This is a genomic window from Methylophaga sp., assembly GCF_030651745.1.
Genome location: NZ_JAUSCC010000026.1, coordinates 1 through 50,984, shown reverse-complemented (window position 1 = coordinate 50,984; position 50,984 = coordinate 1). Strand labels below are relative to the sequence as shown.

56 protein-coding genes and 1 pseudogene are annotated in these 50,984 nt (G+C 44.6%); 29 read left to right on the top strand and 28 right to left on the bottom strand.

Going from position 1 to position 50,984, the window contains the following annotated elements:
* The 5 genes and pseudogenes from Q7V21_RS02940 to Q7V21_RS02920 form a co-directional block, all read right to left on the bottom strand.
* A pseudogene (locus tag Q7V21_RS02940) lies at positions 1-131 on the bottom strand (aspartate kinase); the annotation flags it as partial.
* Positions 132-134: 3 nt separating this feature from the next.
* Positions 135-2,738, bottom strand: a complete 2,604-nt coding sequence (gene alaS, locus Q7V21_RS02935; RefSeq protein ID WP_304915851.1) for an alanine--tRNA ligase — start codon at positions 2,736-2,738, stop codon at positions 135-137.
* The gene (recX, locus tag Q7V21_RS02930) at positions 2,738-3,178 is read right to left on the bottom strand and encodes a recombination regulator RecX (RefSeq protein WP_304915850.1); all 441 of its coding nucleotides are present in this window, start codon (positions 3,176-3,178) and stop codon (positions 2,738-2,740) included. The genes alaS and recX overlap by 1 nt, the downstream gene beginning before the upstream one ends.
* Positions 3,175-4,215 carry a recombinase RecA gene (gene recA / locus Q7V21_RS02925; RefSeq protein ID WP_304915849.1) on the bottom strand — a complete coding sequence of 347 codons (1,041 nt, stop codon included), beginning with the start codon at positions 4,213-4,215 and terminating at the stop codon, positions 3,175-3,177. The genes recX and recA overlap by 4 nt, the downstream gene beginning before the upstream one ends.
* A gap of 120 nt (positions 4,216-4,335) precedes the next feature.
* Positions 4,336-4,848 carry a CinA family protein gene (locus tag Q7V21_RS02920; protein ID WP_304915848.1) on the bottom strand — a complete coding sequence of 171 codons (513 nt, stop codon included), beginning with the start codon at positions 4,846-4,848 and terminating at the stop codon, positions 4,336-4,338.
* Between the two features lie 16 nt (positions 4,849-4,864).
* Between Q7V21_RS02920 and mutS the strand changes: the two genes are divergently transcribed.
* Positions 4,865-7,414 carry a DNA mismatch repair protein MutS gene (gene mutS, locus Q7V21_RS02915; RefSeq protein WP_304915847.1) on the top strand — a complete coding sequence of 850 codons (2,550 nt, stop codon included), beginning with the start codon at positions 4,865-4,867 and terminating at the stop codon, positions 7,412-7,414.
* Positions 7,415-7,428: 14 nt separating this feature from the next.
* On the opposite strand, the gene Q7V21_RS02910 is transcribed toward mutS, so the two are convergent.
* The 3 genes from Q7V21_RS02910 to Q7V21_RS02900 are packed head-to-tail and all read right to left on the bottom strand — an operon-like array spanning position 7,429 to position 8,554.
* Positions 7,429-7,704, bottom strand: a complete 276-nt coding sequence (locus Q7V21_RS02910) for a YcgL domain-containing protein (RefSeq protein ID WP_304915846.1) — start codon at positions 7,702-7,704, stop codon at positions 7,429-7,431.
* Between the two features lie 12 nt (positions 7,705-7,716).
* Positions 7,717-8,106, bottom strand: a complete 390-nt coding sequence (locus Q7V21_RS02905) for a VOC family protein (RefSeq protein ID WP_304915845.1) — start codon at positions 8,104-8,106, stop codon at positions 7,717-7,719.
* A 28-nt stretch (positions 8,107-8,134) separates the two neighbouring features.
* Positions 8,135-8,554, bottom strand: coding sequence for an OsmC family protein (locus Q7V21_RS02900; protein WP_304915844.1), 420 nt, complete (start codon positions 8,552-8,554; stop codon positions 8,135-8,137).
* Positions 8,555-8,659: 105 nt separating this feature from the next.
* Here Q7V21_RS02900 and crp point away from each other — a divergent pair, with 105 nt between their 5' ends.
* Positions 8,660-9,346, top strand: a complete 687-nt coding sequence (gene crp, locus Q7V21_RS02895; RefSeq protein ID WP_304915843.1) for a cAMP-activated global transcriptional regulator CRP — start codon at positions 8,660-8,662, stop codon at positions 9,344-9,346.
* On the opposite strand, the gene trpC is transcribed toward crp, so the two are convergent.
* The 5 genes from trpC to rpe form a co-directional block, all read right to left on the bottom strand.
* A complete protein-coding gene (gene trpC, locus Q7V21_RS02890; protein ID WP_304915842.1) occupies positions 9,326-10,123 on the bottom strand; it encodes an indole-3-glycerol phosphate synthase TrpC in 798 nt (265 codons plus the stop codon). The two genes, crp and trpC, sit on opposite strands and share 21 nt — an antisense overlap.
* A gap of 10 nt (positions 10,124-10,133) precedes the next feature.
* On the bottom strand, positions 10,134-11,162 hold the full coding sequence (gene trpD / locus Q7V21_RS02885; RefSeq protein WP_304915841.1) for an anthranilate phosphoribosyltransferase: 1,029 nt from the start codon (positions 11,160-11,162) through the stop codon (positions 10,134-10,136).
* Positions 11,155-11,742, bottom strand: a complete 588-nt coding sequence (locus Q7V21_RS02880) for an aminodeoxychorismate/anthranilate synthase component II (protein WP_304915840.1) — start codon at positions 11,740-11,742, stop codon at positions 11,155-11,157. The genes trpD and Q7V21_RS02880 overlap by 8 nt, the downstream gene beginning before the upstream one ends.
* A 15-nt stretch (positions 11,743-11,757) precedes the next feature.
* On the bottom strand, positions 11,758-13,251 hold the full coding sequence (gene trpE, locus Q7V21_RS02875; RefSeq protein WP_304915839.1) for an anthranilate synthase component I: 1,494 nt from the start codon (positions 13,249-13,251) through the stop codon (positions 11,758-11,760).
* Positions 13,252-13,505: 254 nt separating this feature from the next.
* Positions 13,506-14,198 (bottom strand): ribulose-phosphate 3-epimerase, encoded by a 693-nt coding sequence (gene rpe, locus Q7V21_RS02870; RefSeq protein ID WP_069295252.1) that lies wholly within the window; start codon positions 14,196-14,198, stop codon positions 13,506-13,508.
* A 143-nt stretch (positions 14,199-14,341) separates the two neighbouring features.
* Here rpe and Q7V21_RS02865 point away from each other — a divergent pair, with 143 nt between their 5' ends.
* The 6 genes from Q7V21_RS02865 to Q7V21_RS02840 all read left to right on the top strand — a co-directional run bounded on the left by Q7V21_RS02865 (position 14,342) and on the right by Q7V21_RS02840 (position 20,266).
* On the top strand, positions 14,342-15,283 hold the full coding sequence (locus Q7V21_RS02865) for a DUF3530 family protein (RefSeq protein WP_304915838.1): 942 nt from the start codon (positions 14,342-14,344) through the stop codon (positions 15,281-15,283).
* Positions 15,283-16,089, top strand: coding sequence for a spermidine synthase (locus tag Q7V21_RS02860; protein WP_304915837.1), 807 nt, complete (start codon positions 15,283-15,285; stop codon positions 16,087-16,089). The genes Q7V21_RS02865 and Q7V21_RS02860 overlap by 1 nt, the downstream gene beginning before the upstream one ends.
* A gap of 129 nt (positions 16,090-16,218) precedes the next feature.
* The gene (locus Q7V21_RS02855) at positions 16,219-16,755 is read left to right on the top strand and encodes a murein L,D-transpeptidase family protein (protein ID WP_304915836.1); all 537 of its coding nucleotides are present in this window, start codon (positions 16,219-16,221) and stop codon (positions 16,753-16,755) included.
* 116 nt (positions 16,756-16,871) lie between these two features.
* Positions 16,872-19,061: a YgiQ family radical SAM protein gene (locus Q7V21_RS02850; RefSeq protein ID WP_304915835.1), complete on the top strand. Its 2,190-nt coding sequence runs from the start codon at positions 16,872-16,874 to the stop codon at positions 19,059-19,061.
* Positions 19,062-19,134: 73 nt separating this feature from the next.
* The gene (locus Q7V21_RS02845; protein ID WP_304915834.1) at positions 19,135-19,680 is read left to right on the top strand and encodes a cytochrome b; all 546 of its coding nucleotides are present in this window, start codon (positions 19,135-19,137) and stop codon (positions 19,678-19,680) included.
* Positions 19,681-19,696: 16 nt separating this feature from the next.
* Positions 19,697-20,266, top strand: coding sequence for a YceI family protein (locus Q7V21_RS02840; RefSeq protein ID WP_304915833.1), 570 nt, complete (start codon positions 19,697-19,699; stop codon positions 20,264-20,266).
* A 7-nt stretch (positions 20,267-20,273) separates the two neighbouring features.
* Here the strand turns inward: Q7V21_RS02840 and Q7V21_RS02835 are convergent, their stop codons facing one another.
* On the bottom strand, positions 20,274-20,513 hold the full coding sequence (locus Q7V21_RS02835; protein WP_304915832.1) for a hypothetical protein: 240 nt from the start codon (positions 20,511-20,513) through the stop codon (positions 20,274-20,276).
* Positions 20,514-20,527: 14 nt separating this feature from the next.
* A complete protein-coding gene (locus tag Q7V21_RS02830; RefSeq protein WP_304915831.1) occupies positions 20,528-20,656 on the bottom strand; it encodes a hypothetical protein in 129 nt (42 codons plus the stop codon).
* Positions 20,657-20,734: 78 nt separating this feature from the next.
* On the opposite strand from Q7V21_RS02830, the gene tsaB reads away from it, so the two are divergent.
* Genes tsaB through cmoB form a run of 3 tightly spaced genes read left to right on the top strand, consistent with a single transcriptional unit; the run spans position 20,735 to position 23,117 of the window.
* Positions 20,735-21,421 (top strand): tRNA (adenosine(37)-N6)-threonylcarbamoyltransferase complex dimerization subunit type 1 TsaB, encoded by a 687-nt coding sequence (gene tsaB, locus Q7V21_RS02825; RefSeq protein ID WP_304915830.1) that lies wholly within the window; start codon positions 20,735-20,737, stop codon positions 21,419-21,421.
* Positions 21,418-22,149, top strand: a complete 732-nt coding sequence (gene cmoA, locus Q7V21_RS02820; RefSeq protein ID WP_304915829.1) for a carboxy-S-adenosyl-L-methionine synthase CmoA — start codon at positions 21,418-21,420, stop codon at positions 22,147-22,149. The genes tsaB and cmoA overlap by 4 nt, the downstream gene beginning before the upstream one ends.
* Positions 22,146-23,117: a tRNA 5-methoxyuridine(34)/uridine 5-oxyacetic acid(34) synthase CmoB gene (cmoB, locus tag Q7V21_RS02815; RefSeq protein WP_304915828.1), complete on the top strand. Its 972-nt coding sequence runs from the start codon at positions 22,146-22,148 to the stop codon at positions 23,115-23,117. The genes cmoA and cmoB overlap by 4 nt, the downstream gene beginning before the upstream one ends.
* On the opposite strand, the gene Q7V21_RS02810 is transcribed toward cmoB, so the two are convergent.
* Both Q7V21_RS02810 and Q7V21_RS02805 read right to left on the bottom strand, forming a co-directional pair.
* Positions 23,114-23,497 (bottom strand): hypothetical protein, encoded by a 384-nt coding sequence (locus tag Q7V21_RS02810; protein ID WP_304915827.1) that lies wholly within the window; start codon positions 23,495-23,497, stop codon positions 23,114-23,116. The genes cmoB and Q7V21_RS02810 overlap by 4 nt on opposite strands.
* A gap of 195 nt (positions 23,498-23,692) precedes the next feature.
* Complete coding sequence (locus Q7V21_RS02805) at positions 23,693-23,884, bottom strand: CPXCG motif-containing cysteine-rich protein (protein WP_304915826.1); 192 nt, start codon at positions 23,882-23,884, stop codon at positions 23,693-23,695.
* 142 nt (positions 23,885-24,026) lie between these two features.
* Between Q7V21_RS02805 and Q7V21_RS02800 the strand changes: the two genes are divergently transcribed.
* A complete protein-coding gene (locus Q7V21_RS02800) occupies positions 24,027-24,959 on the top strand; it encodes a ZIP family metal transporter (protein WP_304915825.1) in 933 nt (310 codons plus the stop codon).
* On the opposite strand, the gene Q7V21_RS02795 is transcribed toward Q7V21_RS02800, so the two are convergent.
* The 5 genes from Q7V21_RS02795 to Q7V21_RS02775 form a co-directional block, all read right to left on the bottom strand.
* A complete protein-coding gene (locus Q7V21_RS02795) occupies positions 24,951-25,445 on the bottom strand; it encodes a GNAT family N-acetyltransferase (protein WP_304915824.1) in 495 nt (164 codons plus the stop codon). The two genes, Q7V21_RS02800 and Q7V21_RS02795, sit on opposite strands and share 9 nt — an antisense overlap.
* Positions 25,446-25,454: 9 nt before the next feature.
* The gene (locus tag Q7V21_RS02790; protein ID WP_304915823.1) at positions 25,455-27,227 is read right to left on the bottom strand and encodes an SLC13 family permease; all 1,773 of its coding nucleotides are present in this window, start codon (positions 27,225-27,227) and stop codon (positions 25,455-25,457) included.
* Positions 27,228-27,366: 139 nt separating this feature from the next.
* Positions 27,367-27,837, bottom strand: coding sequence for a lipocalin family protein (locus Q7V21_RS02785; protein WP_304915822.1), 471 nt, complete (start codon positions 27,835-27,837; stop codon positions 27,367-27,369).
* 152 nt (positions 27,838-27,989) lie between these two features.
* Entirely contained in the window at positions 27,990-28,799 is an 810-nt protein-coding gene (locus Q7V21_RS02780) for an ion transporter (RefSeq protein ID WP_304915821.1), read from the bottom strand.
* 94 nt (positions 28,800-28,893) lie between these two features.
* Entirely contained in the window at positions 28,894-29,376 is a 483-nt protein-coding gene (locus Q7V21_RS02775; protein WP_304915820.1) for an Arc family DNA-binding protein, read from the bottom strand.
* Between the two features lie 193 nt (positions 29,377-29,569).
* Here Q7V21_RS02775 and Q7V21_RS02770 point away from each other — a divergent pair, with 193 nt between their 5' ends.
* From Q7V21_RS02770 to Q7V21_RS02710, 13 genes are all read left to right on the top strand, one after another.
* On the top strand, positions 29,570-31,630 hold the full coding sequence (locus tag Q7V21_RS02770; RefSeq protein WP_304915819.1) for a GGDEF domain-containing phosphodiesterase: 2,061 nt from the start codon (positions 29,570-29,572) through the stop codon (positions 31,628-31,630).
* A gap of 76 nt (positions 31,631-31,706) precedes the next feature.
* The gene (locus Q7V21_RS02765) at positions 31,707-32,087 is read left to right on the top strand and encodes a MerC domain-containing protein (RefSeq protein WP_304915818.1); all 381 of its coding nucleotides are present in this window, start codon (positions 31,707-31,709) and stop codon (positions 32,085-32,087) included.
* A complete protein-coding gene (locus Q7V21_RS02760) occupies positions 32,080-32,490 on the top strand; it encodes a TraR/DksA C4-type zinc finger protein (protein ID WP_304915817.1) in 411 nt (136 codons plus the stop codon). The genes Q7V21_RS02765 and Q7V21_RS02760 overlap by 8 nt, the downstream gene beginning before the upstream one ends.
* Positions 32,471-33,682 (top strand): zinc metallochaperone GTPase ZigA, encoded by a 1,212-nt coding sequence (zigA, locus tag Q7V21_RS02755; RefSeq protein ID WP_304915816.1) that lies wholly within the window; start codon positions 32,471-32,473, stop codon positions 33,680-33,682. The genes Q7V21_RS02760 and zigA overlap by 20 nt, the downstream gene beginning before the upstream one ends.
* Before the next feature lies 1 nt (position 33,683).
* Positions 33,684-34,346, top strand: a complete 663-nt coding sequence (locus tag Q7V21_RS02750; RefSeq protein ID WP_304915815.1) for a DUF1826 domain-containing protein — start codon at positions 33,684-33,686, stop codon at positions 34,344-34,346.
* Positions 34,347-34,363: 17 nt separating this feature from the next.
* The gene (locus Q7V21_RS02745; RefSeq protein ID WP_304915814.1) at positions 34,364-34,930 is read left to right on the top strand and encodes a DUF2796 domain-containing protein; all 567 of its coding nucleotides are present in this window, start codon (positions 34,364-34,366) and stop codon (positions 34,928-34,930) included.
* On the top strand, positions 34,930-35,394 hold the full coding sequence (locus tag Q7V21_RS02740) for a Fur family transcriptional regulator (RefSeq protein ID WP_304915813.1): 465 nt from the start codon (positions 34,930-34,932) through the stop codon (positions 35,392-35,394). Before Q7V21_RS02745 ends, Q7V21_RS02740 begins: the two co-directional genes overlap by 1 nt.
* A gap of 123 nt (positions 35,395-35,517) precedes the next feature.
* Positions 35,518-36,219 (top strand): ABC transporter ATP-binding protein, encoded by a 702-nt coding sequence (locus tag Q7V21_RS02735; RefSeq protein ID WP_304915812.1) that lies wholly within the window; start codon positions 35,518-35,520, stop codon positions 36,217-36,219.
* 18 nt (positions 36,220-36,237) lie between these two features.
* A complete protein-coding gene (locus Q7V21_RS02730; RefSeq protein ID WP_304915811.1) occupies positions 36,238-38,235 on the top strand; it encodes a TonB-dependent receptor in 1,998 nt (665 codons plus the stop codon).
* Positions 38,236-38,237: 2 nt separating this feature from the next.
* A complete protein-coding gene (locus Q7V21_RS02725; protein ID WP_304915810.1) occupies positions 38,238-39,656 on the top strand; it encodes a DUF3526 domain-containing protein in 1,419 nt (472 codons plus the stop codon).
* A 1-nt stretch (position 39,657) separates the two neighbouring features.
* Positions 39,658-41,022, top strand: a complete 1,365-nt coding sequence (locus Q7V21_RS02720) for a DUF3526 domain-containing protein (protein ID WP_304915809.1) — start codon at positions 39,658-39,660, stop codon at positions 41,020-41,022.
* Positions 41,015-42,052: a GTP-binding protein gene (locus Q7V21_RS02715; RefSeq protein WP_304915808.1), complete on the top strand. Its 1,038-nt coding sequence runs from the start codon at positions 41,015-41,017 to the stop codon at positions 42,050-42,052. The genes Q7V21_RS02720 and Q7V21_RS02715 overlap by 8 nt, the downstream gene beginning before the upstream one ends.
* Positions 42,036-43,679, top strand: coding sequence for a formylmethanofuran dehydrogenase subunit A (locus Q7V21_RS02710; RefSeq protein WP_304915807.1), 1,644 nt, complete (start codon positions 42,036-42,038; stop codon positions 43,677-43,679). The genes Q7V21_RS02715 and Q7V21_RS02710 overlap by 17 nt, the downstream gene beginning before the upstream one ends.
* Before the next feature lie 4 nt (positions 43,680-43,683).
* On the opposite strand, the gene Q7V21_RS02705 is transcribed toward Q7V21_RS02710, so the two are convergent.
* Positions 43,684-44,259, bottom strand: a complete 576-nt coding sequence (locus Q7V21_RS02705) for a DUF3299 domain-containing protein (protein ID WP_304915806.1) — start codon at positions 44,257-44,259, stop codon at positions 43,684-43,686.
* Positions 44,260-44,317: 58 nt separating this feature from the next.
* On the opposite strand from Q7V21_RS02705, the gene Q7V21_RS02700 reads away from it, so the two are divergent.
* Positions 44,318-45,049 (top strand): ABC transporter ATP-binding protein, encoded by a 732-nt coding sequence (locus tag Q7V21_RS02700; RefSeq protein ID WP_304915805.1) that lies wholly within the window; start codon positions 44,318-44,320, stop codon positions 45,047-45,049.
* Positions 45,039-46,277 (top strand): ABC transporter permease, encoded by a 1,239-nt coding sequence (locus Q7V21_RS02695; protein ID WP_304915804.1) that lies wholly within the window; start codon positions 45,039-45,041, stop codon positions 46,275-46,277. Before Q7V21_RS02700 ends, Q7V21_RS02695 begins: the two co-directional genes overlap by 11 nt.
* A 1-nt stretch (position 46,278) precedes the next feature.
* Here Q7V21_RS02695 and Q7V21_RS02690 read toward each other — a convergent pair whose 3' ends face one another.
* Positions 46,279-46,644 (bottom strand): hypothetical protein, encoded by a 366-nt coding sequence (locus tag Q7V21_RS02690; protein ID WP_304915803.1) that lies wholly within the window; start codon positions 46,642-46,644, stop codon positions 46,279-46,281.
* Positions 46,645-46,803: 159 nt separating this feature from the next.
* On the opposite strand from Q7V21_RS02690, the gene Q7V21_RS02685 reads away from it, so the two are divergent.
* Positions 46,804-47,115, top strand: a complete 312-nt coding sequence (locus Q7V21_RS02685; RefSeq protein WP_304915802.1) for a hypothetical protein — start codon at positions 46,804-46,806, stop codon at positions 47,113-47,115.
* Positions 47,116-47,149: 34 nt separating this feature from the next.
* Positions 47,150-47,947, top strand: coding sequence for a hypothetical protein (locus tag Q7V21_RS02680; protein WP_304915801.1), 798 nt, complete (start codon positions 47,150-47,152; stop codon positions 47,945-47,947).
* A 6-nt stretch (positions 47,948-47,953) separates the two neighbouring features.
* On the opposite strand, the gene Q7V21_RS02675 is transcribed toward Q7V21_RS02680, so the two are convergent.
* The 4 genes from Q7V21_RS02675 to Q7V21_RS02660 all read right to left on the bottom strand — a co-directional run bounded on the left by Q7V21_RS02675 (position 47,954) and on the right by Q7V21_RS02660 (position 50,822).
* Positions 47,954-48,529, bottom strand: coding sequence for a TetR/AcrR family transcriptional regulator (locus Q7V21_RS02675; protein WP_304915800.1), 576 nt, complete (start codon positions 48,527-48,529; stop codon positions 47,954-47,956).
* A 106-nt stretch (positions 48,530-48,635) separates the two neighbouring features.
* A complete protein-coding gene (gene pqqA / locus Q7V21_RS02670; RefSeq protein WP_081443609.1) occupies positions 48,636-48,707 on the bottom strand; it encodes a pyrroloquinoline quinone precursor peptide PqqA in 72 nt (23 codons plus the stop codon).
* Between the two features lie 96 nt (positions 48,708-48,803).
* Positions 48,804-50,135 carry a mechanosensitive ion channel family protein gene (locus tag Q7V21_RS02665; RefSeq protein ID WP_304915799.1) on the bottom strand — a complete coding sequence of 444 codons (1,332 nt, stop codon included), beginning with the start codon at positions 50,133-50,135 and terminating at the stop codon, positions 48,804-48,806.
* Positions 50,136-50,618: 483 nt separating this feature from the next.
* Positions 50,619-50,822 (bottom strand): cold-shock protein, encoded by a 204-nt coding sequence (locus Q7V21_RS02660; RefSeq protein WP_014706925.1) that lies wholly within the window; start codon positions 50,820-50,822, stop codon positions 50,619-50,621.
* Positions 50,823-50,984: the final 162 nt, after the last annotated feature.

Below are 50,984 nucleotides of genomic sequence, written 5' to 3'. Positions count from 1 at the left end.
CTCATAGCAGAAACGACAACTACGATATCGTGACCATCATTGCGATATTGAATAACTTTTTTAGCGACTTCTTGAATACGTTCAACAGAACCGACTGAAGTGCCGCCGTATTTTTGTACGATAAGTGCCATGACTTAATTTTCCAGCTTAGATGCCACCCAACTGGTGACGGAGTCGAGTGCAGCAGTTAAATTTTGTGGTTCGGTACCACCGCCTTGTGCCATATCTGGGCGGCCGCCGCCTTTACCACCGACTTGTGCAGCAACATGGGATACCAAATCGCCAGCGCGGATTTTATCGGTAATATCTTTCGATACACCAGCAATTAAGGTGATTTTTTCACCTTCTACTGCAGCCAGCACAATCGCGGCACTACCCAGTTTATTTTTTAGTTGATCAACGGTATCACGCAGGCTTTTAAGATCTGCCCCTTCCAGATTAGCGGCCAATACTTTTACTGAGCCGATTTCTGTCGCTGAAGCAGCCAAGTCGGAACCAGCACTGCTGGCTAGTTTTGACTTTAACGCTTCCAGTTCTTTTTCCAACTGACGTGTACGTTGCACCAGTTGCTGGGTTTTTTCTTCAACATTATCCGCATTGGCTTTGACCATTTCTGAAATGCTGTTCAAGCGATTTTCAGATTGTTCAATATAATTTAATGCCGCTTCACCGGTAACAGCTTCGATACGGCGAACACCTGACGCAATGCCCGTTTCGTTAGTGATTTTCAGTAAACCGATGTCACCAGTGCGACCAACGTGGGTACCGCCGCACAATTCAATCGAAAAGTCGCCCATGCTAAGTACACGAACTTCTTCATCATATTTTTCACCGAAAAGCGCCATTGCGCCGCTTTTACGGGCTTTCTCAATGGGCATCAAACGTGTTTCAACGGTATGGTTAACACGGATATGTTGATTAACCAGACGTTCTATTTCACGTAATTGTTCAGCAGAAACTGGTTCAAAATGCGAAAAGTCAAAACGCAGGCGTTGTGAATCAACCAATGAGCCTTTTTGGGTGACATGTTCACCAAGTACCATGCGTAATGCGGCATGTAATAGATGAGTGGCAGAATGATTCTGCGCGGTTGCCTGACGATTATATTCATCCACATGCGCAATAACAGGTTGGCCTACTTCAAAAGTACCGTTTTTACATTCACCGATATGGGTGAACGCTTTACCTTGTTTACGAGTGTCTTTGACGATGAAATGAGCACCCGCTGTATTGATTTCACCTTGATCACCGATCTGACCACCGGATTCAGCATAAAACGGTGTGTGATCCAGAACGATAATGCCTTGCTGACCAGCGTGGAGTTTGTCGACATTTTCGCCATCAACCAGCAGGGCAGTGATCACGGCATCATGGCGCACATGATCGTAACCGCAGAAAATGGTTTCACCATCAATCACCAGTGTTTCTGACAAACCACCACCGAATTGGCTGGCACTACGGGCACGAGTGCGTTGGGCTTCCATATGACGTTCAAAGCCAGCAACATCAATCGTTAATCCGCGTTCACGGGCGATATCAGCGGTGAGATCAATTGGAAAGCCATAAGTGTCGTACAACAGGAAAATGGTTTCACCAGGAATTTCTTTGTCAGCCATTTCATCAATAGCATGATCCAGAATTTTTAGGCCGTTATCCAACGTATCGGCAAAGCGTTCTTCTTCAATTTTAAGTGCTTGCTCGACAATCGCCTGAGCTTTGGCAAGCTCCAGAAAGGCTTCGCCCATTTCTTCAACCAAAGGTGCAACGAGTTTGTAGAAGAAAGCTTCTTTTAAACCCAGTTTATGTCCATGGCGAATGGCACGACGAATAATGCGGCGCAATACATAACCGCGGCCTTCATTGGAAGGTTGCACACCATCGGTCACCATAAATGCACATGAGCGGATATGGTCGGCAATAACCCGAAGTGATGTATTGCTGGAGTCCGTTGTTCCAGATAATTGTTGTATCGATTTGATCAGATTCTGGAATAGATCGATATCGTAGTTATTATGTTGGTGTTGCAATACGGCGGCCAGACGTTCCAGACCCATGCCGGTATCTACTGATGGTTTTGGTAGTGGTGTCAGTGTGCCGTCGGCAGAGCGATTAAACTGCATGAACACCAGATTCCAGATCTCGATATATCGATCACCATCTTCTTCTGGTGTGCCCGGCGGACCGCCAGCTACATCTGGGCCGTGATCAAAAAATATTTCAGAGCAGGGACCACATGGACCGGTATCACCCATTGACCAGAAGTTGTCTTTAGCCCCGATGCGAGAGAAGCGAGTAGCATCAACGCCGATTTCTTTTAACCAGATATCAGCGGCTTCATCGTCTTCTTCGAATACGGTGATCCATAATTTTTCGGCAGGCAGTTGCAGGGTTTCGGTCAGAAATTCCCAGGCATATTGAATCGCTTCGCGTTTGAAATAATCACCGAAACTGAAGTTACCCAGCATTTCAAAGAACGTATGGTGACGAGCGGTGTAGCCAACATTTTCCAGATCGTTATGTTTGCCACCAGCACGCACACAACGTTGAGTTGTTGTTGCACGAGTGTATTTTCGCGTTTCCTGACCCAGGAACACTTCTTTGAACTGAACCATTCCAGCATTCGTAAATAATAATGTCGGATCATTGGCCGGTATTAATGGACTGCTGGAAACCACCTCGTGACCTTTGTCAGCGAAGAAGTCCAGAAACAATTTGCGTATATCAGCGCTCGTTTTCATTAGTTCAGTTCAAAACTTTCCGTTATTTGTTCATGAGTAAAGCCCCGATATTGTAAAAACCGCATCTGCTTGGCACGGTCTTTAAAATCATCGGGGCTCTGCTCGCCAAAACGCTTGCATCGAACTTCGATAGCAAGCGCAAACCAATCAGTTTCTGCCTGTTGCATGGTGGAATTGATAAGCTCATCCGCCACGCCTTTTTGTCTCATTTCCTGTCTTATTCGCAACTCTCCATACCCCCTGAGAGCGCGTGAACGAATAAACGCTTCGGCAAAACGTTGATCATTCTGTAAGCCACTTTTTTGCAGCTTTTCTAAAGCGGCATGAATTTTATCTGTTTCATGACCGGCTTGTTGAAGTTTTTGCTGTAACTCGGCAGCGCTATGTTCCCGTCTGGCTAGATAACCAATCGCTTGTTCTGTTGCAGAGCGGGATTTCACGCGTCGATTTCGTCATCCAGTGGGGTTTCAGCACTCACTTTAATGTTCTTCGGTAACATCACCGCACGGATTTTGGCTTCGATTTCTTTGGCCATTTCTGGATGTTCTTTCAGATAAACCCGTACATTATCTTTACCCTGGCCGATACGATTACCATCGTAGCTGTACCATGCGCCTGATTTTTCAACGATATTTTCATTGACACCCAGATCGATCAGCTCACCTTCACGGGAAATACCTTCACCATAAAGAATATCGAATTCAACTTGTTTAAAGGGCGGAGCCACCTTGTTTTTCACCACTTTTACGCGGGTTTCATTACCAAGGATTTCATCGCCTTTCTTGATGGCGCCAATACGACGGATATCCAGACGTACAGAGGCATAAAATTTCAGCGCATTACCACCAGTGGTAGTTTCAGGATTACCGAACATCACACCGATCTTCATACGAATTTGGTTGATAAAAATAACCAGAGTGTTAGATCTTTTGATATTGGCAGTCAGTTTACGCAGTGCTTGAGACATAAGGCGTGCTTGCAGACCCATATGACTGTCACCCATATCGCCTTCGATTTCAGCTTTAGGAGTCAGGGCGGCTACCGAGTCAACGACAACGATATCAACAGCACCTGAACGCACCAGCATATCGGTGATTTCCAAGGCTTGTTCGCCGGTATCAGGTTGAGAGACCAGCAAATCATCAATATTAACGCCCAGTTTTTCAGCATAAAGTGGGTCAAGAGCATGTTCGGCGTCAACAAATGCTGCGGTGCCGCCGAGTTTTTGTATTTCAGCAATAACATGCAGGGTAAGTGTGGTTTTACCAGAGGATTCCGGGCCGTAGATTTCAACTACACGACCACGTGGTAAACCGCCAATGCCTAAAGCAACGTCTAAACCAATAGAGCCCGTGGATACCGCGTCAATATCACGGTGGGCCGTTCCATCGCCCAAACGCATGACTGCACCTTTGCCAAATTGTTTTTCGATTTGACCTAAGGCTGCGCCAAGCGCTTTCTTCTTGTTTTCATCCATTTGGTGTGCCCTTTAGCTGATATCAAAGAACTATGGATTATCACACAGATAGCCTTGTCTCACCAGCGTCGATTCGTGTTTCAGGCAACCATTTTGAGGATAATATTTGTGTAATGGAGGTCAGGCGTAATATTCGGTAGATGCCAGTTTTTTTACCAGCCCATCAAGCGCGATAAATACCGCTTGCCGGCGAATGAATTCGCGATTGCCATGTAAAAGAAAGGTATTACAAAACACAGTTTGTTTATCGGCCCAGGCAAAACAGACGGTGCCTACTGGTTTTTCTTCTGAACCACCATCGGGTCCAGCAATTCCGCTTATCGCAACCGAAATGTCAGCAGCGAAGTTGATGATGGCGCCAGAAGCCATTTCTACCACGGTTTGTTCGCTGACAGCGCCGAATTTTTCCAGGGTGGCGAGTTTGACATCCAGATGTTGTTGTTTGATTTGATTACTGTAACTGACGATTCCACCTTCAAACCAGACGGAGCTTCCCGGCAAATCGGTACAGCATTTTGCCAGCCAGCCTCCGGTACAGGATTCTGCGGTAACTAATCGCAATCCTTGTGATTGAAGCGCTTGTGCCAGTTGTTGGGTAAGCTGATAAAGTGTTGCGTCAGAATAATCTTGCATACGCTAAACTATAAAAATGACTGAAAAACCTAATCATACGCCAATGATGCAGCAATATCTGCGTATCAAGGCCGAGCATCCTGAATTGTTATTGTTTTATCGAATGGGCGACTTTTATGAGTTGTTTTTCGATGATGCGCATAAAGCTGCTGAACTGTTAGATATCACCCTAACAGCGCGAGGAAACAGCAATGGTGCGCCGATTCCGATGGCGGGTGTGCCATATCATGCAGCAGATGGTTATCTGGCACGTTTGCTTAAAGCCGGTGTAGCAGTTGCTATTTGTGAGCAAATCGGTGATCCGGCCACCAGCAAAGGCCCTGTGGAACGTAAAGTCGTTCGGGTGTTAACCCCAGGCACATTAACCGATGAAGCTTTGCTCGATAGTAAACAGGAAAATCTGCTGGTTGCGATTGCCCGGAAAAAAGAGCATTTCGGGCTGGCAGTCGCCGAGATCAGTAGTGGGCGTTTTGAGGTTTGTCAGCACCAAACTTTAAACGATTTATTAGCTGATTTGGCCAGACTGCAACCGGCTGAAATTTTGATTGATGACAGTCATGGAAATACCTTTAACAGCTATAACAAGCAACTGAAGTTTGTGCCGGAATGGCATTTTGGGCTTGATGCCGCACGCCGTCGGCTGTGTGAGCATTTTGGTACTACAGACTTAAAAGGTTTTGGCTGTGATGAGTTACCGCTGGCGATTATGGCGGCAGGATGTTTATTAAATTACGCTCAGCAGACACATCGCACAGCACTGCCGCAATTACGCAAAATTACAGTTGAAACACCGGCTGACAGTATTCGTATTGATCCACAGTCCCGACGTAATCTTGAGCTGGAACAAAACCTGTCAGGTGGTCGCGAAAATACCTTATTGTCGGTGATTGATAACACGGTAACTCCGATGGGCACACGGTTACTGCGTCGATGGTTATTACAGCCGAAACGCGATTTAACCATCCTGCAACACCGTCAGTTGGCGATTGGCAACCTTATTGATCAGGATGTCATTGCATCGACACAGCTGCTGTTAAAGCCGTTAGGTGATATTGAACGCATTGTGACCCGTGTTGCTCTGGGGAGCGCCAGACCGCGTGATTTCGTGCAACTACGCCGAATGCTGACGGCTTTACCGAGTCTGCATCAACAACTATCAGGCGCGCAGGCCAGATTGTTGAAACAGATAGATCGCGAGTTGGGCACTTTTCCGGAATTACTTGATTTATTAAATGAAGCGATTGTGGAAGAGCCGCCGGTGCTGATACGTGATGGAGGAGTGATTGCCGAAGGTTATCATGCTGAACTGGATCGTTTACGTAACCTGCATCTGAATGCCAACGATTTTTTACGTGAACTGGAACTGCGCGAGCGTCAAAGAACCGGGGTCAGCACCTTAAAGGTTGGCTATAACAAAGTACATGGCTTTTATATTGAAATCAGCCGCGCACATAACATTCAGTTACCGGCCGATTACCAGCGCCGGCAAACACTGAAAAATGCTGAACGGTATATTACCGCTGAGCTGAAAACCCATGAAGATCAAGTGCTCAGTGCCAGCGAAAAAGCATTGGCCTTGGAAAAATCGTTATATGAAGAACTGTTTAAATTAATTCATCCAGAGCTGGCTGCATTAACGCATTGCGCTGCGGCATTGGCCGAGCTTGATGTGTTAACGAATCTGGCAGAGCGGGCGCAAACACTCAATTATGTTGCGCCGCAATTAACAGCCGACAAAGGTTTGTCGATTCAGGCCGGTCGACATCCGGTGGTTGAGGCCGTGCAGAAAACCCATTTCTGCCCCAATGATTTGCAATTAAACGAACAGTCGATGCTGGTGATTACCGGTCCGAATATGGGCGGAAAATCGACTTATATGCGACAGACTGCATTGATCGTCATCATGGCGTATATGGGCAGTTATGTTCCAGCGGAATCGGCGATTATTGGCCCGATTGATCAGATTTTTACCCGTATTGGTGCCAGCGATGATTTGGCCTCAGGACGTTCGACCTTTATGGTGGAAATGAATGAGGCGGCGAATATACTGAATAATGCCTCAGCACAAAGTCTGGTGTTAATGGATGAAGTGGGGCGGGGCACCAGCACTTTTGACGGACTGGCACTTGCCTGGAGCTGTGCTGAAAAACTGGTGCGGGATATTGGTGCTTATACCTTATTTGCTACACATTATTTCGAGATGACCCAGCTGCCAGCGTTATATGACAAAGCCGCTAATGTGCATTTGGATGCCATCGAACATGGCGACAAGATTGTGTTTTTGCACCAGTTAAAACCGGGGGCGGCCAATCAGAGCTATGGCTTGCAGGTCGCCCAATTGGCCGGGGTACCCAATGATGTGATTCAGGCAGCCAAACACAAACTGGCGACATTGGAATCACAACGAACGGTTGGCTCAAATGTGCAGGAGCAACAAGCACAACAGGATTTATTTGCTCAACCGGATAATGCTGTTTTGCATAACAAAATCGAGCAAATTAATCCGGATGAACTAACACCTAAAGCCGCATTGGAATTGATTTACGAGCTGAAAAAACTGGTTTGAATGATGCTGTAATTTTAATGCAATTGACCGGTTCGCTCACGATGCACCAATAAATCATGGGTCGGTGGCATTTGAACATGGAAGCCCTGTGTTTGCAGATTGTGAATAACTTTATTCACATCTTCCCGGGCCAGTTTACGATCCGGACTAAGTTCCAGTTCCATAACGAAGATTGGTTCATTGCCCATTGAGCTATACAAACTCGGCGGCACTTCTGAAAAATCATCTTTTTTACTAAGATAAAGATAGAGTTCTTCTTTTTTTCTGCTCTTGTAAATATAAGTTTTCATAATGACTCTGATTTACGAAATCGGTGGATGATAGATGATCTGCACAACCGTTCCGGCTGGATCATAACAATAAAAACTGCGGGCACCGTCACGATGAGTACGAGGCGGTTGGCGCATCGGCACTGCATGGTGATCCAGAAAGGCGTACCACTCATCGACTTGTTCCGGGGTCGGAATAATAAAACCAATATGGTCTAAGGGCTGAACCGGCGTTTTATTGATGTTTTCACCACGGTGCAGCGCTAGATTATCATTGCCAGAAGTCAGATAAACGTTATCAGGATCGGGACGCCACTCGACGTCCATGCCCAATAAATCCACATAAAACTGTTCGCAGGCTTCTAGATTTTCGACGGTTAAAGCCACATGACGCAAACCGCCAGTACGTGTTGGTCGCTGCATGATTACGCTCCGTTATTAGGGAAAAATTTTACGCTTGCTCGATCACTTCATAGTCATGAGTGATTTCTGCAGTTTTTGCCAGCATGATTGAGGCTGAGCAATATTTTTCAGTTGATAATTTAACTGCGCGGTCAACAAAGTTTGCTTTAAGGTTACGACCGCTAATGGTGTAATGCACATGAATTTTGGTAAATACCTTGGGCGCTTCTTCACTGCGTTCTGCGGAAACATCAACCACACAATCTGTTACATCCTGGCGCGATTTTTTCAGAATATCGATAACATCAAAAGACGTGCATCCACCTAAACCCAGCAGCAAGAGTTCCATTGGACGCATGCCGGTACCGTGGCCACCAGCTTCTGCTGGACCATCCATAACAACGGTATGACCAGTTCCGGATTCGCCAACAAATAAAACATCTTCAACCCACTTTACTCTTGCTTTCATTTAACTCATCCTGCGTAAAATACTGACAACAACGTTTAATTTTGCCATATTCATCGGAATTGGGCAGAATTAATCCTTATAAAAATAAAGCTGAGCCTTCATGACATGGATTATTTAAAACATAAAGAGAGAGAAGAGCAGTTGGCAGAGTTTTTCAAACACTGTCACAGCAAAGTTTATCCAGCTAAAACAATGTTGGCACGACCGGGTGATATTCCTGACAAGCTTTATTACATACGTGAAGGTTCTGTCAGTATTTGTGTTGAAAATGAAGAGGGTGAAGAGTTAATCGTAGCCTATCTCAATCAAGGCGACTTTATCGGTGAAGTGGGTTACTTCCATGACATCAGTGATCGTATCTCATTAGTCAAAGCCAGAACCGATTGCCGCACTGAAGAAATCAGTTACCAGACGTTAAAAGCCTTATCCAAAACAGAATTGAAAAGCTGCTATCCATATTTGCTTGAAACCTTGGGCGAACAGATGTCCAAACGTTTGCTGACCACCACCCGTAAAGCTACCAATATGGCGTTTATGGATGTATCGGGTCGGGTTGAGGAAGCCTTGAAAGATCTGGCAGCACAACCCGATGCCATGCGTCACGAGCAAGGCCGACAAATCAAGATCACCCGTCAGGAAGTCAGCCGTATTGTCGGCTGTTCAAGAGAAATGGTCGGCCGGGTATTAAAAGAATTACAGGATCGTGGTGTGCTTTGGGCTCACGGTAAAACCATGGTGTTGTTTGATGAGGAACACCGTGGCTTAAACGTTTCAATCAAAAAGGTTGGCTAACGCTGCGCCGGGATCATCTGCTCGCATAAAGGCTTCACCTACCAGAAACCCATTTACTCCGTGTTCACGCATTAAAGCGACATCCTCTTTACCAAGGATGCCGCTTTCAGTGATGACAATCGTTTCATCAGGAATGAAGTTGAGTAATTTGATCGTGGTTTCCAGCGATGTTTCAAACGTATGCAGATCACGATTATTGATGCCTATCAATGGCAGATTCATCACCATAGCGCGATGCAATTCTTCTTCGTTATGCACTTCTACCAGTACATCCATATCTAATTGAATCGCCAAACGGCTTAGTTGATCCAATTGATCATCATCCAACGCCGCAACAATCAGTAAAATACAGTCGGCACCAATCGCCCGAGCTTCAAACACCTGATAGGGATCAATAATAAAATCTTTACGGATTACCGGTAACTGGCTGGCAAAACGCGCCTGTTTCAGATAATCTTCGTGGCCTTGAAAAAAGTCATGATCGGTCAATACCGATAAACAGGCCGCACCACCGTTCTGATAGGACAACGCAATCTCTGCTGGTCGAAAGTCTGCTCGCAGCACGCCTTTACTGGGCGAAGCTTTTTTAACTTCAGCGATAACTGCACTTTGGCCTGCAGCCAGTTTACGTTCAATGGCTTCAACAAAGCCGCGAACCGGATCAGCATTTTCAGCCAGTTGTTGTAGTAGGTTTATCGGCAAACGTTTGCTGCGTTCAGCAATTTCATCTTGTTTGCGTTGCAGAATTTTTTTCAGAATATCGGGTGTGTCTGTCATATACGATCTTTTATAGTTGGCTGCACTTTACAAGCGCATCTAATTTTTGTTGGGCAATACCGGTATCGATAAAGTGTTTGGCTTGACGAACACCTTCGGCGAGGCTGTCAGCCAGATCCGCGGTATAGATTGCAGCTCCAGCATTGAGCACAACGATATCGCGAGCAGGACCTGGTTCACCGGCAAATACGCGCCGAATAATATCCAGACTTTGCTGAGCATTTGTTACTGTCAGCTCTGTGATATCGGTGCGTTGCAGCAGAAAATCTTCAGGTTTAATGGTGTAGGTTGAAATTTCACCATCTTTCAGTTCGGCGACAAAGGTATCAGCACCAATACTGATTTCGTCCATACCATCTGCGGCATGCACCACCATCACATGTTTACTGCCGAGTTTCTGTAAAACTTGAGCAATCGGTTCAACCCATTTTTTATCAAATACACCCATCACCTGATGTTTGGCTTTGGCTGGATTGGTCAGTGGGCCGAGTAAATTAAATATGGTCCGCACACCCATTTCACGGCGTGGTCCTACGGTATGCTTCATAGCACCATGATGGCGCTGGGCAAACATAAAGCCGACACCGGTAGTTTCAACGCAGTTGGCAACTTGTTCCGGGGTTAATTCCAGATTGACGCCAGCCGTTTCCAGTACATCAGCGCTACCGGAAGTACTGCTGATAGAGCGATTACCATGTTTTGCTACTTTGGCACCGGCTGCGGCAACAACAAAAGCACTGGCCGTTGAGACGTTAAAGCTGCTGGCACCATCACCACCGGTACCACAAGTGTCAATCACATGTTCACCCGTCACAAGAACAGGCGTAGCTAATTCACGCATGACTGAAGCAGCAGCTGCAATTTCGGTAACCGTTTCACCTTTCATCTGCAAACCAATCAGAAAGCCACCGATTTGAGCATCAGTTGCTTCGCCGGTCATGATCATGCGCATGGCGGCGGTCATTTGTTGTTCAGACAAATGCTGGTGTTGGGTAATCAGTTTAATAGCGCTTTGCATGGTGAATTCAATATCAGCCATGATGTTCATCCAGAAAATTTTTCAATAACTGGTGACCTTGCTCGGTCAAAATCGACTCAGGGTGAAACTGCACACCTTCAATCGGCAGTGTTTTATGACGAACGCCCATGATTTCATCAATAGTGCCATCAGCATTTTCGGTCCAGGCGGTTATTTCAAAGCAATCAGGTAGGGTTTCTTTTTTGATCACCAGTGAATGATAACGCGTAGCCTGCAAAGGATTATTCAGACCTCTAAAAACACCGACATTGTTGTGATGAACTGGAGAGGTTTTCCCGTGCATGATTTCCCGTGCATGTACCACATTTCCGCCAAAAGCCTGACCGATTGCCTGATGACCAAGGCAAACGCCCAGGATCGGTTTTTTACCGGCAAAGTGATGAATGACTTCCAGTGAAATGCCCGCTTCATTTGGTGTACACGGACCAGGTGATATCACAATCAGCTCAGGATTAAGGGTTTCGATATCGTTAATTGTCAGTTTATCGTTACGCTGCACTTCAACCTCAGCACCCAGTTCAGCAAAATACTGCACCAGGTTGTAGGTGAACGAGTCATAGTTATCAATCATTAACAGCATAGTTGATCCTGATAGTTATTCAGTCGGTTTTGGCGGCTCAAGACCAGCCTCGGCCATGGCAACGGCTTTGAATATTGCACGGGCTTTATTCATGGTTTCTTCCCATTCCATTTCTGGAACAGAGTCATAGACAATGCCCGCACCAGCCTGAATATGCAGTTGTTTATCTTTAATAACTGCCGTACGTATGGCGATAGCCGTATCCATATTGCCAGACCAGGATAGATAACCAATGGCACCGGCATAGACACCACGTTTCACCGGTTCTAATTCATCAATGATTTCCATTGCCCGGACTTTCGGTGCACCGCTGACTGTTCCAGCAGGGAAGGTCGCGCGCAGGGCATCCATTGCTGTCATGCCCGGCAAAACTTGACCAGTAACATTAGAAACAATATGCATCACATGTGAATAACGTTCTATGACCATTTTATCAGTCAGGTTTACTGTACCAGTCTGGCTGACCCGGCCAACATCATTACGGCCGAGATCAATCAGCATTAAATGTTCTGCTAATTCTTTTGGATCGTTGAGCAGTTCCTGTTCCAGTGCTTTGTCTTGTTCAGCGGTTGCCCCACGGCGTCGGGTACCAGCAATCGGGCGAACAGTCACCTCGTTGTCTTCCATACGCACCAGAATTTCCGGAGAAGAACCTACTATATGGAAGTCTTCCAGGTTCAGGTAATACATGTATGGTGAAGGATTTAATGTGCGTAAAGCACGGTATAAATCGATCTCCGCTGCGTGGAAAGGCACGGACAGACGTTGCGACAGTACCACTTGCATGATGTCGCCATCATTAATGTATTGTTTTGCCTTACTGACGGCTTCAATAAAACCATCATGGGTAAAGCCAGAAACAAAGTCCTGTTCTGACACGGTATTTTGTGGGCGTTTATCACTGAATTTAGGTGTGGTTTCGCGCAGCTCACGAATCAGCTGATCCAAACGTTGCTGGGCTTGATCGTAAGCGTCAGGTAAAGTCGGATCGGCGTGTACAATCAAAAACAAGCGTCCGCTGAGATTATCAAACACTACTAACTCGTCAGAGATCATCAGCAGCACATCAGGGCAGCCTAATGGATCATTTGCAGGGGCATCGCCTAAACGTGTTTCAACATAACGCACTGTGTCGTAGCCGAAATAGCCCACCAGTCCGCCATTGAATTTCGGCAGATGCTCCAGAGCAGGTACATTAAATTTTGCCTGGAATTCAGCAATCCACGTCAGAGGATCATCATGCTGGATTTCATTTATCAACACATCCCGTTGATAGATTTTGATCTGATCACCGAAGACTTTTATCACCGACTCACAAGGCAGACCAATAATCGAATAACGTCCCCATTTTTCACCGCCGTGAACGGATTCAAACAGATAGGAATAGGGGGCATCTGCCAGTTTAAGATAGGTACTTAATGGCGTATCCAAATCGGCGAGTACTTCGCGATACAGAGGGATGCGGTTATAGCCTTCACTGGCCAGTTGGTCGAATTGTGCCTGTTTCATCTGCGGCTTCTAAAAAAGAGTGTTTAACTCAGCAAAACTATCAATAACCGCAACCGGATTAACCGAGCGGATATCATTCCCGTGTTTGTAACCATAGTTCATACAAACAATTTATAACCGGCGGCGCGTGAGGTTTTAACCTCACTGACTGTGCCGCCTACCATTTTCGTAAACTGAGCCGGCATCGGCACACTGTTAACCAGTGTGCCGTCTGTAATAATTAGCAGAAAAGCCGGTCGGAGTTGCAGCATTGTCTAGATTTTAGCCTGGGCTAATTCAGCACGCAGGGCAGCGATAACGGTTTCATATTTATTCGGATCACTATCCTGAGCTGCACCAAATACGGCTGAACCTGCAACAAATGTGCGGGCACCAGCTTCAGCGATTTCGCGAATGTTCTGTACGTTCACACCGCCATCGATTTCCAGATCGATATCGTAGCCGCTTTCATCAATCATTTTGCGAGCCTGGCGTAATTTTTCCAGCGTGTGAGGAATAAATTTCTGTCCACCAAAACCAGGGTTAACTGACATCAGCAGAATACGATCGACTTTATCTAACACATGTTCAGCCAAGGTCAGCGGCGTAGCTGGATTAAATACCAAACCAGCTTTGCAGCCTTCAGCTTTAATCAATTGCAGGCTGCGATCAATGTGCTCGGAAGCTTCAGGGTGAAAAGTGATGAAACTGGCACCGGCTTTAGCAAAATCAGGAATGATGCGATCAACCGGTTTAACCATCAAATGCACATCAATTTCCGCCGTTACGCCATGCTTGCGCAAAGCTTCACAGACTAAAGGTCCGATGGTCAGGTTAGGCACATAATGGTTATCCATTACGTCGAAATGAACAATGTCAGCACCTGAGGCCAGTACATTTACTACTTCTTCGCCAAGACGGGCAAAGTCAGCAGAGAGGATTGATGGGGCAATTTTGAATTCGGCCATGTCGGATTCTCTTTAAGTTAGTTAAAAATTTGCTTTCAAAACCCGTTACTCTACCGTAAAAGATGGGTTTTTTCAGCTTTTGAAATTCACCAGCGCTGATTATACTGACGCCAGTTGCTTTACCGACACTAATAGGAAAATCGGTGCAAATCCAAAGACGATTGATTATTGCCTTGTTGATGCTTTTCTCACCTGTAATGACCGTGAATGCCGGTGCAGGTGAAAATGCGGCCGTGGATAAACCACAAATATTGCGTCAGGACTCGGTGACCAAAGGCTATCAACCTTTAGCGGTGGGAGAGCAATCCATTGCAGCTGCTTATTTACCGCAAACATTAGGTACACCACGCGGCGCAGTATTATTGTTGCATGATATCAACGAGCATATTGATAGTGCGGCTATCGGCTTATTAAGGCGTCAATTGCCCAGTTACGGTTGGAATACGCTGGCGATAAAAATTATTCGTTTCAGTGAGGCTAATGAAGAGGCTTTAGCTGATACGGAAACTGCAACGGCTCCCACTGCCGATGCTGAAGTACCGGCTGAAGCAGATGAAACGCCAGCACCTCCAGTAACCGAGGTGGAAGATGCCCCGGCAGAAACTCCAGCTAATGAATCAACCGATTCAGCTGAAACGACTCCACCTGCTGAACAAACCTTTACCAACATAACAACCGCACAACGCATTGATGCGGCCTTATTAAAGTTGCAGCAAGAAGGGCATGAAAATATTGTGCTGATTGGTCAAGGAGCAGGAGGGCAGTTAGCCCTCAAAACAATCAGTGAAACAGCAGTTCCCATAGCTGCTTTGATCATGATCAATACGGATGAATTAGCGGAAGGTATGAATATTACTGACGTGACTATTCCAATGTTGGAAATACTGGGAAGCCGGCAGCAGGATAATTTTAAACAAGCCATCTTGAAACGGCAGACACAAATGAAAACCGAGCAGAGAAACAATTACCATTTACGGCAAATTACCGGAGCTGATCATTATTTCAGTAGTGTGCCCCAACAGTTAACCAATCAAGTTCATGGCTGGTTGTACAAACAATTGCTCGATGAAGAGGCAGAACGTTAATGCAATTGTATTATGGTGGCCATGTTGTCTATCAGGCAGCATCCGATGAAGGCGTTATTGAGGTTGTGGATATAGAGAATACGCGCTCGTTGCATTTCGGAACTTACCCTCGTCAGAGCAGCATGTCTTTGCAATCTCCGCATTCACTTGAATTGAGTTATACCCGTGCCATGATGGCTGGATTATTGTTTCAACCTAAACCCAGAAATATCTGTGTTATCGGTTTGGGTGGTGGATCGCTGGTCAAGTTTTTATTGCATCATTTTGATGATTGTCAGATTGATGTGATCGAATATCGCCAGGATGTAATTGATGTAGCCCAGCGTTATTTCAATGTGCCAAAAAATGATGTGCGGTTAAGAATTCATCATGGAGATGGTTACCGGTTTGTCAGTGACCAGTTTTTCACTAATGGGTCTTTTTATGACATGTTGCTGGTCGATGCCTATGATCATTACGGGATGTCAGCCAGCGTAGCGGGCCAGGCTTTTTTTGATGCCTGTGCCGGTGTTTTGAATGATGATGGACTGATGAGCATCAATTTATGGGGAACCGATCGCCCTGGGTTCAGTCAATCCATGCAGCGTATTAATCGCAGTTTTGCTGATCAGACTTTGGTGTTGCCAGTAGCGGACAAAGGCAATGTGATTGGTCTGGCATTAAAACGAAAATTCAATGTAAGTCAGTTGAAAAAACACCGCGATTTAGCAGAAAACCTTGACCAGAAATTTGAGGTGGGTCTGCCCCAATCTCTGCGAGACCTGATTAAACAAAATATTTCCTTTTTAAATCGATTATTTCTTTAAAAATATTTATTTACAGGTGATAATTAAGGCGTTTTATGATAAAAATCATCTCACATCTTTTAGCGGATTAATTGCCATATGTTCAGGCTGATTTTCATAGCACTTTTACTGCACCTGCCAACGGTCACGATGGCAGCATCGGGTGAGATAGAATTGGTTATTGTGCGCTCAGAGAACAAATTACTGGTCAGGAAAGACGATAAAACGCTGCGGAGTTTTAAAGTGGCTTTAGGCAGTGGTGGTCGGCAGCCCAAAATGCAGGAAGGCGATCGCAGAACTCCTAAAGGCCTTTATCGAATAAGAGATATCCGCAGCAGTGATCGTTTTTATCTGTTCATGCATCTGGACTATCCCAATATGGATGATGCAAAACAAGCTTTGAAAGAAGGACGTATCACCCGCAAAGAATATCGCCAAATTTTAGCTGCATTCATCTATAACGAAACGCCACCACAAAACACACCGCTGGGCGGGCAGATTGGTATTCATGGAATTGGCGATGAAACACCTGACAAACTGGATATTCATGAAGTGTCGAACTGGACTCAAGGCTGTATTGCCATGCGTAATTCAGAAGTTCGAGAACTCGCTATGTGGGTCGAGAAGGGCACGCCAGTCATTATTGTTGATTCTCTGGAATCCTTTAAAGCCGCTGTTAATCCCTAAGCCATCCTATGGCCGAGATTTCGGTATTTATCGTCGGTGCTGAAAAGCTAAAATAACAACACCCTTGTTTGATACAATAAGCCTTTGATTTTTCGCAGTTGTTGATCTGAGGTTTTATGCAAGCCGCTCCTGATATTTTTTCCTACCGCAAGTTCTGGGCTCACCGCTTTGGTGTTGCACCACAATTGCCAATGTCACGCAGCGAAATGGAAGCTCTGGGTTGGGACAGTTGCGATGTCATTATCATTACTGGCGATGCCTATGTGGACCATCCAAGTTTTGGTATGGCGTTAATCGGTCGGCTGTTGGAATCACAAGGCTTTCGGGTTGGTATCATCTCGCAGCCCGATTGGAACAGCACCGAAGATTTTCAACGTCTTGGTAAACCGAATCTGTTTTTTGGCGTCACCGGCGGCAATATGGATTCGATGGTCAATCGTTATACCTCCGATAAAAAAATCCGGCGTAATGATGCTTATACCGCTGATGGTGAAGGCGGCAAACGACCGGATCATAGCGTCGTTGTTTATAGCCAGCGTTGCCGTGAAGCCTATAAAGGTGTGCCAATTGTTATTGGTGGCATCGAAGCCAGCTTACGCCGTATTGCCCATTACGATTACTGGTCTGAAAAAGTTCGTCGTAGCGTTATTATGGATTCCAAGGCCGATTTACTGGTTTATGGTAACGGCGAGCGTCAGGTAGTAGAAATAGCCCACCGTTTAGCTCAAGGTGAACCGGTAAGTGAACTGATTGATGTTCGTGGCACGGTCTATACGCGCCGTCATGGCCGACGTGATAACTGGTGGGAAAAAGATTCAACCAGTATTGATAAGCCGGGCCAGCTTAATCCACCGATTGATCCGTATCAGATGCAGACGGAAGAGAGCTGCGAGCAATCCAAGGCTGAAACTGCAGAGCAGGCAGCAGCTCCAGTTGAACCTGCTACCAATGTAATCAAAATTCATCGTGTCTCACCGCGAAACGCCGATAAAACAGTGATTCGCTTACCGCCATACGAAACGGTGAAAGACGATCCGATTATCTATGCCCACACCTCGCGGATTCTGCATCTTGAAACCAACCCTGGTAATGCACTGGCATTGGTTCAGCAACATGGTGATCAAGATGTGTGGCTGAACCCGCCGCCGATTCCTTTGACCACCAAAGAGATGGACGCGGTATTTGATCTGCCATACAGCCGTCTGCCACACAAGGAATATGGCAAAGCCAATATTCCCGCTTACGAGATGATTCGTTTTTCGGTGAATATTATGCGCGGCTGTTTTGGCGGTTGTACGTTCTGTTCGATTACCGAACATGAAGGTCGCATTATCCAGAGCCGCAGTGAAGATTCGATTATTCGTGAGATTGAGGCGATCCGCGATACTACCCCGGGTTTTACCGGCATTATTTCGGATCTGGGTGGCCCAACCGCCAATATGTATCGACTGGCCTGTAACAGTGAAGAAATCGAAGCCAGTTGCCGTCGTTTATCCTGTGTTTTCCCCGGTGTCTGTAAAAATCTTAATACTGATCACACACCGTTAATTAATTTATATCGTCGTGCTCGCAGCCTGCCTGGAATTAAAAAGATCCTGATTGCTTCAGGATTGCGTTATGACCTTGCTGTGTTATCACCGGAGTATGTCAAAGAACTGGTCACTCACCATGTTGGTGGATATTTGAAAATTGCCCCGGAACATACTGAAGATGGGCCACTGTCACAGATGATGAAACCGGGCATTGGGACCTATGACAAGTTCAAGGCTATGTTTGATAAATATTCAAAGCAGGCTGGTAAAGAACAATATTTGATCCCGTATTTTATTGCGGCACATCCGGGCACCACTGACGAAGATATGCTTAATCTGGCCTTGTGGCTGAAGAATAATGGCTTTAGAGCCGATCAGGTGCAGGCGTATTTGCCATCACCGATGTCAGCTGCTGCCGCAATGTATCATTCAGGTAAAGACACCTTGCATAAAGTGCGTCGCCAGGGTGGGGATATTACGGTGCCAAAAGGTTTGAAAGTGCGTCGTCTGCATAAAGCTTTTTTGCGTTATCACGATGCGGAGAACTGGCCTTTATTGCGTGATGCGCTAAAGAGCATGGGCAGAGCCGATTTAATTGGTAATGGAAAAAAACATTTGATACCCAGCTTTCAGCCCAAAGGTACTGGTGAAATGGGCGAAGGCAAACGGATCACCCGAAAAGCCAAAACGCCATCGACACAGCCAGCTTTTCGTACTCAACATGTTCGATCTAAAAAAGTTAAAAGTGGAACGCAACGTTCCCGTAAACGCTAAGGATTGAATGGAACCCAGCTATCAAAAGCTGGGTCAGACATGCATTCTGATAGTTTCCTATGGAGAGGAATAAATGCGTTTAACCAATACCTCTGAACGTTACGGTCTGATCAGCATATTGCTGCATTGGACAGTAGCGCTTCTCACAATCGGCTTGTTTATTCTCGGTTTATGGATGGTCGATCTGGGCTATTACGATGACTGGTATTATCAGGCACCCTGGTGGCACAAAGGCTTGGGTTTTATCGTTTTTCTGCTGGTGGTATTGCGTTGGTTATGGCGTCCTGTTGCAGGTAAACCTGCAGCGATTAAATCGATACCGGTTTGGCAACACTTGACAGCGAAAGCGGCCCATCAACTGATGAATATTGCCATCGTGATGTTGGCCATCACTGGTTATCTGATTGTCACTGCCAAAGGCCAGTCACTGGGCATTTTTGATTGGTTCAATATTCCAGCTATCACTCGTTTGACCGTTCAGACCAGTGATCTGGTGAGCAAACTGCATTTGTGGTCAGCGTATTTCATTATCGCGTTGGCATCTCTTCACGCCCTCGCGGCGTTAAAACATCATTTCATCAATAAAGACGCTACCCTGCGTCGCATGCTTAATCTTTAAACCAACAGGAGTTACCATGAAAAAAACCATCTTTGCTTTAGCGCTAAGTTCGGCATTTGTATTGCCAGCACAAGCAGCAGACTATGTGATTGATACTGAAAAAGCTCATGCATTTATCGATTTTCGAATTCAGCATCTGGGTTTTAGTTGGATGAGTGGCCGCTTTAATGATTTTGCAGGTACTTTCAGCTATGACGCCGAAAATCCTGAAGCGTCAAAAATTGATGTGAAAATTGATGTGTCCAGTGTTGATACCAATTTTGCCGAGCGTGATAAACATTTACGTGAGCAATTTCTGGAAACCGCCAAGTATCCTGAAGCACGCTTTACCTCAACCAGTTTTGAGCAGCAGGCAGATGGCACATTGTTAATGAAAGGCGATTTCACCTTGCATGGTGTGACTAAACCGATGACTATTCCGGTAGAAAAAGTTGGTGAAGGTGAAGACCCATGGGGTGGTTACCGTGTTGGTTTCCATGGTGAAACCAGCTTTATTATTGAAGATTATGGCATTGATGTCAGCAAGTTAGGCCCAAGCTCTCAGGAGGTGTTTCTGACACTGTCTATTGAAGGCATTAGAAAATAATACTGACTTAGGCTTTATCGGCGAGCGTATATAAACGTTGTAACTCGTCTTCTAAACTGTTTGCTGGTACAACTTCTTGTCCTCGGTTGTACCAGTAAGCAGCGTTGGACATATCACCTTCAATGCGATGCAGATAACCATGAATCAGACAGGCTAATGGATCACTGTATTGCTGGATAAGCTGATGAGCGTCATCCCAGTGTTTATCGCGAATTTTATCCAGTGCTTGAAGATGAATGACGCTCATTTATTTCCACAGTTTTATCCCTGCCAGCTGGCGCTGCCAAGCATAAGCAAACTTCCCACAACCGCAAACGGTGATGTGATCACCACAAACAACAATCGCATCAATTCACGGAAAATATAGATGATATCAGCGATATAACCCATAGCGAACCTCCTTTATAGTTGATGGTTGAATTATAATGAGTGCCTGTGACGTTAAAATGACATGACGATGACCCTTCAATGAATTTGCTAGCCCTCGATACCAGCTCCGAAAACTGTTCTGCGGCCATAACTATCAATGGTGTGATGTACCAACAACAGCAAATGACTCAACGAGGTCATTCGACCCTTATATTGGGGATGCTCGATCAGCTTTTCAAGCAAGCTGATGCATCAATAACGGATATCCATGCACTGGCATTTGGGCGTGGCCCAGGTTCGTTTACCGGGGTACGTATTGGCGTTGGTGTTGCTCAGGGAATTGCGTTTGCCCGCCAACTACCGGTTATTCCCGTATCAACGCTCGCAGCAGTTGCACAAGCCGCCTATGACCTTACTGGATATGCAAATATCGCCGTAGCGATGGATGCACGGATGGACGAAATCTATGCTGCCAGTTATCAGGTGCTAGAAGGTTTTGTCACGTTGTCTGGAGAAGAACAAGTCTGTGCAGCCGAACAGTTTTTACCAAGTAATACTGAGATGTGGTTTGGCGCGGGCACTGGTTGGGAGGTTTATGCCCAGACACTGCAAACAAACTTTTCCGGACAACTAATTGATCAAAAAACCGATATGTATCCACAAGCTGCGACTATCTTGAAACTCGCTGAGCAACTTTATGCTCAAGGTGAATTTGTCAGTGCTGATAAAGCGTTACCGGTTTATCTTCGAAATGATGTGGCTAAAAAGAAGGCACAGCAGGGATGATCAAAAAAGCAGATAATATTTTTGCTTCGCCGCTGGAGCAAATGGTGGACTTTCGTTTTGATGAGCGGGTGGTGGATGTATTTCCCGATATGATCCAGCGTTCGGTGCCAGGCTATGGCACCTTGATTTCCAATATCGGAATTCTGGCCGCGCGTTATGCTCAACCAAACAGCAATTGCTATGATTTGGGCAGCTCATTGGGTGCGATCACCTTATCAATGCGCCAGAGAATTAAAGCTGAATCTTGTCAGATCATCGCCGTGGATAATTCTGCCGCGATGATTGAACGCGCTGAAAAAATTATCGCTGCAGACAATAATCGGGTGCCGGTTGAATTACGCTGTGAGGATATAAATCAGACAGCGATTAAAAATGCCTCAGTGGTAGTGATGAATTTCACCTTGCAGTTTATTGCGCCGGCATTACGTGATGATTTGATTGATAAAATTTATCAGGGTTTGAAGCCCGGTGGCGTGTTGATCCTGTCGGAAAAACTGGCTTTTGATATTGATGATCAACAAGCGTTTTTTACTGAGGCCCATCATGATTTCAAACGTGCCAATGGCTATAGTGATCTGGAAATCAGCCAGAAACGCAGTGCACTGGAAAATGTATTAATCCCCGAAACTCTGGCAACGCATCAACAACGCCTCAGTCAAGCTGGTTTTGCTAAGAGCGAATGCTGGTTCCAATGTTTTAACTTTGCCTCTTTGATAGCATTTAAATGACCGTATATGAACCGTTTTACCAGTGGCTTGAATCTGTTGATCAAGCTGAGTGGGCCAAAAAATTGGCTACGTTTACTGCTGAAAGACTCGCTGATGATTTCCATGGCAAGATGCCGTTATGGCAACAGGCATTAGCAGATTTACCAGCAATAAAACCTTCGACAGTTGAACTGCAACAACAGGTGCGGATCGGCATCTCGGAGGATTTAACTGCCTTTGATAAACAAACCTTTATTGATCTAATCAAAACTTTCCATCCCTGGCGCAAAGGACCGTATAAATTATTCGATATCCACATTGATACTGAGTGGCGATCTGATTGGAAATGGGATCGAGTGTTACCACATATCAGTTCATTGCAGGGACGTGCAGTGTTAGATGTGGGCGGCGGCAATGGCTATCACGGCTGGCGCATGGTAGGTGAGGGCGCACGCATGGTGATGGGAATTGATCCAACACTGGTCTTCAGCATGCAATATCAACTGATGCAGCATTTTATTCAGAGTGATAAGCATTTTGTATTGCCGATTGGCATTGAACATATGCCGGAAAAACTGCACCTGTTTGATACAGTGTTTTCGATGGGCGTTTTGTATCATCGCCGCTCACCGTTGAAGCATTTGATGGAGTTACGCCATTGTCTTCGTTCAGGTGGCGAACTGGTGTTGGAAACGTTGACCATTGATGGGGAAGAAGGCATGAGTCTGATGCCAGAAGAACGTTACGCCAAAATGCGTAATGTCTGGTTTATACCCTCAGTGCCAACCATGTTGTTATGGTTGCGTAAATGCGGTTTTAGGAATGTGCGTTGTGTAGATGAAAATCTGACATCGTTAGATGAGCAGCGGGCGACTGAATGGATGACCTTTGAATCGTTAGAGGATTTTCTGGATCCTCAGGATATCAGTAAAACGGTAGAAGGCTATCCGGCACCAAAGCGGGCAGTATTTATCGCCGAGGCGCCCTAGAAAGCCATTGAGCTGGGTGAAATAGAAATCCATTTGCCGCTGCGATGCTGGCAGGCATCCAATGATTTTTCCTGCAGATCTTCACCATTTTTAATTTTCAGTTGATAAGCCAGACAAGGGTAGTGGCCATAGGAATAACTGCGTTGCAGTTTGATTTGATATTGAATGCCGGTATGGTCGTTATGCCATATATGCTCGGATTCAAAATCATTTGATGAGAGGATTTCCTGAGTGCGATCCAGATCAATAGTGGTCATTGCAGTATCTGTTTCAATACCTGCTTCAACACCGGCTAACAAATCCAGTGATGCATAGGCTTGCGGTAATAACAGAGCAATTAGCAGAGCAGGATAAAAAGCATTATGCCAAATACGATTCAATGTTCATTCCCATCATTGGTTTATTTCCATTAGATAATGAAATATAACATCCTTCAATAAGTAAACTATCCTGGTTTGTGCAGGATATTTTTCCTTTAAATCCAGAAGCTTAATAATTGAAATATTTTTACAGTTCGCTATCCAATTGAATATTTAGCCGGTTTAGAAAGAATAGGCTATTAAAATGCTCCGTTTTTACGCATTTTCATCAGTTGCATTGACCTCAAACGTACCATCGCCGTGAACGCTGACCGAAAATTGTATTGGTCTGCAGCAGACAAAACAATCCTCGATGTACTGTTGATAATCAATCGTGCAATCCAGCAAAACCTCAATGGTTTCACCGCAATACGGGCAGCTTAGCGAATGTTCTTGTAAGGCCTGCATCGTCCTGCTCCAAAAGTTGTGGTTTTATGATATGAAAATACTTATCAGCCATTAGTTCGGCAGCAGACAGCGTTTCATACGTTATTTGTGTTTGATCTCTTAATCTTTTATAAGATTGATGTAATTTATTTGAGATGAATCAATGCAACACGCGATAAAGCAAACCTTAACGTCGCTTTTAAAAAGCTGGCGTGAGCAATTTAATTCTCATCCGGCGGTATCAATCTTTATTATTGCAGCAGTCAGTTTAATAGCAGGCTTATTGCTATTAAGTCTGCTGAATATACACTCAAATATTGATCCACAATTTTTAAAGTGGGCCTTGATTGGCGGTGGCGTCGGAGCATTGTCGACAGCATTAGGTGCTGCGCCTGGTTTATTTGTTAAAAAACTTCCAACGGTTACAGAAGACACAATGCTTGGCATGGCGGCCGGCATGATGTTGGGGGCAAGTTTTTTTTCACTTATCCTTCCTGGGATAGAGGTTGCCACTGATCTCACGGGTCATGCAATAGGTGGTGTGGGGATTATTATTTTTGGCATGTTAGGTGGCGTTTTGTTGATGTTAGGGCTTGATTATTATCTGCCTCATGAACACCAACATTCGGGTCCTTGCGGAGCAGGACATCAACAAGTCGGAAGGGTTAGCTTGTTTGTGCTGGCAATTGCCTTGCATAACTTCCCTGAGGGCATGGCGATTGGAGTAAGTTACACCGATGGTAATTTGTCGGTCGGTATTCCACTGACAGCGGCTATTGCTTTACAAAATATTCCTGAAGGACTGGCGGTTGTACTGGCACTCAGAAGAATCAATATTTCTGCCGGTAAAGCGGTTGCGATTGCGGCGGCGACAGGGTTGGTGGAACCGATTGGGGCGTTGGTAGGCATAATCTTATCCAGCGGCTTACCGGTTTCCTATCCATTAGGTTTGGGTATTGCTGCCGGTGCGATGATTTTTGTGGTATCGCACGAAGTCATCCCCGAAACGCATCGAAATGGTCATCAAACAAGGGCCACAGTTGGTTTGATGGGCGGCCTGTTTGCCATTATGCTGATTGACACTCTATTAGGATGAGCGAGTGTACTCAAATAAATAGCGATGATCGCCCAGACCAATACCTTCGGCTATCTGTTTAAAGCCGTATTTTCGATAAAAATCCAATAGTTGCGGATAATGAGCGACGGCATCTAATTGCAGTTTAGCGTCGCCGATTAAACCAAGGCAATGTTCCAACAATAATCGTCCATAACCAGCTTGCTGATGCTGAGGATGCACAGCCAATTGAGTCAGATAAAAATCAGCAGCGGGAGCATCTGGCCAGCAATCCGCGTAATGATCAGCAGGTTTTAAACCTAATGCTACGCTGCCAATAATCTGAGAATCCTGCTTTAAAACATAAACTGATTTTTGCAGCAGATTTTGGCTGACAAATTCCTCATCATAGAGATCGAGCCAATGTGACATGCCTTGTTGATACATATCATTGGCACACTCATTTAACAAAGTGACAATTGCTGGCACATCTCGCCGACTTGCGAGTTGAATTTGTAAATTAACCATCTTAAAAGTTTAATTTAGTGGCCAAATCAGCATGATTACGGTGAGTGTGACCGCTCCAATAAATAAATTCATTGGTACACCGACTTTTAAGAAGTCACGGAAATGATAACCACCTGGACCATAGACCATCAGATTGGTTTGATAACCTAGTGGCGTTGCAAAGCTTGCTGATGCCGCCATCATGATGGCGAAGACAAACGGCTCATTGTGCAATCCGGCTTTAGCGGTTAATTCCAGCACGATGGGCAACATTAATACGGCCGCAGCATTATTGGTGATGACTTCGGTTAATATCGAAACAGCAATATAAGTCATCACTAACATCAACCAGGGTTGATTCTGGCTCAGCGAGACAATGCCCGTCGCTAAATAGTCCGCCACACCGGTTTGCTGTAAAGCCACACCTAAGGCAAATGAAGCGGCTATGGTTAAAATAACGGTTAAATCCAGACTGCGTTCTGCCTGACTCACTGAACAACATCCGGTCAGTATCATCAGTGTTGCACCAATCAATGAGGCATGGAGCATATCGATAACGCCAAAGCCGGCTGCCGTAACCAAAGTAATTAATATGACCCAGGCTAAACCGGCTTTGTCATGATTAGGTGATTCTTTACCCAGATCATTTATCAATAAAAAATCTTTGTTGTAGCGTTGGCGACTGATAAAAGCCGGTCGGGCTTCAAGTAAGAGTGTATCGCCTGCTTTTAAGACGATATTGCTCAAATTGCCAGCAATACGTTCACCATTTCGCGCTACAGCCATTATTACAGCGCCATAGCGTTGACGAAATTTTGCTTCACGAATCGTTTCACCAATCGCTGCACAATGCGGAGAAACGACGGCTTCCACCAAACTACGCTCAGGTCGATCTGCAGAAAGTACTGTGCTTTCCGCATCAGAAGTTGAAGCGACAATACCTCGGATACGAAGTAAATCAGTAATACCTTGTGTATCACCAGCGAATACTAAGCGATCACCACTTTGCAAGCGTTGTTCCGGTGTTACAGCTGTTAATAATGTCCCATTACGTTCGATTTCAACCAAATAGACACTTTTTTGTTCACGAAGCCCTGCTTGTTGAATACTCTGGCCTACCAGTGGACCATTTGCTTCAACCATCACCTCTAAAGTGAACTCACGAACATTTTCAAAAGCATGACTTTTACCGACATTAGGTAGCCATTTAGGGAAAAACAACCACATAAAAATCAGGCCACATATCGCTACTGGAAGCCCGATGATAGTAATGGAAAAAATTGAAAAACCTGCTTCACCTGTCAGTGATTGATATTGTCCATTCACTACCAGATTGGTACTGGTACCAATCAGGGTTAATGTACCGCCCAAGATTGCTGTATAGCTTAGCGGTATCATGATTTTTGAAGGGTTAATGTTTATTCGTTTACACCAGGCGAGCAGACCTGGAACCATGGTAGCGACCACAGGGGTGTTATTTAAAAAAGCACTGAGGAAAACCACCGGTGTGAACATTCTGAGATAAGAGCCACGAATGGTTTTTGGTGACCCCAGCAGCGACTTGACCAGAATGTCCACCCCACCTGAAGCATGTAAGCCAGCGGCGACAATAAACATGGCAGCAACGGTTATTAAACCCGCATTACTGAAGCCTGCCAACGCCTGCTGGCCATTGAGAATTCCGGTCGCTAGTAACACAGTCATTGCCGTGATCATGGCGATATGTGGTCTTACGCGAGTAAATGTCAGTACTAACAATACCGACAAAGTTACGGCTATGGTGAACCAGCCTTCCCAACCCATTTACAACCTCAACTCATTTTTCAAAGTGGTAATAATGACAGATTTGTAAATAAGAGGAATTAATAAGGAAGAATATGGTTATATTAAATGGTTATATAGGTAACCTTGCATCATCAATTTAAGAATCACGAAGCTCCCATTATTCAGGCCACTGCTGTGGTACTTTTTGGATCTGTGAAATGTCATAACCTTCTTCTGCAAGCAATTGCAGCATTTCCAGATAATCTTTCTCAGGAATCTTCGGCGTTCTTGCCATTATCCATACAAAATCGCGTTTTTCGCGTCCAACAATGGTCTGCGTGTAATCGTCATTTAAATAGACGATTCGATAATCGGCTTTGATGGGCCAGATAAACTGCATACCCCAGACGGCATTGGATTCTGTGTCGGTAATAAAGCCTTTAGGGTGATACTGCTTTTGTTCACCATCAAAACTGTCTTTATTAAAGGTAAAAGTAGTGGCGATGGTGCCATCATCATTTAATTCGTAAGTTTCCACGGCATTATGAGCACCTTTTTCGATAAAGGTTGGAATATTGGCGATCACATACCAATCCCCCATAAATCGATTGATATCAACATAGTTTTCCGTGCGAATTGGTTTTGACATTGACTGGCATCCTGCTAAAAGCGTGATAAACAGCAACAGAGATAGTTTGCGAACAGACATCGACATCCCTCCTGATTAGAGATGTCGATGATGGTTTGTTCGTTGTGAACCGGATGTGAAGGGAGGTGTGGCTGAGCTAGCGGTTAATGCAATCAGGATTTAGCTTTGATGAGTTGTTTCAGCTCTTCAATTTGTAGCGATAAGTCTTCAATTGTCATATCGTATTTATGGGCTTCTTCACGCTCTTCAGCGCGTTCCTGCTCCATAACATTCACCACGATACCAATCAGCATATTGAGAAAAGCAAAGGTATTGAGGAAGATAAAAACCAGATAATAAATCCAGCTTAGCGGGTAAACCTCCATCGTTTCATACATGACATCGGTCCAATCCTCAAACGTCATTACCCGGAATAATGTCAGCATCGATACCGCTATATCACCCCATAAAAAGTCATTAACATCAGCAAACAGTGTGGTGCCGATAGCGGCAAAAATATAGACGATGATAAACATCATCAATGCGACGTAGCCGAGTTGTGGCAGGGCTTTCAGCAGTGAGTTCAATAAATGGCGTAATTCCGGAATCACCGATACCATCCGTAATACACGGAAGATACGAATCAGCCTGGCGACATACGCCAGCTCACTGTCATTCACCGGTATCAAACTGACCGCGACGATTACGGTATCAAACACATTCCAGCCGCTTTTGAAGAAATCCCGTTTATTGGGTTCGGCTAAAAATCGGACACTGATTTCCATCACAAAAAACAGTGTTATCGCGTAATCCAGCCAATCTACCAGACGTAAAATCTGCAGCGGAATTTCATAGGTTTTAATGCCAGTGACCATGGCAGAGAACAAAATAACACTGACTACGACAATTTCGAATAAACGATTCTCTCGTAAGCGTTCCAGTCTGTTTTGAAAAGATAGCGGAGAGGGGGCTGAAGTTTGCATAAAATTAAAGCGGCCATTGTTTAGATCAAGCCGCGATCATAGTCAGAATTTATAACAGGTCAATGGCGTTTACATTTTATAACCAGGAATTTGCCTAATCGTGATCAGTAAGGTTATTAATTAGCGTCAAAATAACCTTTCTGTTTGCCTCATTCAGTCCACGGAATAAATCCAACAGAAGTTGTTCAGATTCGGTGATAGGCAAAGGCACAGTGCGATAGGCATCGGGCCTTATTTTGGCGGCAACTGACTGGCGTTGATGCTTTTCATAATAATTTGCAAGACGCATAACGATTTCCATATTCAGACTGATGTCATGCTGTAAGCTAAAATCGCGCAAACTGGTTTTTAACTCATCAGGAATACGTAAGCCAAATGCCTCGGAGTTGGAATAGGTAGGATGTTTTTTCAGAAAATCCCGGACAGCTGTTTTGCTGAAGCGGATTGAGAGACTGTTTTGTAATAAAAACAAGGCCTCACTGGTCGTGCTTCGATTATGTTGTTTTGCTTCGAAACGTAACCAAGACATTAGCTCAGTTGGAAGTCGAAGGCCAAAAGGTCCTTTTCTCGCGCTCATTAATTAAAGAGTGTAAACAGTTGTTATTGACATAGTTAGTTACCATCTGTAGTTTCATTACCACTGGTATCTATTACCGTGATATTTGGTTAAGCTAAGTGTTACTCAGTACACGTGAACCCTTTGTGAAAAGGGGCTATACAGCTGACGGAACGTATGGCTAAAGATCAACGTTAAGGACAAGGCACGTAGTGTGAGAAACACATTATTAGAAAATGCTTTCAAGTTCGCACATGAAGGCATCGTCATCACGGATGAAAACCAGAAAATCGTTGATATCAATGATGCGATACAACAGATTACCGGCTACTCTCGTAGTGACCTTATCGGCAGCGATCCCCAAATACTTAGTGCTGAATGCCAAAATAAAATTTTAAATCAGACAATCTGGCAATCATTGCAACGCAATGGTTTTTGGCATGGTGAAGTCTCAAACAAACGTAAGGATGGTTCGCACTACATCGCTCGTTTGAGCGTGAAACGGGTAAATGCACTCGGCAAGGTGTTTTATCTGGGTCATTTAAGCGATATCACTGCTGACAGAAAATACCGTGGCATCCTTTCCGATCTCATTCTTAACCGTAATTCTCACCAAATTCTTAATAAAAACCGACTTGAAAATGAATTTCGTCGTATGAGTGCGATTGCTGATAATCAGAATGAAAAACTGGTTGTGGCATTTATGGATCTGGATGAGTTCAAAACAATTAATGATATTCACGGCAAAGTCGCAGCAGATAATTTATTAAACCAAGTACCGCAACGGGTACGAAGCGTTTTAACCGAAACCGATAGTATCGTGCGTTATGGTGGGGATGAGTTTGTTTTAATTATTGGTGGCATTAACAATCATGCCATTGCCTCAGAGAGTATTCAGAAAGTACTGGCAGCGATTGCTAAACCATTTATCGTTAACGATGTACCGGTGATGGTTACCGCTTCAGTTGGCTATACACTCTATCCTGAAGATAGAGGTAGTCTGGATACCTTAATCCGCCATGCTGATCAGTGCATGTACAAGGCAAAACTGGATGGGAAATCCACAGTATTTGCATACGACCCTGATGAGGAAGTGCAGATTACCGAACGTAACCAGCAATTACGGGAAATTGCTACGGCGATTAAGGAAGATCAGTTTGTTCTGTTTTTCCAACCCAAAGTGACACTCAGTACCGGGCATATATTTGGTTTCGAAGCATTGATACGCTGGCAACATCCACAAAAAGGTTTGCTGACCCCGGACAAATTCATAGATCAGGTGTATGACACCGAACTGGAAGTCAGTCTGGGGCAATGGGTTATTGCTCAGGCATTAAAACAACTCGCAGAATGGCAGCGGGCAGGTTATAACTACCAGTTAAGTATTAATCTTACGGCTTATCATTTATCGACCAGTGAGTTCTTTGATTGGCTGCAAACTCAGATTAAACAGTTTCCCAACCTGGATACGCGTCGATTTCAAATCGAGATCCTTGAAAGTAATCGCTTAAGTGATCTAAGCCTAATCAGTAATGTCGTCGAGTTTTGTAAATCCGAGTTTGGCATCACTACCGCATTGGATGACTTTGGCACGGGGTATTCATCGCTAACCCATATCCGGGTACTGCCTGTAGATGTAGTAAAAGTTGATCAAAGTTTTGTTCGTCGCATGCTGACGGAACCTGAAGACTGCAAAATTGTGGAAGGGGTTATTGCGCTTGCCCAATCCTTTAATATTCAAGTGATTGCAGAAGGCGTTGAATCCATTGCTCACGGTGAAGTGTTATTAGCCATGGGCTGTAACCAAGCACAAGGATATGCATTAACCAAACCTCTACCGATTAAACAACTTAATAGTTTTTTAACAACGTATAAACCTTTCACTCAATGGTGTGGTCAAGCAGAACTGTTAAAAAATTATAAACAGGCACGGTTAAGTTTGTTTTATTTCTACCTGAAACATTGGATGCATCAACTCCAAGAAACCCTTTTCGCAGAACCCGAAATCAAAACCGAATGGCCGATAACGAATTTATCAGATTCTCACTGCGGCATCTGGTTGGAAAAAGCGCAATATCATCATTACTTTGATAATGCGACGCTCAGCAAAGTCACTCACTATCATCAACATATATTTCAATCCGGGAATGATCTGCTGGCAAGATATCTGGCAGGTGATATACACGCCAGCCGCGCCAGCTTTACAGCCCAGGTAACAAGTTTTCAAGCGACTCTCACAGAATTAAATTCCTTAATCAAAGGTATGACAGACTAATCCACTGGCCTATAAAGCCTTGACATCACTGCTTAAGATTGAAATGATATGATATATCATAATTTGAGGGTGTCTGATGAAAGATGATTTGGCTGTAGTTTGTTCCGGAGCCTGCATGGTTCATTGTTTAGTAACACCTATCGTCATTGGCTTTAGTGCGGCAGGGTTGTTTGGGGAGTGGCTAAGCTCTGAATGGGTACACCAATTGATGCTGGTGCCAGTAGTTTTATTGGCTTTGTTGAGTTTACCTGGGTCGTACAAAAAGCATAAAAATAAATGGCCATTGCGCTTGGCAGCCCTTGGCATCTTAACCATGGTGTCAGCGTTAGTGGGACCAGAGTCGATGGAAACCTGGATAACCATTAGCGGCGGGATTTTGCTGATTACAGCGCACCTATGGAATCGCAATTTATCAATGCAATTGCTGCCAGCCCAAGGAGGACAAGTTAATGGATGAAAAGACTTTATTGGCAGCTCCAGAAGCTGAGTATATGAATGCCGAGCAATTGGCATTTTTTGATCAACGACTACAACAACTGCGAACCGAAACGCTGGATGAAATAACCGCAATAAAAAACCAGATGCTGGGCAATAGTCAGGTCAGTGATGTGCTGGATAGGGCACAACAGGAGGAAGAATCGCAAATTGCTCTACGGATTGCCGATCGAAAACGTCAGCTGATTCCTAAAATCGATGCAGCAAGGCAAAGAATCCGTATCGGTGAATATGGCTATTGTCTGCAGACTGGTGAGCCTATCGGTATTCAACGATTATTGATTCGTCCCACTGCTGAATATTGCACTGATGTAAAAACCATTAATGAACAAAAAGAAGGGATTTATGAACACAAATCTCGATAAACGTTTACCCGTTACCGTGTTGTCCGGATTTCTCGGCGCCGGTAAAACCACCGTGTTAAATCATATTCTGAATAACCGTGAAGGACGCAAAGTCGCGGTTATTGTTAATGATATGAGTGAAATAAATATCGATGCACAACAAATCCAGCAGGATGTGCAGCTCAATCGCGCCGAAGAAAAACTGGTGGAAATGAGCAATGGCTGTATCTGCTGCACTTTGCGTGAAGATCTGTTGATTGAAGTGCGTAAGTTGGCCGCAGAGCAACGTTTTGATTGTTTAGTGATTGAATCAACCGGTATTTCTGAACCGTTACCGATTGCTGAAACCTTTACTTTTGCTGATGAAGAAGGCGAGAGTCTGTCGCAAATTGCCAGACTGGATACCATGGTCACGGTAGTGGATGCGGTGAACTTTCTGCGCGATTTTAATGAAGCCAAACATTTACAAGAGACCGGTGAAAGTTTAGGTGAAGAAGACATGCGAAGTGTCGCCGACTTGCTGGTGGACCAAGTTGAGTTCTGTGATGTGATTTTAATCAGCAAAACCGATTTATGTACCAAGGAGCAGTTAACCGAGCTGACCGGAATTTTGAAAAGTCTCAATACCGAAGCTGAATTGATCGCGATAGAAAATGGTCAGGTTCCATTGGACAAAGTATTGGGAACGCAGAAATTCAGTTTTGAAAAAGCCGAACAAGCCGCGGGCTGGCTGAAAGAAATGCGCGGTGAGCATATTCCCGAGACCGAAGAATACGGTATCAGTAGTTTTACCTATGTTGCCAGACGGCCGTTTCATCCACAGAAATTCTATGATTTTCTGCATCAGGATTGGCCTTGTGGCAAGTTGATCCGCTCCAAAGGCTATTTTTGGTTAGCCAGTCGACCGCAATTCGCTGGTCAGTGGAATCAGGCGGGAGGTATTGCCCGTTATGGATTTGCTGGAATGTTCTGGAAAGCCATCCCCGAAAATCGTTGGCCGCAGGATGCAGAAAGTCTGCAAACCATAAAAGAAAATTGGCAAGAACCATTTGGTGATATGCGTCAGGAGCTGGTCTTTATCGGTCAGAACTTAAATCCAAAAGCTGTGACAGCCCAACTCAATGATTGTTTGTTAACGGATAATGAATTATTGGCTGGCAAACAGCTATGGGAATCGTTACCCGATCCTTTTCCACTTTGGGATGCCGCTTGAAATGAATCAGACCGCCACGGCCGAAAACCCAGTGTTTGAGCATGTGCAGCAAGCAGATTCACCGCTAGTAATGACGGCTATTTATGAGCCTCAAATTAATCTCGCGGTCTGGCAACGGCAATTACCCACGGCGTTGCAGAATTATATTACTGCATTAACACAAGGCCTCAATGCGTTACAATTGCGTACTGTTATCGCTCCAGCCGAAGTCGGTGACTGGCTAACCGGGTTATTACCCGAAGATCCGCAACGCTATTTGTTTATCGACGATGTCAGACAATTGGCAGAAATGTATGCAGATCTGTTTGAATTAAACACCGTTGGCTTGCGACTGAGCCTGATAAACGAGACTATGTGTCCCAGATTTCATACCGACCATTTAATATGCCGAATGGTAACGACCTATCATGGTCATGGCAGTGAGTGGTTGAGAGAAGAAAATGTGGATCGTTCAAAGCTTGGAGCAGGTGCAAAAGGATTGGCAGACCATTTGTCAGGGATCTATCGACATCACAGTGATATTCAACAGCTGCAACCGGGAGAGGTGGCATTGTTGAAAGGCGATGGTTGGATGGATAGTCAGGTGAGTGGCATTGTGCATCGTTCGCCACATATCCATAAAACTGAGAAACGATTATTGTTAACCTTGGATTTTGCAGAGTGATTGGGAGACAGTTGAAAATGCGGATAGCACCATATTTGTTTTCTGCGGTTTGTGGTTTTGGTCTTATGCACATCGTATATGCTCATGAAGAGTCCCATGATCATAAACATCACGAGCATCACGAACATGAGGGACATCGTCATCATGGAGCGCATGTTCACGGTATGGCAACCTTGGATCTGGTGATGGATGGTCAGGAATTGATGCTGCATCTGCAATCACCGCTAATGAATTTTGTTGGTTTTGAACACAAGCCGGAAACAGAGCAGCAAAAAGCCATTTATCAGGATATGTTGCAACAGCTTGAACGAATGGATAGCCTGCTGACGGTTGATGGCTCGACTTGTCAGGCTGAATCAATTGAAGTGGAAGATCCTTTTGCCAATCATGATGAAACCGATCACGCAGATATTGATGTCAGCTATTTTTTTCGTTGTGACCAAGCAGATAAAATCACTGGATTAAAAATCAATTTGTTTGATTTGTATAACCGATTGGAGACACTGCAAGTGCAAATGGTATTACCATCTGGACAACAGCAGTTAGAACTTAACCCCCAACGCACCACTATCCGGATCAACTAATGGCGACATTTGATGTAGATAACGTATTACAACAAGCTGAGCGTAGTTGTGTTGAGCATGGCGCGCGTTTAACCAGCAAACGCAAACATATTCTTGAAGTGTTGTTAAAAGCAGAAGCACCTCGTTCAGCCTATGAAATCGCCGAGTTGTATCGTCAGCAAACCGATGAAAATATTCCGGTTATGTCGGTATATCGCATGCTGGATTTTCTGATGCAGAACAGCCTGGTACATAAACTGGCCTCCAACAATAAATTTATTGCCTGTGCACATATCGCCTGCTCACACTCACATCAGACACCACAGTTTCTGATTTGTGATAAATGTCAGCAGGTGCGGGAAATCGGCGTGGATAAGCAATTAATCCATGCGCTGGAAGAAAGTATCGAACATAACCATTTCCAGCTTAATAGTCCGCAACTTGAACTGCATGGACTATGCGAAACTTGCCAACAACAACGCTAAGCAGATATTTTCACAAGTATATAAACGTATTTTTAATGATTAGATGATGTGATATATCGTATTGATACCTAATATCTGTTTGCAAAATCAAAATCCTCACCAAAGTGGGGCTCAGGAGAAACCATGCTGGAAGTGCACCAGTTAACCAAATCATTTGGCAATCGAATTGCTGTTGATCATCTCAACTTCAGCATCGATTCCGGTGAAGTATTATGTTTATTGGGGGCCAATGGTGCGGGTAAAACCACAACATTGAATATGTTGTTGGGCTTTACGGCACCAAGCAGTGGTAGTGCCACATTAGATGGCGATGACCTCTATCAACAGGCTTCCTTATGCCGGCAAAAAATCATGTACGTGCCGGAAAATGTGAATCTTTATCCGCGTTTTGATGCCATTGAAAATATTCTTTATCTGGCTGTCTTGGCAAAGATGAAACTCACCGTTGAACAAATCCATGAAGCATTAAGCAGTGCAGGGCTTAAGCAGGCAGACTTTACCAAGCCTTTGGCTGACTTTTCTAAAGGTATGCGTCAGAAAGTCGCCATTGCCTTTGCCTTGTTAAAACATGCCCGACTGATTTTGATGGATGAACCAACATCTGGACTGGATCCGGTTGCCACGCAGGATTTTATTCAAGTAGTGAATACCATCAAATCACGTGGTGCTGCTGTGTTAATTGTCACACATGATTTGTTGTGCGCGCATCAACTGGCCGACCGAATTGGCATTATGAAACAAGGTCATTTAACTGATTTAATTACCACGCAATCCGTATCACTGGAAGCTTTAACTCAACGCTATTTTGATCAGTTTGCTGCTTAAATACCAAAGGAAACTACCGTGAAAAAAACGCTTATTAGCAGCCTGATTGTGTCTGCTTTACCTTTAACTGTGGTTTTTGCTGAAACTGATAATGAACCAGCAGCCCGTATTGATCCTTTGGTAGTCTTGGGTACGCGGCCAGATTATGCCGATGAAAACCTGGCCGGGTCACAGGACATTATCTCGCGTGAAGAATTGTCTATAAGCCACGTGAACAACACCATGGAACTGTTTACCAAAATCCCTGGCGTTTATTTTGCTCGTTATAACCAGGGCATTATTAACACCGATATTGGTATTCGTGGATTTGCAGCGGAGGGCAGCACGCCACACGCCAAGCTGTTAATTGATGGCATACCATCCAATTTGCATAATGGTTACAGCGAGATGGATCAACTGTTTCCCGGCAATATTGACACTATTCAGGTTTTCAAAGGCAATAGTGATCCGCGATATGGCATCTTTAATGTTGCCGGTAACTACAATATTGCCACCCGTTCAGATATTGCTCGAGAAGTGGAAGTAACGATGGGTAGTTATAACGCTCGTGAGATCCAGGGGTATTGGGGTAAACAGACCGGAAACCTGCAACACAGCTATTTTGCCGGTTACCGTGAATCAGAAGGTTACCGCGATAATTATGATATTGATAAATACAGCGTCGGCGGCCGTTGGTTTTATGATTTATCCGCTGACACCTCAATCGGTTTTATCGCCCGAATTGCTGAATATGATGCCGATGCGCCAGGTTATCTGACTCGCGAAGAAGCTCGTAAACATCCCACTCGCTCAGCTGACTATGCTCGGCAGGATGGTGGTAAAAAGGAAACTCAATCATACAGTCTGCATTTCGACACTGCACTACGGGATGATCTGACCTGGTCAGCCAAAGCCTATTACAACTACTATGAGCGCGAACGTTGGGTGCGTTTCAGTGAAGCCGGTTCATTGGCCAATCGTTATGACGAACAGGATCATTACGGTTTTATTTCCGCGCTTTCATGGGATATCAATGAGCAGTGGGCATTAAACTGGGGTCTTGATATCGAACGTCAGGATATTCTGGAGCAACGCTTTGGCACAATTGGCAATATGCGCCAACGTAATTCGAGCAATATACTTAATGGCATTAACGATAAATATGATTTTGTCAGCCAAGGTACATACTTGCAGGTATCACATGCACCCAATGAATTTATTGCCTGGAATGCGGCGATTCGTGCTGATCGAATTGATGGGGATTTTAAACGTCGTAATGCCGCGGGAGAAGTGACCAGCAATCGTGATAGTTATGACTATGGCACGATTGTACAACCCAAGTTCAATCTGTTTCTCTATCCGACGGATGAGGTTACTTTATTTGCCAATGCGGGTCGCAGTTTCCAGCACCCGGTCAGTAGTAGTGCCTATACCGACGGCGATAGATCTGCACGTGATGTGTCAGTCAATGATGGTTGGGAATTGGGTGTTAAATGGGCACCAATCACTAGTCTGGAATTAAGACTGTCTTATTGGGAACAAAAGGCCAAGGATGAGTTTGTTTTGGTGGATGGTCTGGCACAAAACGTCGGTAAAACACTACGTCAAGGTGCGGATTTTGGCATGAGCTGGATGGCCACTGATCGTCTGACCTTATGGGGCAATTTCAGCACAGTGGATTCTGAAATTAAAAGTCCGGGGGCAGATCGCGGCAATGAATTACGCAGTATTCCGTCTTATACCGCATCAACCGGCGCCAGTTATCTGTTCACCCCAGCTTTGACTGGACGTCTGCATTATGATGCGCAGGGCTCATCGTATATTAACGAAGCCAACAGCGGCGGCAAGTTTGGTAAATACAATCTGGTCAATGCCAGCATGGATTACGCGACCAGCTGGGGCAATATCAACTTCCAGGTGAATAACTTATTCAACGAATACTATGAATATGTCTACGATAATGGTGGTGTTGATGGTGTGATTTATTCACCAGGTGATGGCATCAATGCCAGTGTTTCAGTGGCTTATAAATTCTGATTATGAAACATCCGATAGTTGAAATTGCGCGCCATGAGTTGATTACCCAGTGGCGTAGTCAGACTTTGAAAATCCTGTTGCCGTTGTTACTGATATTAACGTCATTAATTGCGTTCGCTCATTGGCAACAGCAGCAGGATTTTATTGAGGCGCAAACTCTCTGGCAACAGCAGAATGATGCTAACTGGGAAGCACAGCCGGATCGGCATCCGCATCGTGCTGCACATTATGGCACCATGGTATTTCGCATTATCTCGCCATTGAGTTTTATTGATAGCGGCGTTAATCCGTTTGTCGGTAATGCCTTGTTTCTGGAAGCACACCGGCAAAACAGCAGCAGCTTCAAACAATATGTCAGCAGCACCGGGTATATGGGACTGGGCTATTTATCCGGTGCGACGATTATTCTGGTGATTTGGCCGTTAGTGTTGATTGCATTGGCATTTAATAGTGTCAGTGGTGAGCGGGTGCAAGGTACCTTGCGGCAACTGGTTTCACAAGGTACTAGTGTCAGGCAATTGTTATTAGGCAAAACTCTGGCCTACAGCAGCATATCCTTGGTGTTCCTGTTAGTAATTTTCACCATTGCTATAGGTTTTATGCTGTTTACACAGGTGCATGGCAGTGATGTGTTACGCATGGGCTGGATGTTCATCCTTTATTTATTGTATTGCCTGCTTTGGACGGTGGTTGTAGTGCTGATTTCCAATTGGTGTCGCACTAATCAGCAAAGCCTGTCGGCCTTATTGCTGTTCTGGCTGCTTACGGTAATTGTGATGCCGAAAATGGCTTACAGCCTGGCAGATATGCAATATCCAATGCCGGATCGTGCGGTGTTTGATATTCAGACGGCACAGGAGATTGCCAAGGTCGGGGATTCGCATAACCCGGATGATCCGCATTTCACCGAGTTTCGTGAGCGGGTATTGGCGGAATATGGTGTGTCGCGGGTCGAGGATTTACCGCTGAACTGGCGTGGCATAGTGATGCAGGAAGGAGAACGCATTACCAGTGAAGTATTTGGCAAACAGTACGAAGAACTGATGCAAATAGCGGAACAGCAAAATAAGCTGGTCAGACAAGTCGCCTGGTTTTCACCTTACTTACTGGCAAACAATTTGTCGTCTAAGTTCGCTGGCAGTAATGCCGAAAGCTTCTTGCATTATGAAAATGCCGCTGAGCAATATCGTTTTAATTTTATTAAACAACTCAACCAGTTACATGCGGAAGAGATCGATCTGGATCATGATCGTGAGCAGAAGGTTTCGCATGAACATTGGGCCAATCTGGAACAGTTTGATTATCACGCTCCTACCTTAAATGACGAGTTGGATCGGATTGCTCCGCCATTATTGATGTTGTTGTTATGGTTAGTGGTCGGTGGTGTTTTATTGGCCATCAGTCGTAATGAGGTTGATTAAGGTGAAGTTTATCCAGTTTGAATTACGCTTATTGTGGCAAAACCGCTTATTTAAATGGCTGATGCTGGCGTATGTACTGGCGTCATTACTCGCCATAAATTGGGGGCAGATTAGCCTACAACGTGAGTATGAACAACGTGCTATCAGCGAAGTAAATTATCAGGCTGAGCTGGCAGATTATCAGGCTGATGCACCGTTGGATCCTTATGCCGCCGGGTATTTAGGTTACTACCAGTTTCATCCTGTCTGGCAGACACCGTCTGCATGGTCGACATTAATTCATGGTGAACGCAGCGAAGCGGCTACTCATACCAGGGTCCGATTATTAGGTTTGCAAGGACAATTAAGTAATACAGCGACTGGCAATATTGCTGCTATGCCAATCGGTAAACTGGATTTGAGTTTTATCTGGATTTACCTGATGCCTTTGTTGATTGCGGCGTTAAGTTTGAATCTGCTGGCAGAGGAAAAAGCCAGTGGCCGTTGGTCATTACTGGCCTCACAGGTTGGCAATAGTGGGCTTTTGTTAACCAAAAAAATGTTGATTGCAGCGGCCTTGCTGGCCATAGTGAATTCACTGATTCTAATGGTGGCGGTTGGATTAACGGATATCCGTTTCGATGGCCTATGGTGGCAGGTCGCCACGGTGTTATTGGCTTATCAACTCTGCTGGTTTTTGATCACCGGCTGGATTATCAGTCTGCAGCGCACGGCGATCTTTAACAGTTTGTTATTTATTAGCCTGTGGATTGTGTTTGCTTTTGTATTGCCGGGCCTCACTTATCTGTATCAAACCCAACAACAGCAGCCTGCTGAGCATGTTTCCATGATATTTGAGCAGCGTGAATTTATGCATGACAGTTGGGATAAGGACAAACAGGCGGATTTTGATGCCTATTTGCAGGATTATCCACAATGGCAAGCTACACGAGCGATGTTAGATCCACAATTTGATTGGCGCTGGTATTACGCGATGCAACATATGAGTGATGTGATTGTGGCGGATGCAGTGGCCCAATTCCGCCAGAGTCGTTTGCGTTCCCATCAACTTGGCGAACAGTTTGCCTGGTTATCACCGGTGATGCGACTGCAATACACAATGAATCGCGTGGCTGATACCGATATGCTGGCAAGCCAGTCGTTTCTGGATCAGATTGCTGACTATCAGCAGCAGTTACGTGACTATTTCTTTACGGTCTACTTTTTTGAAAAGCCGTTCACCGAGGCAGATTTTGCTGGTATTCCACAATTTAACTATCAGCCCATAGGCCATAACAACACGGTTATAACCATTATTAATTTAGTGTTCTTCGGGTTGTTTTTTGTTGGATTAATTTTGCTGCAATCCCGGCGTAATCGTGGTTGAACCAACATTAACATTCAAGCTTTTTCAAAAAGCGGTTCCAACCAATGTGATAACCGGTTTCCTGGGGGTGGGGAAAACCACTGCGATCCAGCAGTTGTTAAAGACAAAACCAGCCGGAGAGCGCTGGGCAGTGTTGATTAATGAGTTTGGCAAAGTCGGCATTGACAGTCAGCTATTGCAGACCGATGGGCACGCCGAAGGCGAGGTGACTATCCGCGAAGTGCCTGGTGGCTGTATGTGTTGTGCTGCCGGTTTACCGATGAAGGTTGCATTAAACCAATTAATTGGCAAAGCCAAACCGGATCGTTTACTGATCGAGCCCAGTGGCCTGGGTCACCCTGATGAGGTCATCGCCGTACTTACCGGGAAATTTTATCAATCGGTAATTGATTTACGGGCAACGTTAACACTGGTAGATGCTCGTCATATTCGTGATGCGAAATACCGTGAACATGAAACCTTTCAGCAACAGTTACAGATAGCTGATCTGTTGGTCGCCAATAAGGCTGATATGTATGACCAGACAGCCGTAGATGATTTAACCCGTTATCTGGGGGAATTGCATTTACAGGAATTACCTGTGCAAGTGACACAAAAGGCTTATATTGAACCAGAATGGCTTAAACCGAGTGCAAAATTTAATCATGCCGTATGGCAGGAACAACCTGCGATTTTAAATCTGAACACTGACGAACAGCCTATTCCCGAGTGTGGTTATTTAGCGGCTGAACAGAGACTGACAGGCTGGTACAGCTATGGATGGCGATTTAAAACAGAATTTTGTTTTGACTATAGAGCCTTGTTGGAATGGCTTAAACAGTTCCAGCAGATCCGCCTTAAAGCGGTGATGCTGACCAGCGAAGGATTTGTGACTATCAATCAAGCAGACGATGACCTGACGATCGAACGACATCATAGCAAGTTCAATGAAAGCCGTATTGAGCTGATTACCGATATGCCGCTCGATGCGAAAAAGATGCAAAACCAATTGCTTTATATCTGTGGGATAAATCATGTTGATCCGACTTAAAAATGCCCGGGTATACGACCCGGTACAAAAACTCAATGGCGAACTGATGGATCTGTGGATCCGTGATGATCGTATCGTCGATCCTAAACAGATCACGGATGCAGATTCGGCAGTGACGTATGATTTAAAAGGCGCCATTACCATGGCAGGTGGCGTGGATATTCATAGTCATATCGCCGGTGGTAACGTCAATACCGCTCGTTTATTATTACCCGATCAACATCGAAATCATCTGCAGCGTCAGGAAAACCTGCCGTTTTATAATGCTCGCTGGTCCAGTTTTGAAACCGGTTATCGTTACACTGAAATGGGTTACAGCATGGTGGTGGAACCCGCCATGTTGCCGGTGAATGCACCGCAGGTGCATCGTGAAATGGCCGATATTCCCATTATCGATACCGCAGCTCTGGCGATTCTCGGCAGTGATGATTTGCTGGTTTCCATGTTGCGAAATGGTGCCTCGCAGGATCAGATTAATGATTATGTGAGCTGGACTATTAACAGCACTCAGGCACTGGGCTTGAAAGTGATTAATGCCGGTGGTTCGCAGGCATTTAAAGCTGGCGTTGAGCAGTTTGGACTGGATGATAAAGTGCCGGATTATGGTATCAGCTCACGCCAATTATTAACTTCATTGCAGACTGCCGTTCACCAGTTGGGTATACCGCATCCAGTGCATGTGCATTGTAATAATTTGGGTGTTCCCGGCAATGTACAAACGGCCATTGATACGATGGAAGCGGCTCAGGGCTTACCAATGCATCTGGCACACGTACAGTTTTATGGATATGGAGCAGAGGGCACTCGTGGTTTTTCTTCAGCCGCTGCTCAGTTAATGGAAGCATTTAACCGCCATCCCAATATCACCATGGACGTCGGACAGGTTTTATTTGGTCAGACAGTGACCATGTCAGGGGATATCATCGCGCAATTCTCCCGTCGTGGAGATGCCAGCCCGCAAAAATGGGTAATGTGGCATGCTGAAAACGAAGGTAGTGGCGGTATCGTGCCTTATCAATATAAAAAGGCCAGTTTTGTAAATGGTCTGCAGTGGGCGATTGGGCTGGAGATATTCCTGTTATCTGGCGATCCATGGCGCTTGTTTTTCACGACCGATCATCCCAATGGTGCGCCGTTTACCCGTTATCCAGATTTGCTGCATTTATTGATGGATTATGACTTCCGTATGGCCTGTCTGGCAGAACTGGATCCGGAAATCATGCAGCTGACCCTGCTGAAAGATCTGAAACAGGAATTCAGCTTATACGATATTGCCATCATGACCCGTGCGGCTCCAGCAAAATTATTGGGATTGAACGACCGTGGTCATTTGCAGCCGGGTGCTTTGGCGGATATTGCGGTCTATCATGAACAGGATGATAAAGCCGCGATGTTCAGAAAAGCACAATGGGTTTTCAAAAACGGTCAGCTGATTATTCAACGCGGAGAGTTTGTAAAACGTCAGTTTGGTCAGACTATGACCGTCAAACCACATTTTGATCGGCAGATTGAATCGACAGTGAAAGACTATTTTGATCGTTTTTATTCGATGAAATTATCCAATTACGGGATACAACAGGATTTGCTGCTCGACCAGCCTGAACGCTTTACTGCGATCAAGCTGTAACCGATTATTCTGTATATAGCTCAATATTGTCGGCTTTCATCGAATAGGCAGATACCGCCACTTCATTTTCGGTGATGGTGGTGGTCAGTTTGCCCTCGACCCAATAAGGATCATAGAGATTCTGTTGTGCCACACCTTTTTCTGAGGTCACGTAAATAATCTGATTCGGGGGCGGCGGGGGATAATGGATACAGGCTCCGAAAAATGGCACTAGAAAGAACTCGGTTACCAGTTGTTGTTCGTTCATCTCGACTGGAACCATAAAGCCAGGTAAGCGAATCTGTCGCTGATCATATTCTGGTTTGACCTTGGCAGAAGTTAACGCCTGCTGATAGCGGTCATCGGCGGAATTTTCCAAGGCACCGAGTAATTGACTGCTGATTTGATCTTCAAAAGAGCCGTCCTCTATTTCACTGAGGTATTCTGGGGGATTCATCAGCGCTTCCAGATCGTCCTCGGGCATCAGGTCGATCCAATCAATGGCTTCATATTTATCGTTCGCAAACAAAGGATGAGTGAATGCCAACCCTGTTATTAATGAGAGAAAAAGCCAGAACTTTGCAGGTTTCAATGCGGTCATGGTGTATCCGAGGGGTTAAATGTCGAGCCAAAATGTTATGTTATAACAATTAGCATCCATGCCAAAATTATCAATCATTCAATCCGGTAAACGTATGACCAATCGTCCCGCTATCCAAATCGAAAACTGCCAATTTCGTTATCAGCCAAACTCAGACAAGGCGTTATTACAAATTGCTCACTGGCAAGTTGAAAAAGGTGAAACAGTGTTTGTATATGGTCCATCGGGCTCAGGTAAATCCACCTTGTTAAATCTACTGGCCGGGATTCTGTTGCCACAACAGGGAAGTATCAAGCTGGATGAAATCACACTTAACAAACTGAGTCATCGCAAACGAGATGCTTACCGGGCGCGGCACATCGGCATGGTATTTCAACGGTTTAATCTGATCCCTTATTTAACGGTGGCTGAGAATATTAAATTGGCCAGTCACTTTTCCAGCCAGGATAAACAGCATTTGCAACAACGCAGTCTTGATCTGATGAAGGCTTTGCAACTGGATGCCGGGTTGTTGGATAGAACTGCCTCTCAGCTGAGTGTTGGTCAACAGCAACGGGTGGCGATTGTGCGTGCTTTGATAAATCAACCGGAATTAGTGATTGTCGATGAGCCGACTTCGGCATTGGATAGTGATGCACGCGATAGTTTTGTTGATTTATTACTAAATCAGGTAAAAGTGGCTGGAGCCACAATCATCTTTGTCAGTCATGATCGCAGCCTGGCACAGCATTTTTCCCGGCAGCTGGATATCCAGTCATTTGTAGTCGCAGGAGACAAACATGCTGTTTAAACTGGCCTGGAGAAGTTTGTTGGCGCGCCGAGTCAGCGTTTTGCTGACGGTATTGATGATGACAGTGAGTATCTTTGTTTTATTGAGTGTGGAAACGATTCGTTATCAAGCCAAAGACAGTTTTACTAAAACGGTTTCCGGGGTGGATTTAATTGTTGGAGCGCGTACCGGCCAGGTCAATCTGTTGTTGTATTCGGTATTTCATATTGGTGTACCAACCAATAATATTTCCTGGCAAAGCTATCAGGAAATTGTCTCTCATCCATCCGTTGCATGGAATATACCTATATCTCTTGGCGACTCGCATCGTGGCTACCGGGTGATTGGTACAAGCACCGACTTTTTCGAGTTTTATCGTTTTGGTAATAAACAGTCACTACAGTTTCAACATGGAAAAGCCTTTGACGATCATTTTGATGCAGTGATTGGCTCAGAAGTCGCCAAACAATTGGGCTATCAGATTGATGATGCCATCGTACTGGCCCATGGTATTGCCAGTACCAGCTTTTCCAAACACGATGATCACCCATTTAGAATCTCCGGTATTCTGGCAGCTACAGGAACGCCGGTAGATCAGTCAGTTTATGTCAGCCTGCAAGGCATTGAAGCAATTCATGTCAACTGGCAGGGTGGGGTAAGATTGCCGGGCGCGGTTACACCGAAAGTTGAAGATTTACAGCCAAAAACGATAACCGCATTTATGCTGGGACTTAACTCACGGGTGCAGACCTTTAATCTGCAACGCCAAATTAATGAATACCGGCAAGAGCCATTACAAGCTATCCTGCCCGGAGCGACGCTGATGTCGTTGTGGTCGATGTTGAGCAGTGTAGAGCAGCTTTTGTTATTGATTGCCTCATTGGTGTTGTTAGGTGCATTGATTGGCATGGCGAATATGCTGTTGGTGTCAATGCGCGAACGGCGTCATGAATTATCGGTGCTGCGGGCATTGGGTTATCGGCCAGGTTTTTTGTTTACCTTATTACAAATTGAAGCAATGCTGATTAGTCTTGCTGCTGCTTTCACGGCGTTTATCAGCCTGCAGTTGAGCATGTATGTATTAAAAGACTGGTTGTTGCAGGAATATGGAATTTTACTCACCCGACTCTCAGTACTTAATGAGTTTCTCTATATGTTGCCCATCGTGATGATTGCCAGTTTTATGGTGGCGCTGATACCTGCAATCAGTGCTTATCGGCAGGGATTACATCAACAATTGAATTTGTAATCTAAATCCGTTTGAGCTTTGGCAGATGCTGTTTTAAATGGGCTTTGATATCTTCGACGTCAGCTGAAAATACCAAGGCATAGATCTCACGCTGCATGGTATTGGTGATAAACGGATAGATTTCATATCCCTCAGCATAGAGTTCAGCCCGGGCGCGACACACTTTACGAATACCCTCGCTAAATGCCAGATTTTCTACAGCAGGTAAATCGGATTCGCCCATGGTCCACTGCTGTTCTTTCCAATGATCAAAACACCATTGGCTTAATTGCAGGACAGGATCCGTTTTATCCCGTTCAACTTTATCAGTTTGCTCGCTACAACCTAATAAGCAGAACAGACTGACCATCAGAAAGTGTTGTCGCATTGGGAATGCTCCACTGCAATTTTAATTAAAACCATATTGCCTGTTTTTGTGGTTAAACACCAACCTTTGATGGTCTAGTGCAACGACTGATAACAAGCAATGACAAAATCAATTTATCGCGTCATTATCAGCAGATGGTCATCTTAAATGAGGCTGAAGATGGATAAGTTTTCAACGGTAGGGGTGATTTTACTGCTGATTCTCGCGATAGTCGGTGGTTATATGACCGGCATGTTCGCCGCTGGTTTATATGAATTGGGAAAGCGTCGTCTGGGCAAGGTACTCACTGTGCTGTTGAATCTGGTGTTTTATATTGTGCCCGCTTGGGCGTTGATTAGTATTATCAAAGAAGATGGGCTGCTATTTTTCTATGTGTTATTGCTGGTGTTTTATTTCCTCGGAATTCATGATTCAAGACATACATCAGTAGGCGAGAATAAGCCGGATAAAAATTACGAACCCTACGATTAAAGTTACATATTTATCGTCTGACAGGAGTTAATCATTGAAAACGAACTATCATCGCAGTCAGCTTATTTCGGTCGTGATTTTGCTGGCTTGTGTGGTTTTGGCGTTAGTTCCTTTCGAATCGAATGTTGGAAACCAATTAAGCCAAATGCTCAAAGTCACACTCACTGTCTATGCGATTGCCAGAGGTTTGAATGCAGTTATTTCAGTCGCGCAGGGCACGGAACTATCAATTGAACCGATGGGGGTTGGCTTAACCTTAACGCCGGGCCAGATATTGGATCCGTTGAATGATTTGATTGAACAGTTTTCTACCGTGCTATTAATGGCTTCGGCATCACTGGGGATCCAGAAGATCCTGTTATCAATGGGTGATATTGCCTTATTCCGCTGGGTATTAGCTGGTTTTGCGGCTATCGTGATCGTGTTGATACTTTGGCAAAAACTACCTGAGCGCTGGTCTGCAAGATTGTTCAATATGGTGTTGGTAATAACGTTATTACGATTGGCTATCCCGTTGACGATTCTTGCATCCAATCAAATACAGGTGTGGCTGGAACATGACCGACAAGATGCGATAACAGTTTTACAAACCACACAACAGGAAGTCGCGGCTCTTCAGCCCGATCCTGATGAGCCGCAACGTACGTGGTATCAGGGATTTAAAGATAATCTGGATATCAAAGCCAGGTTGCAGGATATTCAACAAAAAGCAGAACAGGGTATTAATGCTGCAATCTATTTATTGGCCGAATTTGTATTGATTATGCTGATTTTGCCTATTGGTTTTCTGTTTTTGGGTTGGCGATTGATAAACAGAATCACTAAATATTAGCTGGGATTATTTTAAAAAACCCAGTTTTGTGGCCAGAGTTAATTGTTTGTCCAGGCAACGTTTCGTTCGTTCAAACATCGGGCTGTTATCTGTTAGCCAGCAACAGAAAGTGATTAGATAGATAGTGGTCAAAACGGTTTCGTCAAATGCCCGCCATGGCAATGTCGAGTTTTGGTTTGACGCTTCACGCAGCCATTGCACTGTGCGGCTGATACGGAACAAGGCAGGTATTTGAATATGCAAATGGCCGGGCTCAAGCTTGTTTAAAATCATTTGGCGAGTCACTTTTTGATTAACCGCCAATGAATCAAGCCAGGCCATCAAAAGATTGTGGAATTTTTGTTGATTGTTAAGTGAAGGAAAGGTCGACGACTGCGTAGCTGAAAGCATATGTCTATCAGCACGCTCAAACCAGGCATCACTGATTTGTTCTTTCTCAGCAAAATACTCATAAATCGTAACTAGTGGTATGCCCAGATCTGCTGCGACATCATGCAAACGCATTGATTCCCATGATGTATTGGATGCCAGACTGACGGCACTATCAATAATGGCATTATATAAATCAGTTTGCTGAGTCATGATTTATCTCCATCGGGTGTGGTCTTCCAGCATAACCCCATTTAAGCGACAGACAAAAAAAAGCCCCGACTAATCGGGGCTTTTTGGAGTTTCGCTTTTCTGCAGATTAACGATTGCAGATGTACATTGTTACTTCAAAGCCGAAACGCATATCTGAGTATTCTGGTTTAGTCCACATGTCGATTTCTCCAAATTCATTAAGTTATTTGCTTTCTACGGTTCCCATAGTACGCCTGCAGAAAAATATCTTTATCAGTATTCACCTTGATGCCACTCAGGATTTTCCTGAATTGATAAACATTTTCTCACCCGCGTTCACAATTTTAATTTCACGCTGTGGATAAGGTATCTCAATATTGTTTTCTTTTAATGCATCCCAAATCATTAATAATAAATCTGCTCCAACGCGGTTGGGGCCATCATCAATACCTTCCATCCAGAATTCAATCAGAATATCGACACCGGATTCCCCGAAACCAGCGATTTCAGCATCTGGTCGCTCTTCAATCGGCACATCATCACCACTGATAACACTTGGGTGACTGGCAACAACTTCACGTAGTAAATCAAACAAAAAGTGCAAATCGGTTTTATAGGAGACCTGAAATTCAATATCGTAGCGTTGCTTAAAGTTTTTATGCGTCCAGTTGGTGAAGCTAGTTGTAATAAACTGCTCATTGGGAACCATAATATCTTTGCCATCAAAGGTTTCCAGTGTGGTTGAGCGCATATTCAGCTCACGGATAATGCCTTTGCGACCATCTTCCATCTCAATGTAATCACCAACGCTTAAAGAACGCTCCAGTAACAGAATAATACCGGAGATAAAATTGGAGGCGATGGACTGCAATCCAAAACCCAAACCAACACCTAATGCGCCACCAAATACTGCCAATGCTGTGAGATTAATGCCCATGATCTGCAGCAGCAGAATAAACACAATGAAAAACAAAGCAATTTGAAACAGCTTGGCAAATACCTCGCGAGTACCTACATCGAGATCTTCCTGACTGCGAATAATTTGCTGTCCGGCGTTACTGGAAATACGTCCTAACCAGAACAAAATCGTGCCGAATATCAGTACTCGAATAATGCCATAAGCCGAAATATTGATATTACCAACTGCAAATGACATGGATTCCAGATAGGCAATTACCGCATCCAGCCAACCGAACAATTGCAAAATAGCGATGGGCAAAATAACCCACAAAGCGAGCTTTTTGAATAAGATTTTATGGATTAAGCGATCTATTAATTTATAAAGCATAAAGATCACTGCCCAGCTCAGACATATTTGGATTAACCAGCTTTGGTTAATCCATAACTCACTGATATCTGCAGCAATGGAAAAAGCCAGGATCAGCATCAACGGTAAGATCAAATCCCGGCTGTAATAAATACGATTACGCAATTTAAGTAACGGCCCAGTGGCAGGAATTTGTCTTAGCAGGGGGGAGCGATTTTTCAGGAAACTGGCAAACGAATAGGCCAATAGTCCAGCCAACACAATCAAGCCAATTTGCGAATAGAATTTCGGACTACTTGCCCAATCCATGGCAACACTAAGTGATTGAAAAAGGAGAGTTTCAATTTGCTTGATATCCATAAAAAATCCGTATGAGGTGCTGAAAGACAGCTAATGTAGGTCAGCCGAAGTTTAGGAGCAAGCAGCTTGTAAGATAAGTTGGTGAAACCGTTATGTTGAGTGAATTTTCAGGATCAGATTTGAGATATGAAAGCTATGTCCAAGCAGCAAAACTGCACTGTTGAAAGGTGTTAATTACTGGCTTGACAGGGTATAAGAGTGATAAAAGTACATGCTTAACCAATTGACCCGCGACGTATGATTTGATGAGATTGCGGAAACACTTGACATTGTTTTTAATGCCATCGTTGATGGATTAAAACGTAGCAGTTTTCATGTTTTCCGTATGCTATGGTTATGGAAATCTGGACCTAATATCAGAGCTTCGCAGTTGACATGGTTTAAGCCAATACAATAGTAGACATAAAGCCAGATACAAAAAAGCCCCTGTTACGGGGCTTTTCGTTTCACCCGAAGGTGAAAAACAAACTGTTATCGTTGAAATTATGCAGGAACGATGTTTTCAGCTTGTGGACCTTTTTGACCTTGAGTAACATCAAATGTTACACGTTGGCCTTCAGTCAATGTTTTGAAACCGTCACCTTGGATTTGACGGAAATGTGCGAAAACGTCAGGACCGTTTTCTTGTTCGATAAAACCAAAGCCTTTAGCTTCGTTAAACCATTTAACTGTTCCAGTTGAAGACATAAATCATCCTATTTTTTGTAAATCTAAAAATGCCCTAAATCGGGCGGGTATGCTGTAAGTGGAGCGGGTATTTTGAAAACAGGACGAGTACTCTTTGGATCTAACATTAAAGCGGAAACATCGAACTTGAAAACAAATATCTGTCGTACTTGCAAGCACAAT

Bases quoted from the DNA above. Each gene is read 5' to 3' on its own strand.
- alaS (WP_304915851.1), bottom strand. From the start codon at position 2,738: ATGAAAACGAGCGCTGATATACGCAAATTGTTTCTGGACTTCTTCGCT.
- recA (WP_304915849.1), bottom strand. From the start codon at position 4,215: ATGGATGAAAACAAGAAGAAAGCGCTTGGCGCAGCCTTAGGTCAAATC.
- Q7V21_RS02920 (WP_304915848.1), bottom strand. From the start codon at position 4,848: ATGCAAGATTATTCTGACGCAACACTTTATCAGCTTACCCAACAACTG.
- mutS (WP_304915847.1), top strand. From the start codon at position 4,865: ATGACTGAAAAACCTAATCATACGCCAATGATGCAGCAATATCTGCGT.
- Q7V21_RS02910 (WP_304915846.1), bottom strand. From the start codon at position 7,704: ATGAAAACTTATATTTACAAGAGCAGAAAAAAAGAAGAACTCTATCTT.
- Q7V21_RS02905 (WP_304915845.1), bottom strand. From the start codon at position 8,106: ATGCAGCGACCAACACGTACTGGCGGTTTGCGTCATGTGGCTTTAACC.
- Q7V21_RS02900 (WP_304915844.1), bottom strand. From the start codon at position 8,554: ATGAAAGCAAGAGTAAAGTGGGTTGAAGATGTTTTATTTGTTGGCGAA.
- crp (WP_304915843.1), top strand. From the start codon at position 8,660: ATGGATTATTTAAAACATAAAGAGAGAGAAGAGCAGTTGGCAGAGTTT.
- trpC (WP_304915842.1), bottom strand. From the start codon at position 10,123: ATGACAGACACACCCGATATTCTGAAAAAAATTCTGCAACGCAAACAA.
- trpD (WP_304915841.1), bottom strand. From the start codon at position 11,162: ATGGCTGATATTGAATTCACCATGCAAAGCGCTATTAAACTGATTACC.
- Q7V21_RS02880 (WP_304915840.1), bottom strand. From the start codon at position 11,742: ATGCTGTTAATGATTGATAACTATGACTCGTTCACCTACAACCTGGTG.
- trpE (WP_304915839.1), bottom strand. From the start codon at position 13,251: ATGAAACAGGCACAATTCGACCAACTGGCCAGTGAAGGCTATAACCGC.
- rpe (WP_069295252.1), bottom strand. From the start codon at position 14,198: ATGGCCGAATTCAAAATTGCCCCATCAATCCTCTCTGCTGACTTTGCC.
- Q7V21_RS02860 (WP_304915837.1), top strand. From the start codon at position 15,283: ATGCAATTGTATTATGGTGGCCATGTTGTCTATCAGGCAGCATCCGAT.
- Q7V21_RS02855 (WP_304915836.1), top strand. From the start codon at position 16,219: ATGGCAGCATCGGGTGAGATAGAATTGGTTATTGTGCGCTCAGAGAAC.
- Q7V21_RS02850 (WP_304915835.1), top strand. From the start codon at position 16,872: ATGCAAGCCGCTCCTGATATTTTTTCCTACCGCAAGTTCTGGGCTCAC.
- Q7V21_RS02845 (WP_304915834.1), top strand. From the start codon at position 19,135: ATGCGTTTAACCAATACCTCTGAACGTTACGGTCTGATCAGCATATTG.
- Q7V21_RS02840 (WP_304915833.1), top strand. From the start codon at position 19,697: ATGAAAAAAACCATCTTTGCTTTAGCGCTAAGTTCGGCATTTGTATTG.
- Q7V21_RS02835 (WP_304915832.1), bottom strand. From the start codon at position 20,513: ATGAGCGTCATTCATCTTCAAGCACTGGATAAAATTCGCGATAAACAC.
- Q7V21_RS02830 (WP_304915831.1), bottom strand. From the start codon at position 20,656: ATGGGTTATATCGCTGATATCATCTATATTTTCCGTGAATTGATGCGA.
- tsaB (WP_304915830.1), top strand. From the start codon at position 20,735: ATGAATTTGCTAGCCCTCGATACCAGCTCCGAAAACTGTTCTGCGGCC.
- cmoA (WP_304915829.1), top strand. From the start codon at position 21,418: ATGATCAAAAAAGCAGATAATATTTTTGCTTCGCCGCTGGAGCAAATG.
- cmoB (WP_304915828.1), top strand. From the start codon at position 22,146: ATGACCGTATATGAACCGTTTTACCAGTGGCTTGAATCTGTTGATCAA.
- Q7V21_RS02805 (WP_304915826.1), bottom strand. From the start codon at position 23,884: ATGCAGGCCTTACAAGAACATTCGCTAAGCTGCCCGTATTGCGGTGAA.
- Q7V21_RS02800 (WP_304915825.1), top strand. From the start codon at position 24,027: ATGCAACACGCGATAAAGCAAACCTTAACGTCGCTTTTAAAAAGCTGG.
- Q7V21_RS02795 (WP_304915824.1), bottom strand. From the start codon at position 25,445: ATGGTTAATTTACAAATTCAACTCGCAAGTCGGCGAGATGTGCCAGCA.
- Q7V21_RS02790 (WP_304915823.1), bottom strand. From the start codon at position 27,227: ATGGGTTGGGAAGGCTGGTTCACCATAGCCGTAACTTTGTCGGTATTG.
- Q7V21_RS02785 (WP_304915822.1), bottom strand. From the start codon at position 27,837: ATGTCAAAACCAATTCGCACGGAAAACTATGTTGATATCAATCGATTT.
- Q7V21_RS02780 (WP_304915821.1), bottom strand. From the start codon at position 28,799: ATGCAAACTTCAGCCCCCTCTCCGCTATCTTTTCAAAACAGACTGGAA.
- Q7V21_RS02775 (WP_304915820.1), bottom strand. From the start codon at position 29,376: ATGAGCGCGAGAAAAGGACCTTTTGGCCTTCGACTTCCAACTGAGCTA.
- Q7V21_RS02765 (WP_304915818.1), top strand. From the start codon at position 31,707: ATGAAAGATGATTTGGCTGTAGTTTGTTCCGGAGCCTGCATGGTTCAT.
- Q7V21_RS02760 (WP_304915817.1), top strand. From the start codon at position 32,080: ATGGATGAAAAGACTTTATTGGCAGCTCCAGAAGCTGAGTATATGAAT.
- zigA (WP_304915816.1), top strand. From the start codon at position 32,471: ATGAACACAAATCTCGATAAACGTTTACCCGTTACCGTGTTGTCCGGA.
- Q7V21_RS02750 (WP_304915815.1), top strand. From the start codon at position 33,684: ATGAATCAGACCGCCACGGCCGAAAACCCAGTGTTTGAGCATGTGCAG.
- Q7V21_RS02745 (WP_304915814.1), top strand. From the start codon at position 34,364: ATGCGGATAGCACCATATTTGTTTTCTGCGGTTTGTGGTTTTGGTCTT.
- Q7V21_RS02740 (WP_304915813.1), top strand. From the start codon at position 34,930: ATGGCGACATTTGATGTAGATAACGTATTACAACAAGCTGAGCGTAGT.
- Q7V21_RS02735 (WP_304915812.1), top strand. From the start codon at position 35,518: ATGCTGGAAGTGCACCAGTTAACCAAATCATTTGGCAATCGAATTGCT.
- Q7V21_RS02725 (WP_304915810.1), top strand. From the start codon at position 38,238: ATGAAACATCCGATAGTTGAAATTGCGCGCCATGAGTTGATTACCCAG.
- Q7V21_RS02710 (WP_304915807.1), top strand. From the start codon at position 42,036: ATGTTGATCCGACTTAAAAATGCCCGGGTATACGACCCGGTACAAAAA.
- Q7V21_RS02705 (WP_304915806.1), bottom strand. From the start codon at position 44,259: ATGACCGCATTGAAACCTGCAAAGTTCTGGCTTTTTCTCTCATTAATA.
- Q7V21_RS02700 (WP_304915805.1), top strand. From the start codon at position 44,318: ATGCCAAAATTATCAATCATTCAATCCGGTAAACGTATGACCAATCGT.
- Q7V21_RS02695 (WP_304915804.1), top strand. From the start codon at position 45,039: ATGCTGTTTAAACTGGCCTGGAGAAGTTTGTTGGCGCGCCGAGTCAGC.
- Q7V21_RS02690 (WP_304915803.1), bottom strand. From the start codon at position 46,644: ATGCGACAACACTTTCTGATGGTCAGTCTGTTCTGCTTATTAGGTTGT.
- Q7V21_RS02685 (WP_304915802.1), top strand. From the start codon at position 46,804: ATGGATAAGTTTTCAACGGTAGGGGTGATTTTACTGCTGATTCTCGCG.
- Q7V21_RS02675 (WP_304915800.1), bottom strand. From the start codon at position 48,529: ATGACTCAGCAAACTGATTTATATAATGCCATTATTGATAGTGCCGTC.
- Q7V21_RS02665 (WP_304915799.1), bottom strand. From the start codon at position 50,135: ATGGATATCAAGCAAATTGAAACTCTCCTTTTTCAATCACTTAGTGTT.
- Q7V21_RS02660 (WP_014706925.1), bottom strand. From the start codon at position 50,822: ATGTCTTCAACTGGAACAGTTAAATGGTTTAACGAAGCTAAAGGCTTT.